The organism is Fusicatenibacter sp. (genome assembly GCF_977045365.1).
This window is the reverse complement of the sequence record NZ_CDRRUH010000016.1, coordinates 1-49,746: the sequence shown is the minus strand read 5'-3', so window position 1 is coordinate 49,746 and position 49,746 is coordinate 1. Positions and strand designations below refer to the sequence as shown.

40 protein-coding genes, 1 tRNA gene and 1 riboswitch are annotated in these 49,746 nt (G+C 49.4%); of the genes, 6 read left to right on the top strand and 35 right to left on the bottom strand.

The annotated features are described in order from the left end of the window. The 21 genes from ACY2VW_RS05655 to ACY2VW_RS05555 form a co-directional block, all read right to left on the bottom strand. A partial coding sequence (locus tag ACY2VW_RS05655; RefSeq protein WP_461877366.1) for a hypothetical protein occupies positions 1-227 on the bottom strand: 227 nt, incomplete at its 3' end. A 79-nt stretch (positions 228-306) separates the two neighbouring features. Beyond that, a complete protein-coding gene (locus ACY2VW_RS05650; protein WP_461877365.1) occupies positions 307-1,395 on the bottom strand; it encodes a hypothetical protein in 1,089 nt (362 codons plus the stop codon). A 171-nt stretch (positions 1,396-1,566) separates the two neighbouring features. Then, positions 1,567-2,511: a CobW family GTP-binding protein gene (locus ACY2VW_RS05645; protein WP_461877363.1), complete on the bottom strand. Its 945-nt coding sequence runs from the start codon at positions 2,509-2,511 to the stop codon at positions 1,567-1,569. A gap of 32 nt (positions 2,512-2,543) precedes the next feature. Continuing rightward, entirely contained in the window at positions 2,544-3,605 is a 1,062-nt protein-coding gene (locus tag ACY2VW_RS05640; RefSeq protein ID WP_461877362.1) for an NAD(P)-dependent alcohol dehydrogenase, read from the bottom strand. 143 nt (positions 3,606-3,748) lie between these two features. Further along, positions 3,749-4,435 carry a deoxyribose-phosphate aldolase gene (gene deoC, locus ACY2VW_RS05635; protein WP_461877361.1) on the bottom strand — a complete coding sequence of 229 codons (687 nt, stop codon included), beginning with the start codon at positions 4,433-4,435 and terminating at the stop codon, positions 3,749-3,751. Continuing rightward, positions 4,432-5,151 carry a GntR family transcriptional regulator gene (locus ACY2VW_RS05630; RefSeq protein ID WP_461874627.1) on the bottom strand — a complete coding sequence of 240 codons (720 nt, stop codon included), beginning with the start codon at positions 5,149-5,151 and terminating at the stop codon, positions 4,432-4,434. The genes deoC and ACY2VW_RS05630 overlap by 4 nt, the downstream gene beginning before the upstream one ends. Positions 5,152-5,445: 294 nt before the next feature. Next, positions 5,446-6,087 carry a hypothetical protein gene (locus tag ACY2VW_RS05625; protein ID WP_461877360.1) on the bottom strand — a complete coding sequence of 214 codons (642 nt, stop codon included), beginning with the start codon at positions 6,085-6,087 and terminating at the stop codon, positions 5,446-5,448. 167 nt (positions 6,088-6,254) lie between these two features. Further along, complete coding sequence (locus tag ACY2VW_RS05620; RefSeq protein ID WP_117510092.1) at positions 6,255-7,610, bottom strand: C40 family peptidase; 1,356 nt, start codon at positions 7,608-7,610, stop codon at positions 6,255-6,257. Between the two features lie 197 nt (positions 7,611-7,807). Continuing rightward, complete coding sequence (locus ACY2VW_RS05615; protein ID WP_461877359.1) at positions 7,808-8,878, bottom strand: BMP family lipoprotein; 1,071 nt, start codon at positions 8,876-8,878, stop codon at positions 7,808-7,810. A gap of 165 nt (positions 8,879-9,043) precedes the next feature. Further along, positions 9,044-11,788, bottom strand: a complete 2,745-nt coding sequence (locus tag ACY2VW_RS05610; RefSeq protein WP_461877358.1) for an N-acetylmuramoyl-L-alanine amidase family protein — start codon at positions 11,786-11,788, stop codon at positions 9,044-9,046. Positions 11,789-11,975: 187 nt separating this feature from the next. Beyond that, the gene (locus ACY2VW_RS05605) at positions 11,976-13,661 is read right to left on the bottom strand and encodes a formate--tetrahydrofolate ligase (RefSeq protein ID WP_022461681.1); all 1,686 of its coding nucleotides are present in this window, start codon (positions 13,659-13,661) and stop codon (positions 11,976-11,978) included. Between the two features lie 227 nt (positions 13,662-13,888). Next, on the bottom strand, positions 13,889-15,655 hold the full coding sequence (locus ACY2VW_RS05600) for a sulfatase-like hydrolase/transferase (RefSeq protein WP_461877357.1): 1,767 nt from the start codon (positions 15,653-15,655) through the stop codon (positions 13,889-13,891). Between the two features lie 230 nt (positions 15,656-15,885). Further along, positions 15,886-16,509: a V-type ATP synthase subunit D gene (locus ACY2VW_RS05595; RefSeq protein ID WP_022461683.1), complete on the bottom strand. Its 624-nt coding sequence runs from the start codon at positions 16,507-16,509 to the stop codon at positions 15,886-15,888. A 20-nt stretch (positions 16,510-16,529) separates the two neighbouring features. Continuing rightward, positions 16,530-17,954 (bottom strand): V-type ATP synthase subunit B, encoded by a 1,425-nt coding sequence (locus ACY2VW_RS05590; protein WP_022461684.1) that lies wholly within the window; start codon positions 17,952-17,954, stop codon positions 16,530-16,532. Between the two features lie 14 nt (positions 17,955-17,968). Next, complete coding sequence (locus tag ACY2VW_RS05585; protein WP_022461685.1) at positions 17,969-19,735, bottom strand: V-type ATP synthase subunit A; 1,767 nt, start codon at positions 19,733-19,735, stop codon at positions 17,969-17,971. Continuing rightward, positions 19,728-20,315: a V-type ATP synthase subunit E gene (locus ACY2VW_RS05580; RefSeq protein WP_055220230.1), complete on the bottom strand. Its 588-nt coding sequence runs from the start codon at positions 20,313-20,315 to the stop codon at positions 19,728-19,730. Before ACY2VW_RS05580 ends, ACY2VW_RS05585 begins: the two co-directional genes overlap by 8 nt. Before the next feature lie 23 nt (positions 20,316-20,338). Beyond that, positions 20,339-20,647 carry a V-type ATP synthase subunit F gene (locus ACY2VW_RS05575; protein WP_055220228.1) on the bottom strand — a complete coding sequence of 103 codons (309 nt, stop codon included), beginning with the start codon at positions 20,645-20,647 and terminating at the stop codon, positions 20,339-20,341. Between the two features lie 50 nt (positions 20,648-20,697). Beyond that, on the bottom strand, positions 20,698-21,132 hold the full coding sequence (locus ACY2VW_RS05570) for an ATP synthase subunit C (RefSeq protein WP_022461688.1): 435 nt from the start codon (positions 21,130-21,132) through the stop codon (positions 20,698-20,700). A 127-nt stretch (positions 21,133-21,259) separates the two neighbouring features. Next, on the bottom strand, positions 21,260-23,206 hold the full coding sequence (locus ACY2VW_RS05565) for a V-type ATP synthase subunit I (protein WP_319638368.1): 1,947 nt from the start codon (positions 23,204-23,206) through the stop codon (positions 21,260-21,262). Between the two features lie 11 nt (positions 23,207-23,217). Beyond that, the gene (locus ACY2VW_RS05560) at positions 23,218-24,258 is read right to left on the bottom strand and encodes a V0D/AC39 family V-type ATPase subunit (RefSeq protein WP_022461690.1); all 1,041 of its coding nucleotides are present in this window, start codon (positions 24,256-24,258) and stop codon (positions 23,218-23,220) included. Positions 24,259-24,262: 4 nt separating this feature from the next. Then, positions 24,263-24,574, bottom strand: a complete 312-nt coding sequence (locus tag ACY2VW_RS05555; protein WP_022461691.1) for a hypothetical protein — start codon at positions 24,572-24,574, stop codon at positions 24,263-24,265. Positions 24,575-25,027: 453 nt separating this feature from the next. Between ACY2VW_RS05555 and trmB the strand changes: the two genes are divergently transcribed. After that, positions 25,028-25,678 carry a tRNA (guanosine(46)-N7)-methyltransferase TrmB gene (trmB, locus tag ACY2VW_RS05550; RefSeq protein ID WP_022461692.1) on the top strand — a complete coding sequence of 217 codons (651 nt, stop codon included), beginning with the start codon at positions 25,028-25,030 and terminating at the stop codon, positions 25,676-25,678. Positions 25,679-25,739: 61 nt separating this feature from the next. Further along, positions 25,740-26,255, top strand: a complete 516-nt coding sequence (locus ACY2VW_RS05545) for a L,D-transpeptidase family protein (protein ID WP_156338171.1) — start codon at positions 25,740-25,742, stop codon at positions 26,253-26,255. 194 nt (positions 26,256-26,449) lie between these two features. On the opposite strand, the gene ACY2VW_RS05540 is transcribed toward ACY2VW_RS05545, so the two are convergent. After that, positions 26,450-26,522 (bottom strand) — tRNA-Lys (locus ACY2VW_RS05540). Positions 26,523-26,732: 210 nt separating this feature from the next. Then, positions 26,733-26,882, bottom strand: coding sequence for a hypothetical protein (locus ACY2VW_RS05535; protein WP_156327623.1), 150 nt, complete (start codon positions 26,880-26,882; stop codon positions 26,733-26,735). Between the two features lie 177 nt (positions 26,883-27,059). Here ACY2VW_RS05535 and ACY2VW_RS05530 point away from each other — a divergent pair, with 177 nt between their 5' ends. After that, positions 27,060-28,427 (top strand): MATE family efflux transporter, encoded by a 1,368-nt coding sequence (locus ACY2VW_RS05530; protein ID WP_117761985.1) that lies wholly within the window; start codon positions 27,060-27,062, stop codon positions 28,425-28,427. Between the two features lie 97 nt (positions 28,428-28,524). On the opposite strand, the gene nrdD is transcribed toward ACY2VW_RS05530, so the two are convergent. Together nrdD and dapF are read right to left on the bottom strand one after the other, a co-directional pair. Further along, complete coding sequence (gene nrdD / locus ACY2VW_RS05525; protein ID WP_117510100.1) at positions 28,525-30,660, bottom strand: anaerobic ribonucleoside-triphosphate reductase; 2,136 nt, start codon at positions 30,658-30,660, stop codon at positions 28,525-28,527. Positions 30,661-30,831: 171 nt separating this feature from the next. Next, positions 30,832-31,680, bottom strand: a complete 849-nt coding sequence (dapF, locus tag ACY2VW_RS05520) for a diaminopimelate epimerase (protein ID WP_117805222.1) — start codon at positions 31,678-31,680, stop codon at positions 30,832-30,834. Between the two features lie 205 nt (positions 31,681-31,885). Between dapF and ACY2VW_RS05515 the strand changes: the two genes are divergently transcribed. Together ACY2VW_RS05515 and trxB are read left to right on the top strand one after the other, a co-directional pair. Next, complete coding sequence (locus ACY2VW_RS05515; RefSeq protein ID WP_461877355.1) at positions 31,886-33,211, top strand: hypothetical protein; 1,326 nt, start codon at positions 31,886-31,888, stop codon at positions 33,209-33,211. A gap of 59 nt (positions 33,212-33,270) precedes the next feature. Continuing rightward, positions 33,271-34,191 carry a thioredoxin-disulfide reductase gene (gene trxB, locus ACY2VW_RS05510; protein WP_461877354.1) on the top strand — a complete coding sequence of 307 codons (921 nt, stop codon included), beginning with the start codon at positions 33,271-33,273 and terminating at the stop codon, positions 34,189-34,191. 474 nt (positions 34,192-34,665) lie between these two features. On the opposite strand, the gene ACY2VW_RS05505 is transcribed toward trxB, so the two are convergent. From ACY2VW_RS05505 to ACY2VW_RS05485, 5 genes are all read right to left on the bottom strand, one after another. Beyond that, positions 34,666-35,763 (bottom strand): ABC transporter ATP-binding protein, encoded by a 1,098-nt coding sequence (locus ACY2VW_RS05505; protein WP_461877353.1) that lies wholly within the window; start codon positions 35,761-35,763, stop codon positions 34,666-34,668. 6 nt (positions 35,764-35,769) lie between these two features. Then, positions 35,770-36,786, bottom strand: coding sequence for a FecCD family ABC transporter permease (locus ACY2VW_RS05500; protein WP_461874633.1), 1,017 nt, complete (start codon positions 36,784-36,786; stop codon positions 35,770-35,772). 56 nt (positions 36,787-36,842) lie between these two features. Beyond that, positions 36,843-38,189 carry an ABC transporter substrate-binding protein gene (locus tag ACY2VW_RS05495; RefSeq protein WP_461877352.1) on the bottom strand — a complete coding sequence of 449 codons (1,347 nt, stop codon included), beginning with the start codon at positions 38,187-38,189 and terminating at the stop codon, positions 36,843-36,845. 79 nt (positions 38,190-38,268) lie between these two features. After that, positions 38,269-41,970: a hypothetical protein gene (locus ACY2VW_RS05490; RefSeq protein WP_461877351.1), complete on the bottom strand. Its 3,702-nt coding sequence runs from the start codon at positions 41,968-41,970 to the stop codon at positions 38,269-38,271. A gap of 59 nt (positions 41,971-42,029) precedes the next feature. After that, positions 42,030-42,242 (bottom strand): hypothetical protein, encoded by a 213-nt coding sequence (locus ACY2VW_RS05485; protein WP_461877350.1) that lies wholly within the window; start codon positions 42,240-42,242, stop codon positions 42,030-42,032. 7 nt (positions 42,243-42,249) lie between these two features. Continuing rightward, a riboswitch (cobalamin riboswitch) is annotated at positions 42,250-42,463 on the bottom strand. Between the two features lie 119 nt (positions 42,464-42,582). Here ACY2VW_RS05485 and ACY2VW_RS05480 point away from each other — a divergent pair. Further along, positions 42,583-44,349 (top strand): DUF885 domain-containing protein, encoded by a 1,767-nt coding sequence (locus ACY2VW_RS05480; RefSeq protein ID WP_461877349.1) that lies wholly within the window; start codon positions 42,583-42,585, stop codon positions 44,347-44,349. Between the two features lie 90 nt (positions 44,350-44,439). Here ACY2VW_RS05480 and ACY2VW_RS05475 read toward each other — a convergent pair whose 3' ends face one another. The 5 genes from ACY2VW_RS05475 to ACY2VW_RS05455 all read right to left on the bottom strand — a co-directional run bounded on the left by ACY2VW_RS05475 (position 44,440) and on the right by ACY2VW_RS05455 (position 49,512). Beyond that, a complete protein-coding gene (locus tag ACY2VW_RS05475) occupies positions 44,440-45,909 on the bottom strand; it encodes a polysaccharide deacetylase (RefSeq protein ID WP_461877348.1) in 1,470 nt (489 codons plus the stop codon). A gap of 215 nt (positions 45,910-46,124) precedes the next feature. Further along, the gene (locus ACY2VW_RS05470; protein ID WP_461877346.1) at positions 46,125-46,895 is read right to left on the bottom strand and encodes a TrmH family RNA methyltransferase; all 771 of its coding nucleotides are present in this window, start codon (positions 46,893-46,895) and stop codon (positions 46,125-46,127) included. Between the two features lie 11 nt (positions 46,896-46,906). Next, entirely contained in the window at positions 46,907-47,563 is a 657-nt protein-coding gene (locus ACY2VW_RS05465; protein ID WP_461874598.1) for a potassium channel family protein, read from the bottom strand. A 15-nt stretch (positions 47,564-47,578) separates the two neighbouring features. After that, positions 47,579-48,964 (bottom strand): TrkH family potassium uptake protein, encoded by a 1,386-nt coding sequence (locus ACY2VW_RS05460; RefSeq protein ID WP_461877345.1) that lies wholly within the window; start codon positions 48,962-48,964, stop codon positions 47,579-47,581. Positions 48,965-48,972: 8 nt separating this feature from the next. Further along, positions 48,973-49,512, bottom strand: a complete 540-nt coding sequence (locus tag ACY2VW_RS05455; protein ID WP_461877343.1) for a hypothetical protein — start codon at positions 49,510-49,512, stop codon at positions 48,973-48,975. Between the last annotated feature and the right edge of the window lie 234 nt (positions 49,513-49,746).

Here is a 49,746-nt window from a genome sequence, read left to right as displayed (position 1 = left end):
GTGCTGCAGAGCGCGAATTGCAAGGAACAGATTTGAAGGCGTACCGGGGTACGACGAAAATCTGTGACGCAGTAATTCACGCTCTGCGGTGCTGAATTTTTTGCATTATTTTCGGGGATTGCTATAAATGGAGATGACGGTGATTTTGTGGTGCAGGGGCAGCCTGTTTCAGAAAGAGAAAAGCTCCCATTTCGATAGATTTTCTCTTTCTGAAACAGGCTGTTCATGCATCACTCCGATGCGAAGTATCGGACAATCATGTGCCGTATCCGGCCAAGCTTTGTGTTGGGTTCCGTCAAAAAGAAATTATTTATTGCCATACACAGCAATAAAATGAATCAGTGCTTCCGTTTCCGAACTGGCATACTTTTTTGCAGAGGCTTCCAGAGGCTGCGAATGATATGTTTCAAAGGATTCGCCCTCTTTATCTCCAGATACGTAATGATCTATATTGATCTTCCACTTCCTCATTTCATCAAAATAAACCGTATTTGCAATTTCCGAACTCCAGTCCATATGCTCGATCAAATAATGTTCCATTCCATGATAACATTCTTCACAAATCGTTGTAAAAAATTCTTCTGCCGTCTGTGAGCTTAAATACCCTGGATCGTACCAGATTTCTTTCTGTTCGTTTGCGTTTGTATACAGCGCAATGCAATTCAATGACTCTATCTCTTTCATCCGCAGCGGAATTTCGGGAATTCCAAGCCGTTTTGTTTCAATCTGAATCATCCTCTGTGCATCACTTGTTCTTTCTTTCAGCGTTTTCTGACTCCACTCGCTCTCTTTTAAGCTCAGCAGAAATTCTTTATTTTCCCAAAAAATGGTCTCCTGATTCTGAACAAGGTTATAGTCCTTTTCTCGTTCGTAAAGTTCTGCCGCTCCGGACGGAGATTCAAACTTCTGATATAGTATCATACACGTCGGCACCATGCACACGCATACCGAAACAAACAGAAATGCGTTTATGTCACTTCTTTTTAATCTCCAGAATTTTTTCGGAGAATATTTTCGTTTTTTTCTATGTAAATCTCTTAAAACCGTAACAAGAAATATCCCATCCAGCACTGCAAGAAACAACACAATTTTCAGTGAATATTGGGCAAATAAAAACAGCATCAGTATGCTCGGCGGAAATGCATAGAATAAAACTTCATTTGCAGTTCCATCTGCGCAGTAGCTTCGAATGGGTGAGGCCAGCCACAAAATCAGGCACAGCGCATAGGCAAAAAGCATTGTCCCCGATGAAATATGGACGGAACATTCTGTAATATATACCTCAACCTGTTTCACATACATCACATACAAGATACAGATCGGATATAAAATCGAGCTTTTGCTCAACCAGTATGCCGCCGATTTTCTTTCCCGTCTTCTTTTCTGTTCCTCCATATCAGATCCCCCTGATTTTTCTTCTGTTTTATTTGGAATACTTGTATGTTTATTTTAGCGTAATTTTTCGTTTTTGCCTATCCTTCGTTTTTCAGTTGAATCTTTCTGTAAAAACCAAAATTGCGAAACCCTGTTTTGGCAGGACTCCGCAATCTCTTTTTCCTATTTACTTTATGATGCATGACGGGCAGCATATTTCATTTTCTGGTTTCCGGCGCATCTCTTAAAATACTGCAGGATCGCATCTTCGTTCATATCGTTTCCGATAAACACAGCCTGGCCGGCGTTTTTCTGTTCTGTGCCAGTGATGCTGTAGCGGTGATCGGCGACATCAAATTGGAGAAACTGGTCTCCGGCTGCGAACTGTCCTTTTGCACGGATGATATTTCCAAACGCTCCGCGAATGATCTGTTCCAGAAAACACCACAGGGTTTCCGGTGCCTCCATTCGGATATTTTCGAAGGAGAAGGTCTCCGGCATCTTTTCGCCGCTCTGCGTATCCTGTACTTCTTTCTCATACCGGCCGCCCAGCAGCAGGCTCTGGTAATCTTCCCGTGTCATCGTGGATGCATAATCCGTGATGATTTTTGCCTGCGGGTTAATTTCCTGCAGAAATTCCCGGATGCGCTGTTTTTCTTCCGCCTGGCATGCTTCTGTTTTGGAAACAATGATCGTATCCGCGCTTCGGATCTGATCCTGATACAGCTCGGGATATTCCGCCATATAGCGGCGGTAACTGTAAACATCCACAATAGTGACCGGCGAGAGAAGCTGAATTCTCTCGTACTCGATCTGACGCAGATTTTCTATAATCTGAGCAAGGCTTCCGACGCCTGTCGGTTCTACGATCAGGTATTCCGGGTCTACCACATTGGCAATGGTCAGCACGGATGCTGCAAAATCTTTTTTTCCGGTGCAGCAGATGCACTGCTCTGTCATTTCCCATACATTTTTCTGCGTTCCCTGCTGATTCTGGCCAAGACGTGCGCCGTCGATTCCTGCGGTTCCATATTCATTTTCCAGTATGGCAAACCGCTGATCGACGTTTCTGGCCAGCCGTTTGATAAATGTTGTTTTTCCCGCGCCCAAAAAGCCGGATACGATCAATATTTTCATACATTTCCTTTTTCAGTCAAATGGTCAAATCATCAGTCAGCAAATTTAACGACTGGTTTGATTAAATCCTTCGGTTTATCTCTCATCAGGAACAATGCTTCTTCCAGATGATCCCATCCATCAAACACATGCGTGGACAGCGGGCTGACATCCAGCTTGCCTGCCGAAACAAGAGCTCCCAGTTTTTCCATGCGGAGTCTTCCGCCAGGCATCAGGCCTCCGTTAATCTGTTTGTGACCCATTCCAACGCCCCACTCTACACGCGGAATATCAATGTTGTCACCGGATCCAAGATAGTTTACATTTCCGATCTTTCCACCCGGTTTCAGGCATTTTACTGCTTCTGCAAAGGTTTCTACACCACCGCCGGCGATGACTACTTTATCAACACCTTTTCCATCTGTCATATCGAGTACCTGCTGGAAAATCGGTCCGTTCTTGTAGCTGACAAAATCCGTTGCGCCGTATTTTTTTGCTGCTTCTACGCAGACCGGTCTCGTTCCGACAGCAATGATTCTCGATGCGCCGCGCATATTCGTTCCGGCTACCGACATCAGACCAACTGGTCCGATTCCGATGACAAGAACTGTATCACCAAACTGTACATCGGCAAGCTCTACGCCGTGGAATCCGGTCGGCACCATATCGGAAAGCATGCACGCGTCAACAACATTGATGTTTTTCGGAAGCAGCGCAAGGTTTCCATCGGCATCATTTACATGAAAGAATTCAGAAAAGACACCATCTTTGAAGTTGGAGAATTTCCAGCCTGCCAGCATTCCGCCGGAGTGCATAGAATAACCAGCCTGTGCTTCCAGAGAATTCCAGTCCGGAGTGATGGCCGGCACAAGAACCCGGTCTCCCGGTTTGAAATCTTTTACGAGCTCTCCGACTTCCACAACCTCTGCACAGCACTCATGGCCCAGAATCATGTTATGGCGGTCACCGATGGCTCCTTCCCATAAAGTGTGGACATCTGATGTGCAGATGGCAACTGCCAGCGGACGGCAAATGGCATCCATCGGCCCGCATTTCGGGCGTTCTTTCTCGATCCATCCGGATTCACCGATTTTCAGCATTGCATAACCTTTCATATCTTTTGCTCTCCTTTCAGATTGTTAATGATTTATCGATTCCTATGGTTCGAATATATCACTAATAGGTTACTAATTCAACAGAAAAGTCACGGAATACTGTAGAATATTCCGTGACTTTTTTATAGCTTTTGCACAATAGATTACTTATAGATACTTTTTATCACATTCTGTACCGACCGCATTCCCATACCAAAACGGCTGCAGCCGGCTTTCTGCATTTCCCGTATAGTTTCCAGACTGCGGATTCCACCGGCGGCCTTGATCTGAATGCGGCCGGCGGCTTCACGGCTCATGATTCGAACCTGCTCCACGGTGGAAGGACAGCCGGGATACCATCCGGTGCTCGTCTTTACATAATCCGCACGGCCTTTCACACACAGGTCCACTGCCTGGCAGATTTCCTGCTCCGTCAGCTGCGGCGCCTCGATGATCACCTTAAAAATCGCCGAAGGCACCTGCTCCCGGATGGCCAGAAGTTCTTCTTTTACATAAGAAAATTCGTGGCTTCTGAATGCCGTAAGATTCATCACCATGTCGATTTCCCGGCAGCCAGCCTCCCACAGTTCTTTTGCCTGCCGCTTCTTCTGTCCGATCGTATCTCCGCCGCCCGGAAAGCTTACCACACCTCCCGCATGAATTTCCCTGGTATCCTGCAGCCGCTCTGCCACATGGGCACTGAACGCCGGCAGGGTAAACACAGCAGCCAGACGATATTTCTTTGCCAGCTCCACCATCGCATCAATTTCATCCATGGTATGAAATGCCTGTACACAGCTGATATCAATCTGCCGCATCAGTTTCTTCTGTTCTTCTGTCTCATCGCTCATTTACTCCGTCCTTTTCCCGAAATCTCCACCTCGTACTTGCTTCCGATGATCCGCACATGATCAATGCTCACCGGCCGGTTCTGCCAGTAGGTGACTCTGTGCACCACAAGAAGCGCATCCTTCGGCTCCGTTTTCAGAACCTGGGCTTCCATAAAGGTCGCGGATTTCGCTGAAATTCTGTCTCGTGTCTCATCAATCTGCAAGCCGAATTTCTCCTCCAGAAACTGATACAGCGCTACAAACTGATTCTCATACGCCTCGATGCCAGGGACTTTCGCATATTCGATATAATTTTCCATCAGCGTAACAGGCTCTTCATCCGCAAGCTGCAGCCGCTGAATTCTCGCCACGCTGGTTCCCTCCGGAATTTCCAGCTCATCGGCGAGCTGTTTGTCCGCCAAAATGATGTCGATCATCATATCTGACGTCGTTACCCGATATCCTTTTTTCATCAGGGATTCCGTGACCGATGTGACCTTGTTATAATTCTGAATTGCCTTATGATTCAGCACCCTCGTTCCAGAACCCTGGCGAACCTCAACCAGTCCCTCCTGCACCAGCATCTTTACTGCATTCCGTACCGTAGTACGGCTGACCTGATAGATTTTCTCCAGTTCACACTCCTTCGGCAGAAATCCCCCGACAGGATATGTTCCCTTATTGATCTCGTTTTTCAGTCTGCTGTAAACCTTCACATAAGCCGGTGCATTTTTCATCTTCTTCCCCTCCCGTGAAATATCAATATCCGCTTTTTGATCCTTTTTGCAGTATACCATATTTTGACGGCACAATCGAGTCCCAAAGAAGAGTTCCTGTTTTCTGCTTTGTCACCGACACATACTCTGCCAGACGCACAGAAAAAAGGCAGACGCATGTCATTTCTTTATGACTCACGTCTGCTCTGCATGAATCTTCTTTTTTCTGCTGTCTGCAAAATACTTCCATTCTCCAGAAGCAAATCGCTCTTTCTGCGGTGTAAATTTTTGTTACAAATTTTTTATTGTTCTTTTCTATTTTTTCGTATCAAACCGCGTCACCGCCATGTGCACCACGTACGGCACCAAGATGACCGGGATTGCCAGGTATGCCAGGATGCTGTACGCCTTCTGGATCAGCGTCAGCAGGCCAAACTGTGCGATAAGGAAATCCGCGATACAGCAGACAAGCGCGGCGAGAATCTGGGTGCGGGTAATTTTGCCTGGGGTTTCGGTATTTCCCCTTCTCTTGGCGAGGCCGTCGTGGATTCGTTTGACCATGGCGGCAACCATGTTGACAGCTGTGGATACGGCACCTAGGATGATCAGAACAGAAATCAGCGGTGTCATAAATTTACTGCCGACGCCCTGCTGAACCATAAAGAGCGTCGGGACGCTCTGCCGGCTCATTTCCGGATTCTGATATACGGTCATAATTCCGAGAACGACCATAATCATCATCAGTGCATTTAACACCGTGCCGAGAGCCATACTTTTTCCGGCGTCCTCCGGCCTTTCAAAGGATTTCGCATGCTGGACAAAAACCGCGACATTGGCGAGCTGAAAGGTTCCGTACACGAACACTGCATACAACGCTTTCCCGAACGGGAGGTCTGCGGCTTTCATGGCAATCGCCGATGTCTCGTGTAAGCACAGACTCTGGCTCGTTTCCCGCAAAAAAGGCGCATTAACCTTCTTCTGGTCAATACGCCCTTGTATCTCCGATGTGCTTTAGTATAGCACAGTTTTAACGCAGATGCACCCGCTTTTCCGCAAAATACGAAAAAAGATCCCGGGATTTTTTATTTCCCGGGATCTGAAAATTCTTACTATGTAATTCTTTTTTAAACCACACGTCTTACCGCAAGAATCGTGGTATACGCTGCGTTGCTGCTGATCTTGATACCGTCGCGCTCATTGCTTGCGTGTACGATTGCACCGCCGCCGATGTAGATGGCTACGTGGCCGCTGTAGCAGATAATATCGCCCGGCTGAGCCTCTGCATAAGATACACCGCGTCCTACACCACGCAGTGCACTGGAGGAATGCGGAAGGTCGTATCCGAAGTGTGCGTAAACGCTCATGATAAAGCCGGAGCAGTCAGCTCCGTTGGTAAGGCTTGTGCCGCCCCATACGTACGGGTTGCCGATGAACTGGGTTGCATAGGATACGATGGCGCTTCCTGTTGCACTTCCGGTGCTGCTGGAGCTGCTGGAATCATCCGAGCTGCTGGTATCGCTGGACGAAGAATCATCGTAAGAGCTTCCTCCGTTAGACGGTGTTGTTGTCGTGGTGGAGCTTCCTGTGCTGGACGGTGTGTTGTCTGCCGTTGTTGTATTATTTGCAGCACTGCTTGCGGCTGCTTCTGCTGCTGCCTGTCTTGCTGCTTCTGCCTGGCGGGCTGCCTCGGCTGCTTCTGCTGCCTGACGGGCCTCTTCGGCTTTTCTTGCTGCCTCTTCGGCTGCAATCTCCTCCTGGATCTGCTGGATCTTTGCGTTCTGCTCTGCCAGTACTGCGTTGTACTGTGCAGCCATGTCGTTCAGGTCTGCGATCTGGTTTTCGTAGTCATCGGAAACGGCTTTTTTCTGCTCAAGCATTGCCTCAAGGGACTGCTGCTGTGCTTCCTGCTCTGCCTCACTAGCTTCGAGATCTGCTTTTTCATCTGCAAGCTGATTGCTGTAGTCTGTTACCTGCTGTACAAGATCCATGTACTCCTGCAGGCACTCTCTGTCGTATTTGTATAATTTCTGGGTGTACTCAGCCTGGTTGAGAATGCTGCTTAAATCTTTTCCCTCCAGAAGAAGTGCTGCCCAGCCGTTGTCTCCGCCGCTCTCATAGAGGAACTGGATTCGTTTTTTCATCAGCTCGTACTGCTCGTCCTCTTCAGCCTGGGACTGTGCCAGTTTTTCCTGTGTTGTTTCAATTTCTGTCTGTTTCTCTGCAATTTCATTTTTCAGATTTTCCACGGATGCCATGGTTACGACAAGCTGTGCGTCCAGGTCATCAATCTCGCCGGTAATCTGATTCTTTTTGGTTTCCAGATCGTCGATTTCTGCTTTTGCGTTGTCAAGCTGTGCGCTGGTCTCTGCCTGTGCTGCCTGCTGCTGCTGTAACTGCTCCTGTTTCGAGGCGCTTACTGTCATTACCTGAGCTGCACTTACGATCACTGCTAAACTTAAGGCAAGAAATTTTTTTCTCATTCTTTCACTCCCAAATTGATTCGTTGTATGTAGGTTTCTTTGTTTCAGGTTTCCCTGTTTCTTAGAAATTCAATTATTCTGTAACAATTTTGAAATATTTTTCCCAATTCTTTTACATAATATCACAATTCACAAATGGATGCAAGGAAAAATATCCCGACTTTTTGTAAACAATTCGTGAACAGTAACGATACATGTTATTTTACCTTCTGTACACTCACACAACTCAATTTGTATTGATCCGGCGAGGAAAGCGCATCGCCGTCAGGGATTGAAAAGTCCTCTGCGGAGAATTTCGCACAGAGTGCCCGGTACTGATCCTCTGTAAAGTACGGCACCGCATCCTGATTCCATTCCAGACTGATTTCCTGATCGGTCACGCCGCGCGTTACAATTTTCCCGCCTTCAAAATCCTTTTGTTTCATTTCTTTTAACGCATTGTAAACTGCAGTTCCATAATCCAGACGTACTTTCAACACGGCATTGGCGTACTCCTCCACGCCGCCGTTTGCGATCAGTGCTCCGCCTGCCGCAGATGCTGCTGCGCCAAGTACATTCTGATACGATGCACCGTCCGAGAAGAGAATCTGTCCGCCCTCACCATACCAGCTTTTGATTTTTTCCAAATACGACGGTGATACGCTGCTGCTTTTCCGATACGTATAATCCAGCGTGATGCTGTTTTCTCCAAGTCCCAGATCCGCAGCGGCCGTCTCTGCACCGAGTGCATAACCTGTCCCGTACTTTGTTCCGTTCTCTTCGTTTTTCTGTCCGATATAGCCCAGGTGCGTGTAGCCGGCCTGTACTGCCGCATATCCTGCCAGGTAGCCGGCCTCTGATACATCAATTTCCAGGCTTTCTGTATTTCCGCGGAGACGGCTGCGGCCGCTCTCACTGACCGGTTCTGCCTCCAGCAGCAGAAAACGGACATCCTTCCAGTCGCGCTGTGCATCGTAAACGGCGCGGCTCATGCTCGTTCCGGCACAGACGATAACGGATGCTCCCTTCTGCGCCGCCTCTTTGATGGTGTTTTCATAGTCCTCTGTTGTCCGTCCTGCCGGAACACTTGCTTCATATTTCAGACCGCTCTCGTCTCCATACTGCGCAAGACCGTTCCATGCTGACTGATACACGGCATCGGAAGCTACCTCACTGCCGTCGGTTACCAGCACCAGATCCACTGGTTCCGTCTTTTCTTTTCCGCAGCCGCCCAGCAGCAGCAACGACACTGCGCCAAGACAGAGCGCCCATTTCCAGCTCTTTCGCATGTTTACTCCCCTTGTATTTTTATTTTCCAGATTTTTTCTTTTGTATTTCTGATCTGCGTCTTTCACGCACCTTCTAGTATAGACAATTCCAGCGCAAAAAGAAAGAGAGAATACACGAACTACAAAGTTTTTTTGTATTCTCTCTTATTTTTTATAGAAGATATTTTACTGGAACAGATCGTTCAGGATTTCTGCCGGTTTCTTCCTGCGGTAGCCTTCACTGTCACTTAAGATACTGCTGCTCCAGGTGAAATGATTCACACCGGTCAGATAGGACCGGTCAAGAACTTTTACACCATACCGCTCATACGCAACCGGATAATACATTTTCATGTATTCATTTGCCAGCTCAATAGCTTCACTGTTAATGCTTCCTGTTGAAGAAACGGTTCCGCCAAGCTGAATATACGGCGGTGTCGCATGAATGACAACCACGCTGCCGTCCGAGCACTGGCCAATGACAATCCAGACATGACCGCTCTTGCTGACCACATCACCCGGCGTAAATTTCTGGGATGTATCGCCTGTCACGCAGGTTCCCCAGCCTTTTCTTGCAAAGTAGGCCGGCATTCCAGTAGAGGTTGTCGTTGCATACTCTTTCGTCACCTGATGTGCGGTCCATCCAACGTAGCCGGAACAGTCAAGACCTTTTCCGTACTCATACAGATGATCGGAATAGTTGTAGGTGGAATTCTGTGTATTGAAGAATTGTTTCCACTGCGCATTGACGCCGTAACTCTCTGCCTCTGCGTCTGTGTGGCCGCCTCCCCAGATATACAGGGTGTTTCCAAGCGGAAGCAGTGCATTTTTCAGAAAGTTCCGTACGGTGCGGACACCGATCTGCGCGGACGGTTCAAATCCGTCCGGACTCTGTACCAGCTTGCCGTCCTCATCGAACACATACGTTTTTCCGTCGATCACCTGTTTTCCGGTTATCATGCCGCCCCAGTTTCGGAAATAGTATGTATTTCCGCCAATCGACTGCCAGCCGATTGCCATTTTCGAGTCAGATCCAAGGTAATAGAGGTTATTATCATAGGTAATAAACGCATTCTTGTACATGCCGCCCCAGCTTCTCGGATAATAATAGTTATAATCCCAGTATACCCAGCCGCTTGTCGCCATAACGCCGTTTTTGTCTACATAATAATAGTTTCCGTCGTACTGAAACAGCTCGTCATCTCTTCTGGTTCCATTGGCGTTGATCCAGTAATGCGTTCCGTCCAGAAGCAGCCAGCCCGTATGGCTTGTGCCGTCCTCATCGAAATAATACGTTTTTCCGCCGTTCTGCACCCAGCCGGTGGCAAATGTTCCATCTGAATTGGCATAGTATGTTTTACCGCCGATGGTAAATGTCTGATCATGGTACAGACCGCCCCAGCTCTGGAATGCGTATTTTGTTCCGCCGATGGTATGAATTCCGGTGTACATGCCGCCCCAGCTTCGGAAATAGTAGCGGTTTTTGTCGTAGGTGATCCATTCAGACGATGCCATCGTACCGTCTTCTTTCATCCAGTACCAGTTGTTGTCATATTTCACCCAGCCGGTCTGAAGCGACGTATCCTTGTTGATCCAGTAATACGTTCCGTTGGTCAGATACCAGCCCTCTTTTGTAATCTGCTCGCCGTCTTCCAGAAAATAGTATTTCTTTCCATTGATATCGCAGACACCTGTATAGAAGGTTCCGTCATCCTTTGCCCAGTATTTCTTTCCCTGCCAGGTAAAAGATTCGTTATGGTAAACGCCGCCCCAGCTTCGGAAATAATATCTTGTTCCGTCAACCTCTTTCATTCCGGTGTACATCACACCGTCACCGTCAAAATAGTATCGGTTGTTGTCATACGTGATCCATTCAGATGCAGCACGTGTGCCGTCCGCTTTCAGCCAGTACCATTTGCCTTCCAGCTTCAGCCAGCCGGTCTGAACAGAACCATCCTGATTGATCCAGTAAGTCTGATCTCCCAGCTGAACCCAGCCGGTCTGGCTGGCATGATAGATCGATCCGTCATTCTGCGCTATGTAGGTTTTCCCTTTTACGGTAAAGAAGGTGTTTCGATATACACCACCCCAGCTCCGGAAATAATACTCGTTTCCTCCGATGCTCTGGAAACCGTTTTTATAAATGCCGCCCCAGCTCTGGAAGTAATACAGATTATTGTTGATTTCTTTCCAGCCGGATGCCATCATGACACCATTATCATCAAACCAGTACCAGTTATCATCGTACAGCAGCCAGCCGGTCTGCAGGACGCCGTCTTCTCTTACCCAATAATATGATGTGCCTTTTTTCAGCCAGCCTTTTTGTGTGATCTGCGCTCCCGTAGTATCATCAAATGCGCAGAGATCACCATGTCCATTCATTGTTCTGACTATTCCACGGGCAACGATACCATTTTCCTGTACATAATACATTTTTCCGCTGATGCTGAGATACACATTTCTCTGAATGCCGCCCCAGCTCTGGAAATAATAAAGGTTTCCATCTACTTCCTGAAAACCATTTTTATAGATTGCTCCGTCTCCCTTGGCATAATAAAAATTATTATCGTATGTGAACCAGCTGTTTTCTGCCATGCGGCCGTTCCGGTCCGGATCCAGCCAGTACCAGTTTCCATTCCGGTAAAGCCATCCTGTTTTCAGCTGTCCGTTCTCATAAAAATACCAGCCGCTGTCGCCTGCCTTAACCCAGCCATTCTGACTGGCCCGCACAGCAGCACCGCTGTCCTGTGAAGCCTGTGTCTGCGTTTCACTCTGTATCCCGCTCTGCTGATCCTCTGTCTCCACAGACTGGTCCATCACCGTGCTGCTCCCCACAGCACTCGCGGAAACAGTCGTCGGATGTACGCTGAGCATCAGCACCATAAAAAGTGTACCGCCCAGAAGACTTCTCAATTTTTTCTTCGATGTCATTGGCAAGTAACTCCCTTACTATATTATATCTGCTTTTCTCTCCATGTTATCATTAGAAATTATATTATCTTTTGTAATATTTTGCAATAAAAACGTAAAAAAAGAGACATTCACGAAGGAATGTCTCTTTTTTTCTGTGTTTTATTTCACGCTTTATTCTGTCTTTTCAAGACAATATCCTGTGTTATTAGAACAATCCTGTAATCTTTCCAGTAGCGTCTACATCGATACGTTCTGCTGCCGGAACTTTCGGCAGACCTGGCATGGTCATGATGTCACCGGTCAGGGCTACGATGAAGCCTGCACCTGCGGAGATTTTCAGGTTACGTACGGTAACTTCGAATCCGGTCGGTGCGCCGAGTTTGGTCTGATCATCGGTCAGGCTGTACTGGGTTTTTGCCATACAGATCGGGCAGTTGCCAAATCCGAGAGCCTCTAACTGTTTTGCCTGTTTCTGTGCATTTGCGGTCAGGACAACTCTGCTTCCGCCGTAGATCTTCTGAACGATGGCGTTCAGTTTCTCTTCAATGGAGCCTTCCAGATCGTATGCATAGGTGAAATCGTTCGGCTGCTCGCAAAGACGGACAACTTCTTCTGCCAGGGCTACGCCGCCCTCGCCGCCTTTTGCCCATACCTCGGACAGAACAACGTTGACACCGAGCTCTTTGCATTTCTCCTCAACCAGCTTCAGCTCTGCTTCGGTATCGGTCGGGAATGCGTTGATGGCAACGACACATGGCAGTTTGTATACATTTGTGATGTTGCTTACGTGTTTCAGAAGGTTCGGCATACCTTTCTCCAGAGCTTCCAGGTTCTCGCCGTTCAGTTCTGCTTTCGGAACGCCGCCGTTGTATTTCAGGGCACGAACAGTTGCTACGACTACAACTGCATTCGGTTTCAGGCCTGCCATACGGCATTTGATGTCGAGGAATTTCTCAGCACCAAGGTCAGCACCGAAGCCTGCCTCTGTGATAGTGTAATCTGCTAATTTCAGGCACATTTTGGTTGCTGTTACAGAGTTGCAGCCGTGTGCGATGTTTGCGAATGGTCCGCCGTGAACGATAGCCGGAGTTCCTTCCAGAGTCTGTACCAGGTTTGGTTTCAGAGCATCTTTTAAGAGTGCTGCCATAGCGCCTTCTGCGTGCAGGTCACCTGCGGTTACCGGTTTCTGCTCGGATACTTTTCCGTAGGTATATCCGATGATGATCTTGGAAAGTCTTTCTTTCAGATCTGTGATGTCGCTTGCCAGACACAGAACTGCCATAACCTCAGATGCTACGGTGATGTCATAGCCGTCTTCTCTCGGCATTCCGTTTGTTCTTCCGCCAAGGCCGTCTACAACGCTTCGAAGCTGACGGTCATTCATATCTACGCATCGTTTCCAGGTGATCTTTCTCGGATCGATATTCAGAGCGTTTCCCTGGAAAATGTGGTTGTCGATCATAGCTGCCAGCAGGTTGTTTGCTGCACCGATTGCATGGAAGTCACCGGTGAAGTGAAGGTTGATATCTTCCATTGGAACAACCTGTGCGTATCCGCCGCCTGCTGCTCCGCCTTTTACACCAAAGACCGGTCCAAGAGATGGCTCGCGAAGTGCAACCATTGCTTTTTTACCGATTCTGGAAAGTCCGTCTACCAGACCTACAGAAGTTGTTGTTTTTCCTTCTCCTGCCGGTGTCGGGTTGATGGCTGTAACGAGGATCAGTTTTCCATCCTCCGCATTGGTGTCTTTTAACAGGTTGTAATCAATTTTTGCTTTGTACTTTCCGTACTGCTCCAGATATTTGTCATCAATACCTGCTTTTTCTGCGATCGCTGTGATCGGCTGCATGGTACATTCCTGTGCAATTTCAATGTCTGATTTGTAACCCATTGTTTTAAAATCCCCTTTCTTTTTTCCGCTTTGTCCGCCGATTGATAGCCATATTTTACCATGTTTTGTAAGATGATTCAATTGATAATTATTTATTTCACAATCTTTATACGTTTTGTACCAAAAAATGCAGAAAATTCCGCCAAAAGGCGGAGCGGCACAATTCTGCATTAAAAAAGAAGGATTCCCGGCTTTTTGCTGCCGAAAATCCTTCTCTTTTTTATTTTTTAAGAATACTGCGACTCATCCACCTCAAACGGTTCGTCGCACGGTCCTTCGAGGAGGCGGTAGCTGCCCTGTGTTGAGAAGTAATACCATTTTCCGTCGATCAGTTTCCATCCTTTTACGGCGTAGCCGTTTGCGTCAATGTAGTATCTCTGCTCGGTGTCGTTTGCATAGCGGTGCGGGTTCAGGGAAACCCATTCGCTTTTGGCCCAGCGGTCTTCGTCTTCGATGTAGAACTTCCAGCCCTCATCGGTTTTGGTCCAGATGGAGGTTACCTGCTCTTCCATTTTTTCGAAAAATTTGGATTTCTGGGAGAGATCATCATTGAGCTGGTCGAAGGTCAGCTTCTCTGCAAGCGTCTGTTCGCCTGAAAACAGGTTCGTTCCAAGACCGAGGCGGTCACCCTCAATGGTAGCTCCGAGACTTGCGATGGTGGTCGGGAACATGTCCATGGTGGTGAAACTTCTGTTTTTCTCCTGCTGCGGCTGGATCGGGGAGTTGATGATCACGTTGTATACGGTTCTGGTGTAGTCCGGATCAATGTTCTCACAGAAATCGGAATCCATCGTCAGATGGTCGCCAGAAATTACGATCGTTGTGTTCTCGTAGAAATCCTGCTGCTGAATCCAGGAAACGAACTCGGTGACCTGCTTGCTGGAGCAGTGCAGAACCATTCCGTACTGGTTGTCACCGTCGTTTTCTTCATCGCAGAGCTCACACGGATATCCATCCTCAAAATGGGTGTCTGCGGTCAGCATGGTGAAGTTGAACGGCTCTCCCTCTGCTGCGATTTCGGTCAGGCGGTCTTTGGCAAAGGAAAAGAGTTTTTCATCCTCATAGCCCCACCATTCGTAATATCCTTCCGGGATCAGGTCTTTTTCCATAGCCCAGTTGTAATCGTCTACTTCGTAGTCGCCGTGCTCTTTAAAGTACTCTTCCCGGCCGCCGAACTGTCCGATTGAACCGATGAAGAAATACTGCTTGTAGCCTTCATCCGCCAGGACATCACCCAGGGTATTGATTTCCGGGAAGAAGCTGGCCTGATATGCCATCTCATTTCGCTGGATTCCGATGCTGAGAGGCAGACCGGAGGTCTGTGCGAAAATTCCAGCAATGGTCCAGGTTGCGTTTACGGTAGGCTGGCCGCCGCCGAGCAGCTCCGAATTGGAAAAACTGATGTTGTCTGCGGCAAGCTGGGTCAGCTCCGGGATATAGTTTTTATCGAATGCTCCGCCGGAAGCTTTGTCTGCGTAGGTGCTCTCCATGGATTCCAGATAGAGATAGATCAGATTTCGTTTCTGTTCCGGGAACGTGATATTCACGCGGTCCGGATCTACGTAGTTGTCTTCTACCACGGTATTGTACGTGCTCTGATTTTTCAGATAATCTTTTACGTCCAGTGCTGCCCACACGTCATTGATGGAATAGACGATGCTGGCGGCTCCTGCCGCGATACAGATCATCCCGAACGCCACATGGGCTTTGCGTTTTTCCCGAAGAAAAATGCTGACCAGAATCAGAAGGATGAGTGCTGCCGCTGCGATCAGCGCACTTGAGCAGACATAACTCATCAGAAGATCATGGCTGGTTCCGGCAATCGGGGCCTTTAACTGGTAAACAAGCTCTTCCATGCTCAGATTCGGCCATGTTTTCCGCATCCAGCGCTCGGACGTAAACAGCAGCACGCCAAGCGTTCCGATCAACACTGCAAACACAGCCAGCAGAATGCGCCCTGCTTTTTTCGTTTTTTTCTGTTTCTTGTGTTTCATCTTTCTGCCTCCAAAAAGCATTACAGCTTACAAAATCTTAACTTTTTTTACAATCGCCTTACGTATTATAGCAAAGACCGTTTTAAAAAGATAGAAAATTTTTATAAAATTTTTGCACAAAAAGTACAGCCAAAAACATATTTTTTGCATGACACATAAAAACCCGCCCGGCACCGCAAATCTCTTCGCGGCCCAAGCGGGTTTTTCATCTCTATTCCGGGAAAGCCTTATCAGCTTGCCTTGTTCTTTCTCTGTTTGATGACCTTCAGTCGTGTGAACTCCTCGCGCTCCTTCTCCTCCAGTGCGTCCGCGATATCCTTGGATAACTGGGTGTAATGCGGAATCGTGATGTTCTTCAGCGCATTGGCGCGCTTCTGTGTTTTCTTGATTGCCGCAGCAAGACGGTATGCCGAGTTCTCAATCATGGAAAGGTTTAATGTCAGGTCTTTTACTTTTTCAAAGGCCTGTCTTGCCTGATCCAGGGACTCCTTCGTGCTGTAGTAAGCATACGTCGGAGCCTGTCCGGACGGATCAGCCTCTACCAGCGGAATTTCCACGCCCATGATACTCCTTGTCTTGATCCGGATAGATTCCTCCACCGGAACGGTATAGGACACGGTCTGTACGTTGGTGATACCGATCTCCATGTTCGCAATCTGCAGCGCCGCATATGCTTCGCGGAATGTCACATCAATCTGACGCTGAATATCTTTTGCCTCATCGATCAGGCCCATGAGCTCGCGGATCAGAATATTCCGCTTCTTGTCCATCAGCTCGTAACCCATGTGGGCAAGTTTCAGAGAGTTCTTTGCAAGAATCAGGTTTCCCTTGGTAGGAAAGGTATTCGGGTCCATTCCGATCTCACTCCTCTCGCTTACTCATTCATCGCATCGGCTTCTGCCTTTGCTTTTGCTACTGCATCAATGGTGGTCGGATGATAATACTGATCCAGAACCTTGGTGTTGACACGGTCGAGCTCTTCTCTCGGAAGCAGTCCAAGAAGCTCCCATGCCTTGTTCAGCGTATCTTCCATGGAACGGTTTTCATCCATTCCCTGGCCGATGAATTCATGCTCGAATTCATTACCGAATACCAGGTACTGTTTATCGATCGGAGAAAGCTCATCCTCACCGATAACGGATGCCAGGGAACGCGCATCTCCTACCTTTGCATAGCAGGAGAACAGCTGGTTCGCTACGTCCTGATGATCCGCTCTTGTGTAGCCCTCACCGATACCGTCCTTCATCAGACGGGAAAGACTCGGCAGTACGCTGATTGGCGGGTAAATAGACTGGCCGTGAAGCTGACGGTCCAGTACGATCTGACCCTCGGTGATGTAACCGGTCAGGTCAGGGATCGGGTGCGTGATATCATCGTTTGGCATGGTCAGGATCGGAATCTGTGTTACGGATCCCTCTACGCCCTGTACGATTCCGGCGCGCTCATACAGCGTAGCCAGCTCACTGTACAGGTATCCAGGATAACCTTTACGGGAAGGAATCTCTCCACGGGAGGAGGAAACCTCACGCATAGCCTCGCAGAAGGATGTGATATCGGTCAGGATAACCAGGATATGCATGCCTTTCTCGAATGCAAGGTACTCGGCAGCTGTCAGTGCTACCTTCGGGGTGATCAGACGCTCTACAACCGGGTCATTTGCCAGGTTCAGGAACATAACAACGTGGTCAGATACACCGCTTTCCTCAAAGGTCCGGCGGAAGAACTCTGCTACGTCGTATTTAACACCCATAGCGGCAAATACGATTGCAAACTTCTCATCAGAATCTCCAAGGGATGCCTGCTGTACGATCTGTGCTGCCAGCTGGTCGTGCGGAAGTCCGTTTCCGGAGAAGATTGGCAGCTTCTGGCCACGAATTAGGGTGGTCAGACCGTCGATTGCAGAAATACCGGTATGGATATAGTTTCTTGGGTATTTACGGGTAACCGGGTTCAGCGGCAGGCCGTTGACGTTTCTTCTTACCTCTGCGTCAATCGGTCCCATGCGGTCGATCGGTTTTCCGATACCGTCGAAGGTACGTCCCAGGATTTCCTCGGAAAGTCCGATCTCCATCGGATGTCCGGTCAGACGGGTATGGGTATTGGTAAGAGACATGCTCGAAGTTCCCTCAAATACCTGAATAACGGCTTTATCTTCGTATACAGCAACGATACGTCCCAGTTTTTTCTCATTGCCGTCTACGGTAAATTCTACGATTTCCTCGTAGGAAGCATTTTTTACACCTTCCAGAACAACCAGAGGGCCATTGACCTCACTAAGGCCTAAATATTCAATTGCCATGATGAATTCCCTCCTTAACCATTCTTCTCGAGTACCTTATCGTAGAAGGTGTCGATATCTTTTTTGTATGTGTCAAACAGATCCAGACGGTCATTCGGTACATCGTATTTAATAGAAACGACGCGGTCGAAGATCTTGTCCTCTTTCAGTACGGACATTGGCATGCCCATCGTCACGAGCGCTTTGGATTTCTTGTACAGATAAAGAATAACTTCCATCATCTTGTACTGTTTTTCCAAGGATACGCAGGTGTCATCTGGATGGAATGCGTTCTGCTGCAGGAAGCCCAGTCGAATAACTCTGGCGATTTCCAGGGTCAGCTTCTGGTCATCCGGAAGAACATCGCTACCGATCAGTTTTACAATTTCCATCAGGGAGCTCTCGGAGTTCAGGATTCCCATTAACTGGTTCCGCATATCTACAAAGTTTTTGTTTACGTGATCTTTGTACCACGGCGACAGATCCTGCAGGTATTCACTGTAGCTGGTCAGCCAGTGGATCGCCGGGAAATGACGGGCGTAAGCCAGAGATTTGTCCAGTCCCCAGAAGCAGCGGACGAAACGTTTGGTGTTCATGGTAACAGGCTCGGAGAAGTCACCACCCTGCGGAGATACAGCTCCGATGATGGATACGCTTCCCTCTGCTCCGCAAAGGGTCTGCATCATGCCGGCACGCTCATAGAAAGCGGACAGACGGGATGCCAGATATGCCGGGAAACCTTCCTCGGCAGGCATTTCCTCCAGACGGCCGGACAGCTCACGGAGTGCCTCTGCCCAACGGGATGTGGAGTCTGCCATGATTGCTACATCATAGCCCATATCGCGGTAATACTCAGCCAGTGTCAGTCCGGAATACAGAGATGCCTCACGGGCTGCAACAGGCATGTTGGATGTGTTGGCGATCAGGGTGGTACGGTCCATTAGCGGGTTGCCGCTCTTCGGGTCGATCAGTTCCTGGAACTCCTCCAGAACCTGTGTCATCTCGTTTCCACGCTCTCCACATCCGATATAGATGATGATATCGGCATCAGACCATTTTGCGATCTGGTGCTGGGTCATGGTTTTTCCGGTACCGAATCCGCCAGGGATGGCTGCTGTGCCGCCTTTTGCGATCGGGAACATCGTATCCAGGATACGCTGTCCTGTGATCAGCGGAACGGATGCCGGATATCTTTTCAGGGTTGGACGCGGTACACGGATCGGCCATTTCTGTGCCAGTGTGATCTCTTTTTCGGTGCCGTCTTCCAGTTTCAGTTTTACAATCGGGTCAAGGATGGTGTACTTTCCGTCTTTGGCAGCCCAGATAACCGTGCCGTTGACATCCGGCGGAACCATCGATTTGTGTACGATGGAACGGGTCTCCTGTGTCTCTGCAATGATTGCGCCGCCCATCAGCTCTTCGCCTTCTGAAACAGTTACATGGACATCCCATTTTTTCTCTGTATCCAGAGAATCTACGGTAAGACCGCGGCTGATATATTTACCGGACTGCTTTGCAATCTCGGACAGCGGACGCTCAATACCGTCAAAAATGTTGTTCAGGATTCCAGGTCCCAGTGTAACAGAGAGGGCATCTCCGGATGCGGTAACTGTTTCGCCTGGTTTCAGTCCTGTGGTTTCCTCGAAAACCTGTACTGTAGTGGTATCCTTTGTCAGGGCAATAACCTCGCCGACCAGACGTTCTTTACCAACGTAAACCATCTCGGACATTTTAAATCCGGTGTTTCCTTTCAGATATACGACCGGACCGTTGATTCCATAGATAACTCCGGTTTTATTCATGCTCTACACCTCCGTGAAAGATGAAATTCTCCCGCTCTTCGTTCAGAAGGGTCTCGAAGGAATTATCGATCAGAATATTTTTCTCCGGAATGACCGCGCGCACGCCGCCAAGGAACGGCATGGCCGAAATGGTAAGGGTTACGGAGAGTTTCTGCTCCAGGGAAGCCTTATGAGCTTCGTCTGACGGATCCAGATATAAGGTCAGTTTGTCATTTCCGGCAAACGTAACGGCTTCGCGGATTTTGCGCTCCAGATACTCCTCATAGGATGGATCCTTTTTATAAGCGGTAAGTTTTTCACGAACTTCTTTAAACAGTTTTTCTTTTAATTCCAGATTTTTACGGGACAGCTTCCGTCTGATATGAAGCTGATCCGCAGACAGTGTCTTATTGACATCACGTTTTGCTTTCTCGGTCTCGGCAGCAACTTCTTCTTCTGCCTGACGTCTTGCGGTTGCTTTATGCTCCTCGAAGATCTTATCCAGAGCTTTCTGGTGATCGCCGATCACACGTTCTGCTTCACGGTTTGCACTGTCCAGGGAATGATTATAAAAATTCTGAAGTTTTTCCTCAGTAGTCAATGTGTGTCACCTCCAGGGCATTCTTACAGTTTTAATCCAATAGATTCATTTACAAAGGAAGTGATAAAGTCCGGCGCTCTTCCGGTACCGTGACGGTCCGGAATTTCAATGAGCAGCGGAAGCTTATGGTTGAGGCGGACATCCTCCAGAATGTCCGGGAATTCCTTCCCGAACTTTTCTGTAAGGAGAATAATTCCGATCTCTTTGTCTGCCAGTGTTTTCTGCAGTGTATCATAAAGCTCCTCGCGCTCATGAACGACAACGCCTTCCACTCCGGCCAGGCGCATGCCCGTCTGAGTGTCTACGTTATCACTGATCAAGAACATTTTCATTTATGATTCCTCCAACTTAAGGTGAAGATCAATACCTTCCGGTTTTGGAATCAAAGTTTACCAAGAATCATGAAGGAGATGATCAGACCATACAGAGCGATACCTTCGGCCATAGCTACGAAGATCATGGATTTACCAAAGATGCTGCCGTCTTCGCTGATTGCTCCAAGAGCTGCGCTTGCGGAAGATGCAACGGCGATACCGGAACCAATACCGGAAAGACCTGTAACAAGAGCTGCACCGATGTAACCAAGACCGGTTGCAAGACCAGCGCCTGCTTCTGTTGCAGCAGATGCAGTTGTTGCGCCTGCGAAGGAAACAACGGTTGCGATCAGCAGAAGGCCGAAGAAGCCGCTTACATTGGCTGCCAGAGATTTTTTGTAACGATTTTTGTTGTGCTCACCTTTGAAGTAATAAGTCATAGGAACAACGATGGTTAATACCATTGCGATTGCAGTAAGTACCTGTACAAATGCTGAGTTCATAATAGTTTTCCTCCTGAAGTTAATTCATTAAATTTACTCTTTGCTGCGATCCGGAGCCATTTTCACTTTTTCCCGATACAGCTTCCCGCCATATTCGCTTCCATTTTGCATGGCTCTGAATCCTCTTTTATTTCTCGCCTTTTTTCAAAAACGGAACAAACGGTTTTCCATCTCCTTCATAGAACCGGCTGAACATCTCGTAATACTCCAGACGCAGTACCTGGATCGCTACCAGCAGTGCCTCAAGGCAGGCAACGAAGACATTTCCGAGAACAATAACCGGCCAGCTGATGCTGCCGCCGCCTGTTGCTCCGCCGAGCATCAGGACAACCTCCATCATAGCCGCATGGCTGACTGCATATGCGCCGACACGGACAAAGGAAATTGTGTTGGAGAAGTAGCTCAAAAGCACATCGAAGAGTTCGAAGAATGCCTGTACAAAGAACATTCCCTTTCCGGTCTCCGGAAATGCATTGCCCTTCTTCTCTACCATACGCTCCAGTGGCTCTTTTAAGAAGATCGCAAGAAGCGGAATACCGAACATGACTACCATCACGCCGACAGCCGGAGCTTTATGGCCGCTGAACAGGAGAACGAGTGTAACGGCAAGGGCTCCGTAGAAAATGAAGCCTGCCAGGGAGTTCTGGCTGAACAGAAGCTCGCCGAGCTTATGGTTTCTTGCTGCATTGATCATATGCAGAACCATTCCTGTCAGAATCATGAACATACCAAATGCAACCGCTGCGACAAATACGGTGTTCATCGAACCGATGAACGGAAGCGTTGTCATCGCTTCCTTCGGATGCAGCCAGAGGGCCGGTATGACATTCTCAAATCCGAAGAAGCTGCCGAACAAGAATCCGAAGATCACAGAGAATACCGCGCAGGTACTCATGATCGCTGCCAGATCCATCTTCTTGTAGTGGTACAGCAGTGCGCCGCCAATCAGCAGACACAGTCCCTGCCCTACATCGGCAAACATGATTCCGAAAATAAATGCATAGGTAAGTCCTACGATAATCGTAGGGTCAATTTCATTGTAATTTGGCAGTCCGTACATCTTCACGTACATCTCAAACGGACGGAAGATTTTCGGATTTTTCAGCTTTGTCGGCGGCTGACGCAGAACGTTGTTTGCATCATCCTCGATAAAGCAGAAGAGATTTGTGTCGTTTTCGATGTCCTTCTGGAAGGAATCGGCATCTTTTTCCGACATCCAGCCGCACAGAATATAGAAGGTTTCCTTCTTGGATTTCGTGCAGGCTGCCAGGCGACGGACATCAAAGTTGCCGGAGAGCTGCTCTAACTGCTCTTTTGCTGCAACCAGATCCTCTGCGGAATCCGAAAGGCATTTTGCCAGTTTCCGTGAGCACTCGCTGAGTGCATCGTCTGTCTTTTTGATTTCTGCCTGAAGTGCTGCGTAAGCATCCTCCGGCGTTCCGCTGTACTCGTCCGGAACGTAGATTCTTTCGAAGTGCAGGGATGAGAATACGGCGTCCACTTTCGTGACCTGATCTCTTGGGCAGAAGTAAATGCCCCATACATACTGCTCATCGGAATGGCAGCGGTAGAATACCGTATCGCTGTTCTCATAGCAGTAGCTCTCAAATTTGTTGTAATACTCTTTTGTGATCTTTCCGAATCTGAATTTAATAAAGTGGAAATCCAGAATGGAGGAAAGATTGCAGTGCAGATCCTGGAACGGCTCGATTTTCTGTGCTTTTTCCATCAAGTCTTTCTTTTTTGCTTCCAGTTCTGTACGCTCCTGGTTCAACTGGCCAAGGGTGTGATCCAAACCATGGACACAGTTGATGGCATCTTCCAGGGAAAGTCTTTTCGTGGTGGTACGCTTCTCTTCCGGCAGAAGTGCTGTAAAATCTTCCGCCTGTTTTAAGGTCTCTTTGTATGGGTTGATCTGGATATACGGTGTGATATTCTGCATCGTAGACAGCTCCGTCAGAGCGTTTTCCAGATGTATCTCATATTTTGAGAGATAAGTGTTGACCACACGGTCAATGTCGGCTTTCGGCCCGGTGATGCTCAAAAATTTCATCTTGACAATCAATGAGTACACCTCCCCGTGTATTAAGTTTTTGCGATATGCTGCATTGCCTCGTCAGCGCTGATACGGTAACGTACGCACTCGAGTGCAATAATAAGCCGGTTTACCTCGTGCTCTTTGTGATAGAGGTATGAGTATATTGTGGCAACGGAATAAGGATCCTGTCTGGATTCACTGGAAAGTATGTGCTTCATAATGGCTGCATACATGGATTCCAGCGTATCGACCTTGAAGGAATCATACCGTTTCGCATAATAGGTTTGTTCCAGCAGCTGGGAAAATGCACTCATATTCTCGGCTTCTACCAGTGCCTTTACCACATCCTTTTTCAGCCGGTGATGAACCGGAATCAGCAGGGCGTAGATTTGTGCGCTGGTCATGTGATAATAGCGTTTGGAACGGTAGATCCACTGAAGGTTCAGCATGTCAAACTTGCTTCCCCATGCAGCGGTCAGCTCTTCCAGATCCCGCTTTGTCACTACTTTTGATCTGTCTTTCCACATCTGTGCAAAGTAATACAGATCCAGGGTCATCTCATAGTCGAACAGGGTCGGACGCTCGATATCCGCGAGCTGCGACAACGGGGCATAATATTCTGTCCCTTTCAGGTTCGCAATCAGTTCTTCGATCGTCCTGGAGGACGCCAGAAGATTGATGTCCAGCTGGGAATGCTTGTTAAAGAACTCGTCGAATATGGACAGGTTCAATACCACATCACGGTGATCAAACACCGTGTTCAGGCATTCTTTGATAACGGACACTTCGTATCGTTTAAAGTAGAGCGCAAGGAACTTTCTCTGCTCCACATTTGCAAAACGGTACAGCTTGGAAAAATCCCGGTATACCGTCAGGCGCAGCATTTTCTCGATCTGACCCCGGTGAAGGTCAGCTTCGTTGTAGCCCTCAAACAGATCCTCATAGCCTTTATGCTGCTTGAGGTAAGAAACTGCCTGCGGTACACTCTCCAGTTCCACGATTTCCCGAAAATTCTGGTCGTTTAAAAGATGGCTCTGCATGGCTCTTATCTTTGTGGTAAGGCCGCTGTAGGATAATAGACCGCTCATCGTTTCACTTCCTTATAATGTTTTCGTAAATCTGCGTGGACAGTGTTCCGTGATTCTGTTCGTAATAAGCGTCCAGTGAAGATAGAAGTTCGGCGGCAGAGTCCCGCTGCTTTTTCTGATCCGCATCTGTAGTAGAATGAAGTTTTGTTGTGATCTCTTCAATCCGCTTTGCCGTTTCCGCTTCCAGATCTGCATCGAATTTTGCAATCCGCTCTTCCTGCTGCTCGTCCTGGAGCTTCTTCTGATTCTCGGCAGCCTGCATAATCTTAGTAGCAGCCGTTTCGATCTCTGCAAGTTTGTTAATTACAGATTCCATAGCATCGCTTTCCCTCCTTATGATATTTGCATAACAATCAAACCTGGTCCACTGACCAACTTTGATATACAGGGCAAAAGTACAGGAGAAACTCCCGCATCTTTGCTGTTAGTATTCTACACCTTTTTTTCCAAAGTTGACATATTGAAATCGTAAAAAAAAGTGGGATTTCGATCGATTTTTTGATTAAAAATAGCCAATGGGTCATATTTTTTCTTCCAATATTAATAGCCAAAAGGCGGTCCCTCATATGATTTCGATATGGATCCAATTCGATTGTCATATTGCTGATAGGAAATGCTATGTGCAGGTTGATATTGTATACAGTATTTTGAAAACTCAGAAAATTTGAAAACGGGATTTTTCTGTTTTGCTTTTTCGGGAGCTATGATATACTGGATATGATTGGCTTTTATTCTAATATTTATCACTTAAGAAAGGAATTTTACGCATATGCGCCTTAGAAATATCAGAGGATCAAAAGATGTGATTGCTTCCTGTCCGTTCGTTGTGCAGGAGCCGGAGAGCTGCCGGGGACGGTGGGCTGAGGTTTTTGGAAATGAAAATCCGATTCATATTGAGGTTGGAATGGGAAAAGGACGCTTCCTGATGGATATGGCGGTTCTGCATCCGGAGATCAACTACATTGGTATTGAGATGTACGACAGCGTACTGCTCCGCGCGGTACAGAAACGTGAAAAATTAGAAACAGAACTTAAAAACCTGTTTTTCATCCGCATGGACGCGCGCCAGCTTCCGGAAGTATTCGCAGAAGGCGAAGTGGACCGCATTTACCTCAACTTCTCTGATCCGTGGCCGAAGGACCGCCATGCGAAGCGGAGACTGACGTCGCATGAGTTTCTTGCACGGTACGAGAAGATTTTAAAGAAGGACGGAACACTGGAATTCAAAACCGATAATAAAGATCTGTTTGACTTCTCTCTTGAGGAGATGAAAAATGCAGAGGGATGGGAACTCACTGCATTCACATACGATCTGCACCACGATGTGGTTCTCTCAGAAGGAAATGTAATGACGGAATATGAGGAGAAGTTTTCCTCAATCGGAAACCCGATCTGTAAGATGGAGGCACGGTTTCTGTAAAAAACATTTCTGCATGTAAGGGGGATTTGAAAATGAAAAGAAAAGTTCTGGCGGCACCAGTGTGACAGTGGCCATGGTAACGAAAGATGCGGACGGCACCTGGAACGAGGATCTTTGTACAAGCGGCTATGTCGGATACGGCGGTGTAGGCGAAACTACCGAATGGAACCGCAAAACACCGCGCGGACAGTTCAGCTTTACGTATGCCTTCGGCATTCTCCCGAATCCCGGAACGGAACTTTCCTATACCCAGGTGGATGATACGTATTACTGGGTCGATGATGTAAATTCCAGATACTACAATCAGTTCGTCACGACGAAGACAACACCGAAAGCCTGGAATTCCGCGGAGCACATCATCGAGATCAATCCGGCCTATCATTACGTTCTGTCCCTCGATTACAATCCAAACTGCACTCCGGGTGTCGGTTCTGCCATCTTCCTGCACTGCAGCACAAACCGGCCGACCGGCGGATGCATTTCTGTCCCGGAAGACCAGATGATCACGATTCTGAAAAATGTTCAGCCGGGCTGCCAGATCATTATTGATTCGGCGAACGGGCTGAAGAACTACTAAATTTTTTGCTCTGAAAGACAAAACCGGCAGCGGAAAGATCCATGTCAGAAAGGATCCCTCTGCTGCCGGTTTTTCTCATTTGGAGATGCTATGATGATAGGAAAAGTTGATACGTAGATTTTCGGTATTCCGCCCGTAAAACAAGAAAAACACCGTCCCCGCAGCTCTCAGGTCTGCAAAAACAGTGCTTTCGATGCGCCTTCAGGGACTCGAACCCTGGACAAATAGATTAAGAGTCTACTGCTCTACCAACTGAGCTAAAGGCGCTTACTTTTGTTTTTCTGTGTTTCATTGGATGATCCACTCGCTGAACACAAATAAGATTATAAAGGATTCTGCCGAAAAAAGCAACCTTTTTTTCACTGTTTCTTTACTTTTGTTAAAAACAGCGAAAACAGGTCTTATAATTCTATTAAATTTCACAATTTTTTCGTATATTTCCGTTTGTTTCGACGACGGCTCCAATGGCAGCCGAACCTACTTCCGTTTCTTATCTTTCTTTTTCAAAAGCTTCTCCAGCTCCTGCATGGATTTCTGGATTTTATAAAGACAGCCGCTGCCGGCATATTTATTCTGATAGCAGAAATCCTGGAGTTTCTGCTGAAGGAAACCTGATTTTCTGATCAAACTTCTTCTCCGCTTTCCGGCGTACCGGACACGGGCACCGGAAAAGTTCTTTTTCTTCTATATTATACAGGGAATGTCAACATTGACCAGAAAATAGCTTGTTTTAGCCATTGTTTTTCCATTTTCTTTCCGCTATAATACAGCAAAAACTACTATTTATACTTTGGGGGAATTTTTATGAAAACACGAATGAATTTCAAGGATGAGTTTTACCAGAAATTAAAGCTCCTCGTCCTCCCGATTGCGATTCAGAACTTTATGCTGGCTCTCGTCAGCGCGACGGACGCAATCATGCTGGGATGGATTGACCAGACCTCGCTGTCGGCGGTTTCGCTGGCCGGGCAGGTGCAGTTTGTTTTGAGCCTTTTTATCTCAGGCATCGCGGCGGGCGCCGGTATTATGGCAGCGCAGTACTGGGGGAAACAGGATGCCGCTTCGATCGAAAAAGTGATTCCGATCGCACTTCGCACCAACCTGCTGTTCTCCGGCCTGTTTACCATCCTTGCCGGTTTCTGTCCCGAAATACTGATGCGCATCTTTACAAATGATGCGGCCCTGGTTGCAAGCGGAAGCCAGTATTTACGCGCTGTTGCACTCTCCTACGTACTCTGCGGTATTTCGCAGGTCTATCTGATCCTGCTGAAAAACACCGGTCATGCAGCAGTCAGCTCCCGCATCAGTTCCACTGCGGTTGTACTGAACATCATTTTAAATGCCATCCTCATCTACGGTCTTTGCGGTGCTCCGGCACTTGGGATCCGCGGAGCAGCTTATGCAACGGTAGCTGCCCGCGTTGTGGAACTGATCTGGGCTTATCTCGAGACAAAGAAACCGGAGCGTGTACGGATTCTCTGGAACCGCCTCTTCTCTTCCGCAGGGAAAATACTTTCAGAAGACTTCTGGCGCTACACGCTTCCCGTGCTTGCGGCCTCCCTCGTCTGGGGAATTGCCTACGTTCTGTACTCCGTTATCATGGGCCACATGGGAAGCGATGCTGTTGCAGCAAACTCGATTACCTCGATTGCAAAGAGCCTCCTCTCCTGCCTGATCCGCGGTGTGAGCGGCGGTGCCGGTGTTCTGATCGGAAACCTGCTCGGTGCAGATGAACTCGAGAAAGCACGCGAATACGGCGGCCGCCTGACGCATCTTGCAATTGCCATCGGCGTTGTGACCGGCGGTCTTCTGATGTTGATCTCTCCTGCAATCGTCCACTTCGCTCCGCTTACCGATACCGCGGCAGAATATCTGCAGTACATGCTTCTCTTCTGCGGTCTGAACTTGATGGCACAGTCGGTCAACACCACCGTTCTCGACGGCATCTTCTGTGCCGGCGGCGATGCAAAATTCGATATGCAGGGAAATATCGGCGCGATGTGGTGCTTTTCCGTACCGCTTGGCTTCCTCGCCGCGTTCTGGCTGAAGCTGCCGGTCATGGTTGTCTACTGTATCGTAAACCTCGATGAGATCGTGAAACTGCCTGCGGTTTATCTTCATTATAAAAAATACGTCTGGGTACGCAACATCACCCGCGATATCGAAGAATAATTACCGAACTATAAAATCCCCTGCGGAAAATCCAAACCGAATGGATTTCCCGCAGGGGATTTCGTTCTTTTATCGTATTACAAATATCGCAATGATTTTACATCGATTTTCTTTCCGCAATTTCTGCCATCTTCGCCTCGTTCAGACGGGTGTCGCCATGGACACGGCTGTAGGAAAGATAGCCGTTCATACGGTCGATCTTTGTCAGGTTCTTGGAACCGCAGACCGGGCAGACATCCATGTCTAGTTCCTGGTGGCCGCAGTCATCGCAGTAAGCCAGGGACAGGTTGACGCCCTCGTAGTAGCCGAGCTCCATCGCACGCTCGATCAGTGTCTTGATCGCGCCTTTGTTGTAGCCGACCGGATAGCGCACGTACTGGATTTTTCCGCCGTTGCAGAGCTCCCAGAAACGTCCCTCGAGATCCTGTTTCTGGATCGGGGTGATGTCCTCGGTTACGTGGCAGTGGAAACTGTTGCTCACATACGGGCGGTCCGAAACGTTGCGGACGATGCCGTACTGTTTGCGGAACTGCTCTATCTGCAGGCCGCACAGGGATTCTGCCGGTGTGCCGTAGATCGCATAGAGGATGCCGTCCTCTTTCTTAAACTCGGCAACCTTGTCGTTGATATATTTCAGCGTGTCAAGTGCGAACTGTCCGTCCTCAACAAGAGATTTTCCGTTGTACAGCTCCTGCAGCTCGTTCAGCGCCGTGATACCGAACGATGCGGTCATCGGCTTTAACAGCGGGCGGATCTTGTCGGACGGTTTTAAGTGGCCGCCGTAGAAACCTCCCTCACAGTAAGCCAGCGGGTTCGTGGATGCACGCATCTCGCCGAGGTAATCGTAGGTCCGTTTGTGCAGATCGCGGATCATCTCGAGGTAGAAGTCGAGCACTTCGTGGAAATCGCGGTTCTCGGAACGGGATTTTGCCAGGATCATCGGAAGATGAAGGGAAACGGCTCCGATGTTGAAACGTCCGACAAAGACCGGTTTGTCGTTCTCATCTGCCGGCTCCATGCCTCCGCGCTCGTACCACGGGCTAAGGAAAGCACGGCATCCCATCGGGCTGATGACTCTCTTGTATTTCTTGTACATCTCGGCGATGTAGCCCTCGCCGCTCATCGACAGCCAGTCCGGATACATGGTTTTAGAGGAACAGTCAAGTCCTGCCTCAAAGACATCTTCTGCGATGCCGCCCTCTCCGTGAATTGCCTTGTCATATAAGAAGACGATTTTCGGGAAGAGCACCGGCTTTTTGTGGCCTTTCCTGCCCTGTCCGTTTTTGTGGACCTCGAGAAGGGAGATGGAAATCATCTTCTCGAACATGCTCGTTCCAAGGCCGAGGGTCACGGTAACGAACGGATAATCACCGCGGGAAGATCCAACAGTGTTCAGTTTATACTCAATTCCCTGCCATCCCTGATCGCACTCTCTTCTTACTTTGTCGATCGCATACTCGATGGCTTTCTCCTGTGCACCCTCCCAGGATGCGTCGGTATATTTCAGGAACTCTTTTACGTAGTAATCGTAGCTCTTCTGTGCGTACGGAGCAAGGATCTTGTCCACCTCTGGCACGGTAAAGCCGCCGTACTGCTGTGCAGCGGTGCTGAGGACGATATCGCCCATGACATCAAATGCGGTGTCGAGTGTCTTCGGCTCATTGTACCAGACATTTCCCATCTCGAAACCGCCTTTTAAAACGTTTCCGACATCGAACAGACAGCAGTTCATGGTATCGAGACGTGCGGACTGGTCGTGGATGTAGATGTAGCCGTCCTTACAGGCCTGCAGCTCGTTGCGGTTCATGAAGAACTTGCGGTACAGCTCTTTGTTCAGCTCGTTGAAAATCAGGCTTCGCTTCGTTGCAACGAGGGCGCTGTCGGTGTTGGCATTGCTCTTGTCGCCGATGTAGCGGATGGACTGGCTCTTCGTGTAGACCTCGTCCATCATATGGATAAAATCAGTTTTGTAATTGCGGTAATCGCGGTAGCTTTTTGCCACAGCCGGGTTTACTTTTTCGAGTGCTCCCTCCACGATATTGTGCATATCGCTGATCGGAATTTCGGTCTTTCCAAGGGAATATACGTGCTCGGTTGCGAACTTACAGATAAAGTCAATCTCCTGCTGTGAGAAGGTATACAGGATTCTCTGTGCGGATTTATTTACGGCACGAACGATCTTCTGCGCGTCGAATTCTTCTTTGGTGCCGTCCTTTTTGATAATATAAACCATTGTGGTGTCCTCCAAATCAAACACTATATCTTGTGTGTCCCCCACCCTTTTCTTGTAGCGGGCACCACATATTGTAGCATGTTTCTTTTGAAAAGAAAAGGCATTTCCTGTAAGTTTTTATTTTCAGAATATTGCATACTGCTCTTTCGTGCAGACAGAAATCTGCATTTTTCAAATTCGTTCTGCAAGCGTTCCTTCAAAAACGGTCTCGGCCGGGCCGGTCAGAAGGACCTTATTTTTCGTCCGGTCCCATGTAACGAAAAGCCTGCCGCCGCGCAGTTCTACGGCAGTTTCTCCCTCCGAAACACAGCCGGAAAGCATCGCCGCGACGGCTGCCGCACACGCTCCCGTTCCGCAGGACAGCGTTTCACCGCTCCCACGTTCCCAGACTCTCATTTTTATTGTGTGTTGATCTAAAGTCTGGATAAACTCTGTATTGATACGGTCCGGGAAGCAGGAAAGGTGTTCAAAAGCGGAACCGGTCTTTGCAATGGATATTTTTTCCACATCTTCCACCGGAATCACCGCATGCGGATTTCCCATCGAAAGGCAGGTCATCGTATAATTTTCCCCGCACACGGTAATTTTATGCTCCAGCACATATTCCCCCAGAGAAACAACGGGGATCTGTGCGGCGCGGAATTCCGGCGTTCCCATCTCCACTGTCACCTGACAGATCTTATTCGGATTCTCCCCCGTCTGCAGATGAATCACACGGTTTCCGCTGCCGGTTTCGATAGTCAGCGTCGTTTTTCTCGTCAGCCCATGCTCGTACACGTATTTTCCCACACAGCGGATGCCGTTGCCGCACATCGCGCCCTTCGAGCCGTCGGCGTTGTACATTTCCATCGAAAAATCTGCTGTTTTGGATGCCCCGATCAGAATCAGCCCGTCCGCGCCGATGCCGAAATGGCGGTCACTTACCGCTTTTGCCAGCCGTCCCGGACTCTCCACCCGCTCCTCCATGGCATTTACATAGATATAATCATTTCCGCAGCCCTGCATTTTTGTAAAACGCATACACAGCCTCCTCCCAGACTTCTGCCCTTTCCAGTTCCTTACTAAATATGTATTCCGTACCGCGCTTTTGAAAAACCATTTTTCTCAAATCCGCTTCAGACATTGGAAAACGAAGCGGAATGTGATAGAATAGGGGGAACTGATATCGTTACTTACATGAAGTAACTTTCAAATATTTTTAACCATTTATTATGAGGAGGTTTTGATGAAAAAATACCGTTGGGTTTTAACAGCAGTATTTGCCGCTTTCCTCGTGGGAACGAGCGGCTGCGGAAAGAAAACAGAAACGATTCCGATCACAACCATCAGTCAGAGTACCGACGATGACGACCCCGAAGACAATCTGGCGGCCTCCGGCGATTCCGATGAGATTCCGGAATACGATGTGGATCTCTCGAAGAACCTGAACAGTTTTCAGCTTGCCATCTGGGGCGATACATACGAAATTCCGGAATCCTACGCGGATTTTACAGCGCTTGGCTGGGTCTACAGCGGCGACGACACGAAGGAAATCCAGCCGGAATCCTTCTCAGAGGGCGAAAGTTTTGAAAAGGACGGAAACCAGATTACCGTCGATATTGCCAATCCGGATACCACGGCAAAGCCAGTGGCGGAATGCCTGATCGGAGGCATTCACATCGACACCTCGACCGCTGAGGGCCAGAATATCTATGTCGGCCTGCCGAACGGCGTCACTCTGCAGCAGTCGCTGATGGAGGATGCGGAAAGCATCTACGGTGCGCCAAAGGACCGTTATGAGACCGATACCTCTGTGCAGTTCACGTATGAGTACGGGCTGTACCAGACGATCACGCTCGGCTTCGATAACAAAACGGGAATTCTGTATTCCCTCGATATGCAGAACTTTACGACCACGGCTGATGCAGAAGCGCTCGATGGTGTCAGCGATGCCACAACACCGGAAGTGGAGGCCTACCAGGCACCGGAAACCGACAGCATTGAAATCAACGACTGGACCGTCCGCTTTGACGATGTACTCTATCATCTTCCCGTTCCGGTCAGTGAACTTCTGGACCACGACTGGACCGTCAATACGAAAGAGTCCGATACGGCCGTTTTAAACGGAAAATACGGCTACGTCACGCTGGAAAAGGGCGGTCAGAAGCTTTACTGCACCGTACATAATTACGGCGCGGAGGCGACGACAGTGCGCAACTGTTTTGTTACTTCGCTGTACGGCGATCTCGATACGACAAAGATTCCGATTTCAATCACAAACGGCATCACGCTCGGCACTTCCGAGAGCGATTTTCTGGCGAAGGCAGGGGATGCCAAATCAGAAAAAACGGAAAAAGAGGATAGTAACCTGACACTCTACACATTCTATAGTGATGACGAAAAGCTGGACTACACTGAAATCGGCATCGACAACGATCTGAAGCTGGTACGCAGCATCAAGGTGGTTCACAACCAGCCGGAAGCGCCGGAAGAAGAAGCCAAAAAAACTTCCGCGGAAGATTCATCTTCCGTTTCCGACAGTCAGGAACCGTCCGAAACACCGGCTCCGTAACGATACTTTCAGAAAAATGGCTGCATGGCAGCTTACTACAGACGAAAACGAGGATTTTTATGGAAAACTTATACGACGTTATCATCATCGGCTCCGGCCCGGCGGGTCTTTCTGCCGCGATTTATGCGAAACGCGCAAAGCTCTCCTCTCTTACGATTGAGGCAAACTTTGCAAGCGGCGGCCAGGTGCTGAATACCTATGAAGTAGACAACTATCCCGGCCTTCCGGGCATCAGCGGCATGGATCTCGGAAGCACGCTGCGCGCACACGCTGAAAAAATGGGCGCGGAATTTTCCCGCGAGCGTGTGAAGGAGCTTGTTCTTGACGAAGAGATCAAGATTGTCCGCACGAGAAAAAATGAGTATCATGCCAGAACGGTCATTCTTGCAACCGGTGCGGAGCACCGCGCGTTAAATGTACCTGGTGAAAAGGAACTCTCCGGCATGGGCGTCTCTTACTGTGCAACGTGTGACGGCGCATTTTTCAAAGACAAAACCGTTGCCGTTATCGGCGGCGGCGATGTCGCCGTGGAGGATGCGATTTTCCTTGCCAGAACGTGCAAAAAGGTTTACGTGATCCACCGCCGCGATGAACTGCGGGCAGCCGGTGTTCTCCAGGATGCACTGCTGGCACTGCCGAATGTGGAAATGGTGTGGGATACGGTTGTGGATTCCATCGAGGGAAATGAGATGGTGTCCGGCGTAAAAATAACAAACAAAAAAACAGGCGAAACGGGTGAGATCGCCGTGGACGGTGTCTTTATTGCCGTCGGCATCGTTCCGGTGTCTGCGCTGATTCAGGGCGCAGTCGAAACCGATGAGGCTGGCTATATCAAAGCCGGCGAAGACGGTGTGACGAGCGTGCCAGGCGTGTTCGCCGCAGGCGATGTCCGCACGAAGCAGCTCCGCCAGATCATCACGGCAGCCGCCGATGGCGCGAACTGCGTGACTTCCGTGGAGAAATATCTGATCAGCCACTAATGGCTTCTTTCAAATAGGATACAGCAAAAGCAGGCATTCTTCGTATTGTACGGAGAACTGCCTGCTTTTTTCTGTTTTTCCGTAGTTTCTGAAATCTGAAAAACCTTTCATGTCAGTCGTGTAAAACTTTAAAACCCCTTTTTGTCAAAATTGCACAAAGAAACCGGCTTTTTTCCACATGGGTCAATTTTATAAACATCCCGTCCACAAGTTATCCACATAGTTAACCACCGAAAACATGCCTAAAAACAAGTTATACACCGAGTTATCCACATTATCCACGAAAAACGGTGTGGAAATCATGTGTTTAAATCTTGCGAAATCAGAACACGTGTTTTGGTCATAACAGAGAAAACCGTTATTTTGCCAAAAGATTTTACAAAGCACTTGACTTTTTAAGTGTCAATCTCTGTTGGTTTTTGGCTTGAATTGTGTGAATTTTTTGTACAATTTAATATTACATTTTTCTTTGTTTTACTCTGCCAGCTTTCCAAGCCGCTTTGCTTCTGCCCTCAGCTCTTCGATCCGACGGTTGCACATGCCCACCGGGACGCCGGTGTCGATGACACGTTCACAGCTCTTCATCAGCTCGCAGGCGCGGGCAAATACCTCGTCGCTGATCTCCTGGAACGGTGCTTCGGTTACCGTCTCCATCGCCAGAATGCGGGCGAGCTGGTAATCGATATCGTTCGTATACAGGACGCCTGCTGCAAACGGGACATTTTCCTTCTGCAGTTTCCGGAAAACCGGGATTCCCGTTCCGCCGCCTGCGAGGACAAAGACGCGCGGCGTTCCCTCCGGCCGCGGCAGCTCGATGCTTCCGAAGCACGGGTCGAACGAACCATTGTCAATCTCGTACAGTTCGCGGATGATATCCTCGCGGAAAATTGTCTCCGGCGCGCCGAAATGGGAAATAGCATCGCCCTTGACGCAGATGATCTTGTCTGAAATTTTCTGTGCCAGATCGATCTCATGCAGCGACATGATGACGGTGATGCCCTTCTCCTTTGCCATGCGACGCAGAATCGCAAGCAGTTCCAGCTTGTGGCGGATATCGAGGAAAGAAGTCGGCTCGTCGAGGACGATGACCTCCGGCTCCTGGCAGATCGCACGCGCAAGAAGCACTCTCTGGCGCTGGCCGTCGCTGATGGCGTTGAAATCGCGGCCGCCGAGCTCTTCGGCATGAACGGCGCGCATCGCCTCCTCGACCTTCTCCTCATCCTCGCGGGTCAGCATGCCGAGCCGTCCCGTGTACGGATAACGGCCCGTCGCCACGATATCGTGGCACGTCATTAATTCCGGCTTCATGCGCTCCGTCAGCACAACCGCCATTTTCGTGGACAGCTCGCGGAACGAAAGCTCATGCAGGTTTTTCCCGTCAAATTCCACATTTCCGCCGACCAGCTTTAACTGGCGGGTGATGCTTTTCAAAATCGTTGATTTACCGGAACCGTTCGGTCCGATCAGCGTAACGATCTCGCCTTTTTCGATGCCGATGCAGATATCTTTGATCAGCGGCTTTTTATCATAGCCGACCGTCAGGTGGTCCAGATGAAAATAATATTCATTCATATTCTCTTACCCCCTTTTCCGGCGCAGCATCATGAAAATGACAACCGGCGCACCAAAGATCGATGTGACCGTACTGATGGACAGCTCCAGCGGCGCAAACGCCATACGCGCGATCAGGTCACACATCATACAGAAGACGGCTCCGCCGAGGAACGTTCCCGGGATTACGACGAGCGGACGCGATGTGCCGAGGCTCTGTTTGACGAGGAACGGTACGGCAATGCCGACAAACGAAATCGGGCCGGCAAATGCGGTGACGCATGCGGAGAGAATACTCGAAAGCAGAATCAGCGCGATACGGAAGACCTTGATGTTGACGCCCATGCTCTGCGCATATGCCTCGCCGAGCTGATACGCGCCAATCGGCTTTGCCATCAAAAATGTGATGACAAAGGTGATTCCGATCACAACTGCTGAGATTGCCACATTGCTCCAGCTCATGCCGGAAAAGCTTCCCTGCGACCAGCCGTGCAGATTGACAATATCGGAATCCTCCGCGAAGGTGACAACAAAATCTGTTACGGCCGAGCAGATATAGCCGATCATAATCCCGGCAACAAGAAGCGTTGCCATATGTTTCAGCCGCCGCGACATCAGCAGGATAAAGCCGACGGAAATCAGGGAACCGATAAATGCGGCAATAATCAGCGTATAAGAGGTAATATTACGTGCCCGCCCCAGATAAAAAATCATAGTCAGCGCTACGACCATTTTGGCACCCGAGGATATTCCAAGTACAAACGGGCCGGCAATCGGGTTTTCAAAGAAGGTCTGCAGCAGGAAACCGGACAACGACAATGCACCGCCCAGGATTGCCGCCATCAGAATACGCGGAAGGCGGATTTTCCAGATAATATTGTACTCTTTCCCCTCTCCGGTCCGCCGCAGCAGAATCCGGAAAATTTCCGGAATCGAAATATTTACGTTTCCGGAATTGATATTCAGCACGGTGATGGCGGCGAACGCCAGAATCAGCACCAGGAACACAGCGGCATACCGCGAACGGCGCCGGAAGTTTTCCATATGGAAACTGTTCTCTTTTCCTGTCATATTTTTTTTCTCTGACATACGTTCCTCCATCAGGATAATTTTCTTAAGAATACCATCTGATCCGGATCGCCGCCCGTTACCAGAAGGTTAATGTCGTTGGTAAACTGTGCAATTTTATCGGTTGCCTGATACATGGATTTCTCGGTTGTCCAGACGTTTCCCTCTTTGACGGCTTTGTAATCGGCAAACATGGAATCCTTTGCCAGCAGGTCGTCCAGGGTTTTGACGGTGGAATCGATACTTGCGTTGTAGATCAGGTAGTCCGCATCTTCGGCCGTATCGTAGAACTGCTCCATCGTGATCGGCACGGATGTTTTTCCGCTGTCGTCCTGGAGATCACGGAAGGCGTTGCGCGCACCGCCAAGCTCGATCATGTTGGAAATGTAGTCCTCCGGGTTCCGCACAACGGCAGCTCCGCTCGTATTAATATAGAAGAAAGCGACCGTTTTTTCGGTATTCTGGAAATCCTTCAGATTTTCCACAACACTTGCCTGACTTGCAAAGAAGTCGGCTGCCTCCTCCTCTTTGTCCAGCATGGCACCGTAGAGTTTGATCCATTCGGTTCTGCCAAGAGGCTGGGATTCGTAGCTGGAACGGTCGATGAAGACCGGAATATCGAGCATCTCGATCATCTCCTGTACCTTCGGGGAATGGAGGATCATCGTAGATTCAATGGCCAGATCACAGTTCTCACTGACCAGAAGTTCGTAATCCGGCTCACTGTATTTTCCGGCAAAGATCATCGTTCCGGCATTCATCGCGTCAGCGGCATCCTGTACGTACCAGTTGTCTGCGGTTTCACCGGAGAGACGAATCGTATCGAGGGAGTCGATGGCATCGAACAGCGCCATCGGAGAGGTTGCTGCCATGTAGATGCGTTCCAGCGGCTGATGGATTACAATTACGTCGGAATCAAGGTCATCCGGTGCCTCTTTTCCGTCCGGGACGAGCAGATACTGCGCGCCGTCTTTGACATCGATCAGTTTATAGCCGTCTGTGCAGTAGTATACGTTAAAGCACTCGGCGTAATTCAGGACCATCTTGCTCTCGATGGTGATTCCGGTGATGTCCGGTGCGTCGCTGACATCGTCTGTCGTTGCGAAACCATCCGCGGATGCGGTATCACTCCCGGAGGTGCTGCCCGCAGCAGTGGCTTCGGAGGTGCTTTCACTTTCAGCCGTACTTTCCGAGGCGGATGTGCTCTCCGTCTGACTTTCGGAAACGTCTGCTGCGGATGCTGTGGATGTGCTGCTCTCAGAAACTGCCGAAGTGCCCGACGCGGACGATGCGGTGCTGCCGCAGGCCGTCAGTGACATCGCTGCTGCAAGAAAAAGTGCGGCCCATTTTTTCAGCTTTCTTTCGTTTTTTCCTGTCATTTGATATTCCTTTCTTAAAGAAAAAGCCGCTGCCATACGGCAGCAGCCCTTTCTCATTTTTTGCTGCAAATTATTGTACTTATTTATTCTCTTCTGCCTTTACCATCTGCTGGAACAGCTCGTTTGCCTGATCCTCGCATCCGAAGATCACGCCGTAGACCTTCAGCCACTCTGCTTTCGCAAGATCGGTCTTCTCGTCTGCGGAACGGTCAACCAGCATCGGAATGGTCAGGGTTGCCAGACGCTCTGCGGTATCGGACAGACGCTCATTTTCCTCTTTCAGAAGTTCTTCCGGAGTCTTTTCTTCGTCTGCTTTCTCATCTTTTGCATTTCCCGGAAGGAACTCAGACGGAAGAATTGCAAAGTCGATTTCGTCTTTTACCAGAGCTTTGTAGTCCAGATCATCGAATGCTCCGTCGAAGGAGATTTTTTTGTCTTCCATTGCTTTTGCAATGTTTTCGATCTGGCAGTCTTTCTGCTCCATGCCGACTGCTTTGATGCTCTCTGCTGCGTCTAACTGCTCGTCGAGAAGTTTCAGGGCATCCTCAGATGCTACGTATGCTTTCTCAACCGGAAGCTGGATCACGATCATATCTTTGTCCAGTCCTGCCGGAATCTCAACATCTTTCGGAACGATCAGATATTTGACAACATTGCCTTCGTACAGCTCTTTTGTCTTTTCGGTCAGATCTTTCGCTTTCTCAGTGCTGGTCTTTTTGGAATCGGATGCTGCTGCCGCTTCTTCCTCGTCGGTTGCTGCTGCGGTATCCTCTGCTGCTGCGGTATCGGTATCTTCTGCTTTCTTGTCGTCCTCGGTCTGTTTCTCCGGATCACGCTCGGTATCTTTTGTCATATCGATCTCCAGCAGGGTGATGCCTTCGTCGTAATGATACATCTTGAAGTACTCTGCGTAAGCAAGTTTTGTCTCTGCTTTGTATTCCAGTCCCATGATCTCCGGAGCGGTGGTATCCAGCCTGGAGTTATCGGTGCTGATCGTGGAGGTTGTTCCGTCTGCTTTTACAAATCCTGTGCTGGAAGAAGTGCTGCCGCCCTTCTTTGCTGCTGCCAGGGAGATGAAGATGTTGTAGGAAATCTCATGGGCAACGGACATTCTGGTGGTCATACCGATGATGGTATTGTTCTTATTCAGCTCAACCGGAATGGTGAAGATGCTGCTTCCGCCGCTGACATTTGCCATATATTTGTTTCCGTTTGCTTTTACATATCCGTAATACGGACTGCTAAAAGCGATGGTTGCATACGCCTGTCCGTTTGTTACGGTGATCTTGCTGCAGGAGATGCTTACCTTTCCGGTACCGCCCGAGAAGGAAAAGCCGTCTGGGGTGTAAACGCCGTCTGCCAGTGTGGTTGCACTGTCTACTTTGGATGTGCCGCCACTTAAATCAGACTCATATTTGGATTCCTGCTCCGGTTTGGTATCGGCCGGTTTCTGGGTCGGTGCCGGAGTCGGGGTGCTGGTCGGTTTTACAACCGGTGTCTCAGATGGAGATACGGTTGGGGTCTTGGTCGGAACGAGGGTTGGTTTCGGAGTATCGCCCTTGTTGTCATCCGACGGAAGGTCTCCGGTCTTTTTCAGGCTGGAAGATGCAATCGTGATGGCTCTGTCGTACCATTTGCCGCTCTTTACTGCATGAGCTGCTACAGCAAGTTCCTGATCCAGTGCCTCTACCGGGATTTCAAACTGCATTCCGGTTTTGGTTTCACCGTCTAAGGTGTAGTCCACTTTTCCGGTGGAAGCGATCCATGCGCCGCTCTCTGCTGCCGCATCTTTTCTGGTTCCCATATACAGATAATCATAGCCGCTTCCGCTTAAGGTGATAACTGCTGTCATTTTTCCGTTTTTCGCGGTCAGTTTTACGCCGACTACCTTGAACATTGCTGCATTAGTTGTTGCCTCTGCACTGTAAATACCATCTGCTACTTTATTGGTCTCATCTGCCGGAAGATCTGCGGTCTTTTTCAGGCTGGAAGATGCGATGGTAATGGTTCTTGCATACCATTTATCCTGTTTTGCAGAATGGGAAGAAACAACAAGTGCCTGATCGAGTGCTGCTACCGGAATATCATACTGCATTCCTGTTTTCGTCTCGCCGTCTGCTGTTGTGTAATCAACGGTGCCGACGCCTGCAATCCATGCACTCTTGTCTGCGGCAGCTGCCTCTTCCGGTGTTCCCATGTACAGATAATCGTAGGCAACACCACTTAACGTGATGCGTGCTTTCATGTCGCCGTCTTTTACGGTCAGCTCTACGCCGACTACTTTGAACATAGCTGCGCCGGTCTCCGCGGTTCCGCCGTAGATACCGTTTTCTACTTTCGCCGGTTCCGGAGTTGGAGTTGCGGTTGGAGCCGGAGTCTCAATCGGAGTCGGGGCTGCAGTCGGGACCGGAGTCTCGGTCGGCTCCGGTGTCGGAGTTACTTCCGGTGTTTTACCCGGAACTGCAAGATAAAGCTGCTGTTTGGTGTACCAGGTTCCATCTGGCTTTCCAAGAACGATCGGAACGGTTGTGCCGGCTTTGTCCGCATCTACTTCAAATGCAAAGGAATAACCGCCGTTTGCTTCCTGCATTCCCTGGATAGCCGGTGTTTTTGCAAGGTCATCGTTCTTTCCAAGATACAGTTTATCAAATGATACGTTGTTTGTTTTCAGTGTAAGAACGAGTTTATCGCCCTTGTTGATCATTGTTGCCTCGGAGATGACGAACATTTTGAATACGCTGCCGTCCTCTTTGGTAACCGGTGCTTCTACACTGGCTGGCTTATTCGAGGAATCCTCACCGGGATTTTCGCTTGGAGTCTCGGTTGGTTCCGGTGTTACCGTCGGGATTGCATCGGTGCTGTGGATCGTAACAGTTTTATCAGCCCATGTTTTTTTCTTGGCTGAGCGGACGGCAACATCCATCTGTTTGTCAAGCTCTTCCACTGGAATTTCAAAACGATATCCGGTCTTTTCTGCACCGGTCTTCGTATCCGTATAGGTTTCGCTTCCTGTCGGAGCAATCCAGCTCTTTTCATCTGCTGCAGCAGCTTCTGCTGCTGTTCCCATATACAGGTAATCATAGCCGGTTCCACTCAGCAGAATGGATGCTTTCAGTTTTCCATCTTTTACGATGAGTCTGGAAGAAATCACACTGAACATGCTTCCGGTTGCTTCTGCAGAAGTCTCATACTCACCATCTGCCGGTTTTGCTTCTTCCGCTGCTTTTGTTTCTTTCTTCTCGGCTGTATTGGATGCCTCATTTTTGGTCGTTTCTTTTACTTCCGTTTTCGGCTGTTCTGCCGCCGGACTGGTATTCTCTTTTACAGCATCTTTGGTTTCTTCTTTTGCCGGTGTTTCTTTTTCAGCATCCTGGGAAGTCTCATCTGCTGCTTCCGGCTCTTTTTCTGTGGTATCGGCAGTCTCTTCACCGTCTTTTGCAGTGTCCTCTGCAGTATCTTCCGAAGCATCCTCATCTGCGGATGGTGTCCCGGTCTCGTCAGATCCTGCCGGTGTCTGATCCTCTGCAGGCGCGGCCGGTGTTTCTGTCGGCTCTTCTGCCGGAGTCTCTGCAGTGCTTTCACTGCTCTCGGTTTCTGCCGGTGTTGTTTCCGGTTCTGCCGTCTCTGCTGTTTCTTCGCTCTGCGGCGCTTCCTCTGCGGCTGCGCTGCTTTCTGTCTGTGCTGCTTTTTCCTGCGTATCTGCTAATACGCTGGCAGTCGGGCTCATGATCATGGACGCCGACAGCAGCAGTGCCAGAAATTTGCTTGAATTTCCTTTCATAACTTCTCCTTTTCTTCGGATATCCTTCGTGCATCTGCTCCGGATTCCGTCTGACTTTTTCAGGCAGCTGGGCGGTGCCTGTCCCCGTCAATGATGTCTCCCTGCAAGTAATCTTGTTTTTGAGGACACATTTTTTCTGCGAAAAGACAAACAGACATCTGCTTTTTCTGCAAAAGAGTTTCTCCACCGGAGCTCTCTTTCGGACGCATGGCGACAAAAAAGCAGATGTCCGATTTTACTTCGTACATCTTTCCATGAATATATGCTTTCATCGGAAGCGATTCACTAACCTTTCCAGCAGGTTTCCTGACTCGCAGATCTTCACGGCAGCCGCGCCTTCTCATGCATTCCGCACAATGGCATTTCTGCAGCTAACACTCCCTGCTTACAGTGACCGGATCGCTCAGGATTTCCACCTGATTTCCTTTTACCTTCGCGGATTCTGTTTTTAATCTTTTCAAATCCGCTCAGCACTGAAAAGTCCCTTATTTCGTTCGTTTCTGATTATAGCAAAGCCGTTTTGGAAAGTCAAATGAAAGACCACGGAAAAAGCGCATAAAATCAGCATTTTTTACATACTTTATGATAACTGTCCGCACCGGAGCCTATTCTATGAAACCAGCTTCTCTGCACCGCCGCATCCTGTTCCCTCTGCTTCTGTGCGGCGGACTTCTTTTCGCCCTGCTGTTCTGGTATTTTTCCCCGTTCTTTTCCCCTGGTGAGAACCGCCGGTTTTCCGCGTATGTGGAGGAACGGTTCCACTCCGAGGTAACCTCTTCTGCCATCACGCTCCACTATACCCTCGCCGATCCGGCTTCCCGCGGAATTGCCCCCGGCACCGCCTCGTTCGGCACGGTTTCTATCCCTGACCGCACCTCGTATGATGCCGTGCTGCAGAGTGTGGAAACGACGCTCACATCCTTTCATCGAAACCGCCTCTCCCGGGAAAATCAGATTACGCTCGATCTTCTGCTCTACGAGCTGGACTGTGAGAAAATGCCGGGCAGCACCAGCCTTCTTGCGGAACCGCTCGGTCCGTCGCTCGGAATTCAGGCACAGCTTCCCATTCTGCTCGCGGAGTACCCGTTCCGCACACAGCAGGATGTCGCCGACTACCTCCATCTTCTGCAGGACCTCCCGCGCTATTTCTCCGACCTCATCGCACTTGAGCAGGAAAAATCCCGGCAGGGCGTGTTTCAGAATGACCTTGCGGTCGATGGCATTATCCGCCAGTGCAGTGCTTTTCTCGCCGACGCGGATACACCGGAAAGCCATCTGCTCCACACCGTTTTTCAGAATAAACTGCTGGCGTCTTCACTGTTTTCTGCGGCGGAAAGGAATCTCTGTCTGCAGACGCATGAAAAACTCCTTACCTCCTGTGTTTTTCCCGCCTACCGCTCTCTTTCCGATGCGCTTTCTTCACTCCGCGGCAAAGGAACGCAGAACGCCGGCGGTCTTTCCCGGCAGGAAGGCGGACTTTCCTACTATGCGTATCTTCTCCGCAGCCGCGTCGGTGTTGACGCTTCACCGGAGGAGCTGACCCGCCTTTTAACGCAGCAGCTTGCGGACCAGTGTGCCGAAATGCAGATCATTCTCGATCAGAATCCGTCGCTCTCCCTCTCCGGGCAGGCGCTCGTGCTGCCGTTCTCCACGCCGGAGGAAATGCTTGCCGATCTCCAAAATGCTATTTCCGAGGATTTTCCCGTTCTTTCGGATATTTCATATGAAGTAAAGACCGTGGATGACTCCCTCAAGGATTTTTTAAGCCCCGCCTTTTATCTCACACCGCCCGCCGATGTCAATTCACCCAACTCCATTTACCTGAATCCCGCGGATGAGATGACCGGCATCGAGCTGTATTCCACACTTGCCCACGAGGGCTTTCCCGGCCATCTGTACCAGACCGTCTCGTTCTCGCGCTCCGACCCGCTTCTGATCCGCCATCTCTACGCGCCGTCGGGTTATGTGGAAGGATGGGCAACCTACGTTGAATCGTATGCCTGCCGCTACGCCGCACGTAATCTCGATGCGAACACGCAGGCGCTCTGCCGTCTCTGGTATCTGAACCGCTCAGTGCATCTTACCCTCTGCTCGCTGCTGGATCTCGGCATCCACAGCCAGGGATGGCTCCTCCCGGATGCGTCAGCCTTTCTGGCGCAGTTCGGCATCACGGATGCGTCGGCTGCTGCCTCTTTATATCAGTATATTCTCGAGACACCGGCGAACTATCTGAAATACTGTGTCGGATCGCTCTCGTTTTCGCAGCTCCTCTCGGAAGTGCAGGAACAGGAAGGTGACTCATTCTCATTGATCGGTTTCCATGAAAAACTGCTCCGTCTCGGGCCTCTGCCGTTTCCGCTCATAGAAAAATATCTGTAAACGGTTCGCCCTGCTGAAAAAAAGATCCCACAGACTTTCTTCTATAAATAATAGAAAGTTCTGTGAGATCTTTTTCATTTTCAAAATTCTTTAACCTAAATTGTAAAGAGATGGATCTGTCGGCCGCTGCGGATCAATAACAGAGGCAGAATCAAACAGATCGCTTGTTCTGTCCTCGCCGCCTCCGTAGAGGTTCTGGTACAGACGGTATCCATCCAGGTTTCTTCGTCCCATACGCAGGTAATTGTCTCTTACCTGAACGAAATACTGGGTGGAATCTACGTTGCAGTAGATGTTGAAGCCCTGACTCTTTAAGTAAGCAAACTTCTCATTGTCCATCGTGTAATCGTGCCAGTCGGAAAGATCCTGTCCATGTGCAAAGATGATGATATCGCTTCCGCCGATGAGCGGTGCAACATACGTCAGCCATTTCTCGGTATCTGCCTGGATCGCCTCGATCGGTTTGTCGCCGACACGGATATGGCCCCAGGTATGGCTTGCGAATGTCCAGCCGTCTGCTTTGATCGCATCGGCTACTTTTTTCGCCTCCTCGCACTCTTTATCCCAGTCGAAATCCGGGTGTGCATCAAGCCATGCTACCTGATCATCCGTCAGATTTTCTCTCGTCTTGTAATCACCGTCGGTGCGGTATCCGAGGATTCCATCGTAGCCGGTCAGTGCTACGGTTCCGCGCGCATTGTGGTATACGGCATCCGGATGCGCTTCGATAAACTGATCCATCAGCGGGATGCAGTCGTAAGCACCGGTCACAACAGTTCCGTCATCCTGAATGTATTCGCAGGTCGGTTTTCCGTCGTCGCCGACTACCATCTTGCTGGCAATGCCGCGTCCGTCGTAAGAGTGGTAATAGGAAAGGTCATCCAGAGAAAGAACGAATGCTTTCTTGCCCTCCGGCAGGTAAATGTCCCCTTCCTCGTAATGAACGGTTCCGTCATCATCTACGGTCTTTTTCACGAGATCGTTGATCGAAACCATGACATATCCTCTGTCGTACATCTGCTGGGTGATCGCGTTGAACTCATCCACGGTGGTCATCCACTGGCAGAAGCCTGCGGTCTGTGCGTTGTCCTGATAGAACGCTTTCTGCGGATCGACTACAAGAGAATGATAGAAAATGTGGGTTACTTCGTTGATGTTGACGCGCACACAGGCATCTCTCGTACTGGTGTACTCTGCTACTTTTGTGATGATATCCGCGTCGGTCGCTGCGCCCTCTACGCTCTGGAGCTTTTCAATGGCTCCATCGTAATCGTATGTCTGCGCAAGTGCATCGGCTTCCGCCATAATCTGTGCTTTCGTTGTCGGCGCTTCAGCACTTCCCGTGCTGTCCGACGATACGGAACCGTCCACCTCTGCTGTTTTCTGATCCTCTTTTTCCTGTGCTTTCTGCTGGATTTTTTCTGTTCCTCCGGCCAAAGCCCAGATTCCAATGCCGAGGATGACAAGCAGAACACATAGAATTCCTGTTTTGATCATCAGCGCACGCTTCCGCTTTCTTCTTCGGAGCTCCTTTTTGCTGATGTTTTTTTTCTCACTCATTTTTCCTTCCTCCCAAAACAGCTTTTGTTACAGTTCACAGGTTCCCTGCAAACTGTAACTGTAACTTGTTTTTCTGGCAAATATTACAGTTTTACCGGACTGACAGAAATTCAGCCCGGATTCTGTTCTTTTTATTTTAGCTCAAAATACCGGTTCTGTCGAGTGGATTCCCACAGGTTAAGAGAAATGTAAGAAAACCGGTACCGCTCTTTCTTTTATGCGCGCTGGCCGTGTGCCTCATACATGAGAACGGCGGATGCAATCGCCGCGTTTAACGACTCCACTTTTCCTTCCATCGGAATACGGATCAGGCACTCGGCAGCCTCTGCCATTGCGTCGGTCAGGCCGTTTCCCTCATTTCCGATCAGGAATGCCGTTCCTTTTGTGTAATCCTCCTCGCGGTAGGAATGCACGCCGTGCAGATGTGCCGCGTACGTACAGATCTTCCGCGCTTTTAAGCCTTTTACAAATCCGACCGCATCGTCGACGATCAGAAACGGCATACGGTAGATCGAGCCCATCGTCGAGCGGATCGTTTTCGGATTGAAGATATCCGCGGTACCGCGGCTCATGATGATGCCGGTGACTCCTGCGCCCTCTGCGGTGCGGATGATTGTTCCGACATTTCCAGGGTCCTGCAGATCCTCAAGTACCATCAACAGCGGTGTCTTTCCGTTGTCCAGCACCTCCTCTTCGGTGTAATGCGGCATGCGGATCACACTTAAAACACCCTGCGGCGTCTTCGTGTCGCACATGGACTGGAACACGCGGTCGTCCACTACTTCGTATTCTGTCCCGTCGGACGGCATTTCATGCGTTTTGCTGCCGCTCTCAGACATATATACTTTTTTCAGCCATTCCCGCGGCGCTTCCTGAAACATTTTCCAGCCCTCTGCCACGAAAACGTCCTGCTCCCGGCGTTCTTTTGCTTTTTTATTCAGCGCAATAATGTTTTTTACCTGTGCATTGCTGCTGCTTGTAATCATGAATGGTTCCCTCATTTCCTGTTTTTCATCAATTTGGCAAGTTCTTTGTTTTCACCGACCAGAATCAGCACTTCCTCTGCGCGAAGCAGCGTCTTCGGATTGACCGTGACACGGATGTTGTCCCCGTCCTTGACGGCAATCACGTTGATACCGTATTTCTTCCGCAGATCCAGCTCCTCGAGGTTATGCCCCGTCCACGCTTCCGGCACGGGAAGTTCTACCATGGAGAACGAATCCGACAGCATGAAGAAGTCCTGGAAGCCGCCGGAAATCAGGCTTTTTCCGAGGCGGATGCCCGTCTCACTCTCCGCCATCACGACGCGGTCCGCGCCGACTTTTTTCAAAATATTGGCATGCATCGGATTCATGCCCTTGGCGATGACGAGCGGCACGCCCGCCTCTTTTGCCTGCAGGGTGGCAAGGATACTCGACTCCATATTTTCGGCAATACCGACGATCACCACATCCATGTTGCTGATGCCAAGCGATGCAAAGACACGGCTGTCGGTAATGTCTGCGCGTGCCGCATATGTGACGAGATCGGCGATCTCCTGTACCAGCTCCGGGTCTTTATCGACCGCAAGCACTTCTTTTCCTGCCTGTGCCAGCGTCGTTGCCACGGCGAAGCCGAATTTTCCAAGTCCGATGACTGCGTATTGTTTACTCATGTTTTTTCTCCTCTTTTATCCAATCAGCACCCGCTGTTCCGGGCGCTGGATATCCACATCTTTTCTTCCGCTTTTCCGCCGCAGTGCAATGGCCAGCGTAACCGGTCCAAGACGTCCCATGAACATGACCAGAATTACGATGATTTTTCCCGCCGCCGGAAGGGTCGGCGTAAGCGACCGCGTCAGTCCCACGGTTGCCACAGCGGAAACGATCTCATACAGGCAGTCCAGCAGAGGACTTCCGGTGACAGAGATCAGAAGCACCGTCGCGGTGAATGCCATCGTCAGTGCGAAGAAGAAAATAACGATCGCGGTGCGGATATTTTCTTCCATGACCTTCCGTCCCCAGACCACAGTGTCGGAATCGCCGCGGATGTAGGATGCGACGACCACGAGCAGAATCGCAACAGTCGTCGTCTTGACACCGCCCGCCGTTCCCATCGGAGAGCCGCCGATGAACATAAGGATCATGCTCACCATCGCGGAACCGTCCGAGAAGTTTGCCTGCGGGATCGTCTCAAAGCCGGCTGTTCGCGTCGTCACGGACTGGAAGAAGGCCGCCATAACCTTCTGCGCCGGTTTTAAGCTGCCAAGCGAGGATGCGTGGTTCCAGTCCAGCGCGAGGATCAGAAGCGCCCCGCCGAACAGAAGAATGACGGTTGTCGTCAGAACCAGTTTGGTGTGGAGCGTGAAGCCGCGCACGAAGTTTTTCCGGGTCCGTTTTCCTTTTACAAGATCCTGCACGCGCTCCAGCACTTCCCACCAGACCGGAAAGCCAAGGCCGCTTAAGAGAATCAGGCCCATCGTCGTAAAGTTGATGAGAGGGTTCGTCACAAACGGGGCGAACGAGGATTCCCCGACGAGGTCAATTCCGGCGTTGCAGAAGGCGGATACGGAGTGGAACAGGCTGTAGCCGATTCCCTTCCAGAAACCGTATTCCGGCACAAACCAGAAGCTGTAGAAAAAGGCTCCCGCCAGCTCCACCGCCGCCGTGCCGATCAGCAGCTTCCGCACAATACCGACGCTGCCCTTTAAAACCGGCAGATTGTAAGTGTCCTGGATCAGTTTGCGGCTCTGCAGACTGATTTTCCGGCGCAGGATCAGAAACACCATCGTCAGGCACGCCATGATGCCAAGACCTCCGAACTGAATCAACCCGAGGATCACAATTTTTCCAAAGGTACTCCATGTCGTCGCTGTCGGAACGGTGACAAGGCCCGTCACGCAGACAGATGTCGTTGCGGTAAACAGGGCGTCGAGCCAGTAAACGCTTTTTCCGTCCGCCGCAGAAACCGGCAGGCACAGAAGAATCGTTCCCAGCAGGATTACCGCCGCAAATCCCAGCATCATAATCCGCTCCGCCGGGGTATGCCATTTATTTTTGCTTTGTTTTTCGGCCATCGCTCCTCCTATTCTGCCGCTTTATTTTCTGCTTCACTGCTGTAGTAGAGCTTTCCGGTCTCACTGTCCGTCACGGTAATATCCGCAAAATATTCCCCGCAGGAACCCTCACACTGGTAATAGACGTCAAACGAAACCGTCATGTCATCTTCTCCTTCCAGGTATTCCGCGTGAACCTGATTTTTCGCGGTCCGCGTCGTTCTGCTCCACACTTCATCATCCGCAAGAAGCTCCTTTTTGATCTTCACAGGAAATTCACTGGATGCAATTTCGTGCTGATTGGACTCGTTTTTGATCCGGTAATAGAGATTCATGTACAGCCCGTCATCTTCCTCATGGAAAAACCAGCCGTAGATATCATCCTCCGCAACAATCGTCGGCTGGATCAGCTCAGCGTTTGTTTTGGTCGTGAATGCATTCATCTCATGCGTAAACTCATGCTGCATCCGCTGATGCTTCATCAGCCAGCTTCCTCCTTTCACTCCCGCCGCTGCCGCTGCAAGAACAACAGCACTGACACACAGAGCAATGATTTTCTTTTTTGTCATTTTTACTCCCCTTTTATTTTTTGAAACATAAAAATAAGATACTCATTGGAACATTTATGAGTATCTTATCAGTTTGCCGATATAAAGTCAACGGAGCCGGGGGAGACTTCACGACAAACGCATGAATAACTATCTAATACCAATTCTGCTTTTCCAGTTTTTTTAAGCTTCTAAAAGTTCTTCCAAGTACTTAATTGGACGCAAGCTTACTACAAACCTTTTCTTTCTCATCGA

Coding starts and splice junctions, on each gene's coding strand:
- ACY2VW_RS05650 (WP_461877365.1), bottom strand. CDS start 1,395: ATGGAGGAACAGAAAAGAAGACGGGAAAGAAAATCGGCGGCATACTGG.
- ACY2VW_RS05645 (WP_461877363.1), bottom strand. CDS start 2,511: ATGAAAATATTGATCGTATCCGGCTTTTTGGGCGCGGGAAAAACAACA.
- ACY2VW_RS05640 (WP_461877362.1), bottom strand. CDS start 3,605: ATGAAAGGTTATGCAATGCTGAAAATCGGTGAATCCGGATGGATCGAG.
- deoC (WP_461877361.1), bottom strand. CDS start 4,435: ATGAGCGATGAGACAGAAGAACAGAAGAAACTGATGCGGCAGATTGAT.
- ACY2VW_RS05630 (WP_461874627.1), bottom strand. CDS start 5,151: ATGAAAAATGCACCGGCTTATGTGAAGGTTTACAGCAGACTGAAAAAC.
- ACY2VW_RS05620 (WP_117510092.1), bottom strand. CDS start 7,610: ATGAGAAAAAAATTTCTTGCCTTAAGTTTAGCAGTGATCGTAAGTGCA.
- ACY2VW_RS05615 (WP_461877359.1), bottom strand. CDS start 8,878: ATGCGAAAGAGCTGGAAATGGGCGCTCTGTCTTGGCGCAGTGTCGTTG.
- ACY2VW_RS05610 (WP_461877358.1), bottom strand. CDS start 11,788: ATGACATCGAAGAAAAAATTGAGAAGTCTTCTGGGCGGTACACTTTTT.
- ACY2VW_RS05605 (WP_022461681.1), bottom strand. CDS start 13,661: ATGGGTTACAAATCAGACATTGAAATTGCACAGGAATGTACCATGCAG.
- ACY2VW_RS05600 (WP_461877357.1), bottom strand. CDS start 15,655: ATGAAACACAAGAAACAGAAAAAAACGAAAAAAGCAGGGCGCATTCTG.
- ACY2VW_RS05595 (WP_022461683.1), bottom strand. CDS start 16,509: ATGGACCCGAATACCTTTCCTACCAAGGGAAACCTGATTCTTGCAAAG.
- ACY2VW_RS05590 (WP_022461684.1), bottom strand. CDS start 17,954: ATGGCAATTGAATATTTAGGCCTTAGTGAGGTCAATGGCCCTCTGGTT.
- ACY2VW_RS05585 (WP_022461685.1), bottom strand. CDS start 19,735: ATGAATAAAACCGGAGTTATCTATGGAATCAACGGTCCGGTCGTATAT.
- ACY2VW_RS05575 (WP_055220228.1), bottom strand. CDS start 20,647: ATGAAAATGTTCTTGATCAGTGATAACGTAGACACTCAGACGGGCATG.
- ACY2VW_RS05570 (WP_022461688.1), bottom strand. CDS start 21,132: ATGAACTCAGCATTTGTACAGGTACTTACTGCAATCGCAATGGTATTA.
- ACY2VW_RS05560 (WP_022461690.1), bottom strand. CDS start 24,258: ATGAGCGGTCTATTATCCTACAGCGGCCTTACCACAAAGATAAGAGCC.
- ACY2VW_RS05555 (WP_022461691.1), bottom strand. CDS start 24,574: ATGGAATCTGTAATTAACAAACTTGCAGAGATCGAAACGGCTGCTACT.
- trmB (WP_022461692.1), top strand. CDS start 25,028: ATGCGCCTTAGAAATATCAGAGGATCAAAAGATGTGATTGCTTCCTGT.
- ACY2VW_RS05530 (WP_117761985.1), top strand. CDS start 27,060: ATGAAAACACGAATGAATTTCAAGGATGAGTTTTACCAGAAATTAAAG.
- nrdD (WP_117510100.1), bottom strand. CDS start 30,660: ATGGTTTATATTATCAAAAAGGACGGCACCAAAGAAGAATTCGACGCG.
- dapF (WP_117805222.1), bottom strand. CDS start 31,680: ATGCGTTTTACAAAAATGCAGGGCTGCGGAAATGATTATATCTATGTA.
- ACY2VW_RS05515 (WP_461877355.1), top strand. CDS start 31,886: ATGAAAAAATACCGTTGGGTTTTAACAGCAGTATTTGCCGCTTTCCTC.
- trxB (WP_461877354.1), top strand. CDS start 33,271: ATGGAAAACTTATACGACGTTATCATCATCGGCTCCGGCCCGGCGGGT.
- ACY2VW_RS05505 (WP_461877353.1), bottom strand. CDS start 35,763: ATGAATGAATATTATTTTCATCTGGACCACCTGACGGTCGGCTATGAT.
- ACY2VW_RS05500 (WP_461874633.1), bottom strand. CDS start 36,786: ATGGAAAACTTCCGGCGCCGTTCGCGGTATGCCGCTGTGTTCCTGGTG.
- ACY2VW_RS05495 (WP_461877352.1), bottom strand. CDS start 38,189: ATGACAGGAAAAAACGAAAGAAAGCTGAAAAAATGGGCCGCACTTTTT.
- ACY2VW_RS05490 (WP_461877351.1), bottom strand. CDS start 41,970: ATGAAAGGAAATTCAAGCAAATTTCTGGCACTGCTGCTGTCGGCGTCC.
- ACY2VW_RS05485 (WP_461877350.1), bottom strand. CDS start 42,242: ATGAAAGCATATATTCATGGAAAGATGTACGAAGTAAAATCGGACATC.
- ACY2VW_RS05480 (WP_461877349.1), top strand. CDS start 42,583: ATGAAACCAGCTTCTCTGCACCGCCGCATCCTGTTCCCTCTGCTTCTG.
- ACY2VW_RS05475 (WP_461877348.1), bottom strand. CDS start 45,909: ATGAGTGAGAAAAAAAACATCAGCAAAAAGGAGCTCCGAAGAAGAAAG.
- ACY2VW_RS05470 (WP_461877346.1), bottom strand. CDS start 46,895: ATGATTACAAGCAGCAGCAATGCACAGGTAAAAAACATTATTGCGCTG.
- ACY2VW_RS05465 (WP_461874598.1), bottom strand. CDS start 47,563: ATGAGTAAACAATACGCAGTCATCGGACTTGGAAAATTCGGCTTCGCC.
- ACY2VW_RS05460 (WP_461877345.1), bottom strand. CDS start 48,964: ATGGCCGAAAAACAAAGCAAAAATAAATGGCATACCCCGGCGGAGCGG.
- ACY2VW_RS05455 (WP_461877343.1), bottom strand. CDS start 49,512: ATGACAAAAAAGAAAATCATTGCTCTGTGTGTCAGTGCTGTTGTTCTT.